Annotated in this window: 48 protein-coding genes and 1 pseudogene (1 of these 49 running past the window's edge); 34 read left to right on the plus strand and 15 right to left on the minus strand. The window is 73.2% G+C overall.

Annotated elements, in window-relative coordinates; all coding sequences use genetic code 11:
- Positions 1-287, plus strand: a 287-nt coding sequence (locus RIM90_RS02045) for a sigma-70 family RNA polymerase sigma factor (protein WP_309058750.1), incomplete at its 5' end; no start/stop codon positions are given.
- A 65-nt stretch (positions 288-352) separates the two neighbouring features.
- Here RIM90_RS02045 and RIM90_RS02050 read toward each other — a convergent pair.
- Entirely contained in the window at positions 353-1,534 is a 1,182-nt protein-coding gene (locus tag RIM90_RS02050) for a hypothetical protein (protein ID WP_309058751.1), read from the minus strand.
- A 176-nt stretch (positions 1,535-1,710) separates the two neighbouring features.
- Between RIM90_RS02050 and RIM90_RS02055 the strand changes: the two genes are divergently transcribed.
- The 5 genes from RIM90_RS02055 (at position 1,711) to RIM90_RS02075 (ending at position 6,824) form a co-directional block, all read left to right on the plus strand.
- Positions 1,711-3,144 carry an NAD(P)H-hydrate dehydratase gene (locus RIM90_RS02055; RefSeq protein WP_309058752.1) on the plus strand — a complete coding sequence of 478 codons (1,434 nt, stop codon included), beginning with the start codon at positions 1,711-1,713 and terminating at the stop codon, positions 3,142-3,144.
- Between the two features lie 198 nt (positions 3,145-3,342).
- Positions 3,343-4,515, plus strand: coding sequence for an alanine racemase (gene alr, locus RIM90_RS02060; RefSeq protein ID WP_309058753.1), 1,173 nt, complete (start codon positions 3,343-3,345; stop codon positions 4,513-4,515).
- Between the two features lie 120 nt (positions 4,516-4,635).
- Complete coding sequence (locus tag RIM90_RS02065) at positions 4,636-5,901, plus strand: alpha/beta hydrolase (RefSeq protein ID WP_309058754.1); 1,266 nt, start codon at positions 4,636-4,638, stop codon at positions 5,899-5,901.
- A complete protein-coding gene (tsaE, locus tag RIM90_RS02070; RefSeq protein ID WP_309058755.1) occupies positions 5,867-6,400 on the plus strand; it encodes a tRNA (adenosine(37)-N6)-threonylcarbamoyltransferase complex ATPase subunit type 1 TsaE in 534 nt (177 codons plus the stop codon). Before RIM90_RS02065 ends, tsaE begins: the two co-directional genes overlap by 35 nt.
- Before the next feature lie 193 nt (positions 6,401-6,593).
- Positions 6,594-6,824, plus strand: a complete 231-nt coding sequence (locus RIM90_RS02075; RefSeq protein ID WP_309058756.1) for a hypothetical protein — start codon at positions 6,594-6,596, stop codon at positions 6,822-6,824.
- A 46-nt stretch (positions 6,825-6,870) separates the two neighbouring features.
- Here the strand turns inward: RIM90_RS02075 and RIM90_RS02080 are convergent, their stop codons facing one another.
- Positions 6,871-7,419 carry a hypothetical protein gene (locus tag RIM90_RS02080; RefSeq protein WP_309058757.1) on the minus strand — a complete coding sequence of 183 codons (549 nt, stop codon included), beginning with the start codon at positions 7,417-7,419 and terminating at the stop codon, positions 6,871-6,873.
- Between the two features lie 119 nt (positions 7,420-7,538).
- Here RIM90_RS02080 and tsaB point away from each other — a divergent pair, with 119 nt between their 5' ends.
- The 5 genes from tsaB (at position 7,539) to RIM90_RS02105 (ending at position 10,318) form a co-directional block, all read left to right on the plus strand.
- Complete coding sequence (gene tsaB, locus RIM90_RS02085) at positions 7,539-8,192, plus strand: tRNA (adenosine(37)-N6)-threonylcarbamoyltransferase complex dimerization subunit type 1 TsaB (protein ID WP_309058758.1); 654 nt, start codon at positions 7,539-7,541, stop codon at positions 8,190-8,192.
- The gene (gene rimI / locus RIM90_RS02090) at positions 8,189-8,689 is read left to right on the plus strand and encodes a ribosomal protein S18-alanine N-acetyltransferase (protein WP_309058759.1); all 501 of its coding nucleotides are present in this window, start codon (positions 8,189-8,191) and stop codon (positions 8,687-8,689) included. The genes tsaB and rimI overlap by 4 nt, the downstream gene beginning before the upstream one ends.
- Before the next feature lie 24 nt (positions 8,690-8,713).
- A complete protein-coding gene (gene tsaD / locus RIM90_RS02095; RefSeq protein WP_309058760.1) occupies positions 8,714-9,811 on the plus strand; it encodes a tRNA (adenosine(37)-N6)-threonylcarbamoyltransferase complex transferase subunit TsaD in 1,098 nt (365 codons plus the stop codon).
- Positions 9,808-10,071 carry a hypothetical protein gene (locus RIM90_RS02100; RefSeq protein ID WP_309058761.1) on the plus strand — a complete coding sequence of 88 codons (264 nt, stop codon included), beginning with the start codon at positions 9,808-9,810 and terminating at the stop codon, positions 10,069-10,071. The genes tsaD and RIM90_RS02100 overlap by 4 nt, the downstream gene beginning before the upstream one ends.
- An 88-nt stretch (positions 10,072-10,159) precedes the next feature.
- Positions 10,160-10,318, plus strand: a complete 159-nt coding sequence (locus RIM90_RS02105) for a hypothetical protein (RefSeq protein ID WP_309058762.1) — start codon at positions 10,160-10,162, stop codon at positions 10,316-10,318.
- Positions 10,319-10,407: 89 nt separating this feature from the next.
- Here the strand turns inward: RIM90_RS02105 and RIM90_RS02110 are convergent, their stop codons facing one another.
- Positions 10,408-12,720: a glycoside hydrolase family 3 N-terminal domain-containing protein gene (locus RIM90_RS02110; protein WP_309058763.1), complete on the minus strand. Its 2,313-nt coding sequence runs from the start codon at positions 12,718-12,720 to the stop codon at positions 10,408-10,410.
- Between the two features lie 138 nt (positions 12,721-12,858).
- On the opposite strand from RIM90_RS02110, the gene RIM90_RS02115 reads away from it, so the two are divergent.
- From RIM90_RS02115 to RIM90_RS02130, 4 genes are all read left to right on the plus strand, one after another.
- Positions 12,859-13,911, plus strand: coding sequence for a LacI family DNA-binding transcriptional regulator (locus tag RIM90_RS02115; protein ID WP_309058764.1), 1,053 nt, complete (start codon positions 12,859-12,861; stop codon positions 13,909-13,911).
- A 156-nt stretch (positions 13,912-14,067) separates the two neighbouring features.
- On the plus strand, positions 14,068-15,156 hold the full coding sequence (locus RIM90_RS02120) for an LCP family protein (RefSeq protein ID WP_375165389.1): 1,089 nt from the start codon (positions 14,068-14,070) through the stop codon (positions 15,154-15,156).
- A 178-nt stretch (positions 15,157-15,334) separates the two neighbouring features.
- Positions 15,335-15,691 (plus strand): YciI family protein, encoded by a 357-nt coding sequence (locus RIM90_RS02125; protein WP_309058765.1) that lies wholly within the window; start codon positions 15,335-15,337, stop codon positions 15,689-15,691.
- 96 nt (positions 15,692-15,787) lie between these two features.
- Positions 15,788-17,095, plus strand: coding sequence for an RNA polymerase sigma factor (locus RIM90_RS02130; RefSeq protein ID WP_375165386.1), 1,308 nt, complete (start codon positions 15,788-15,790; stop codon positions 17,093-17,095).
- A gap of 110 nt (positions 17,096-17,205) precedes the next feature.
- On the opposite strand, the gene RIM90_RS02135 is transcribed toward RIM90_RS02130, so the two are convergent.
- Complete coding sequence (locus tag RIM90_RS02135; protein WP_309058766.1) at positions 17,206-18,393, minus strand: methyltransferase domain-containing protein; 1,188 nt, start codon at positions 18,391-18,393, stop codon at positions 17,206-17,208.
- A 90-nt stretch (positions 18,394-18,483) separates the two neighbouring features.
- Between RIM90_RS02135 and RIM90_RS02140 the strand changes: the two genes are divergently transcribed.
- The 4 genes from RIM90_RS02140 (at position 18,484) to groL (ending at position 22,552) form a co-directional block, all read left to right on the plus strand.
- Entirely contained in the window at positions 18,484-19,416 is a 933-nt protein-coding gene (locus RIM90_RS02140) for a polysaccharide deacetylase family protein (protein WP_309058767.1), read from the plus strand.
- Entirely contained in the window at positions 19,413-20,201 is a 789-nt protein-coding gene (locus tag RIM90_RS02145) for a polysaccharide deacetylase family protein (RefSeq protein WP_309058768.1), read from the plus strand. Before RIM90_RS02140 ends, RIM90_RS02145 begins: the two co-directional genes overlap by 4 nt.
- Before the next feature lie 301 nt (positions 20,202-20,502).
- Positions 20,503-20,811, plus strand: coding sequence for a co-chaperone GroES (gene groES, locus RIM90_RS02150; protein WP_073932713.1), 309 nt, complete (start codon positions 20,503-20,505; stop codon positions 20,809-20,811).
- 115 nt (positions 20,812-20,926) lie between these two features.
- Positions 20,927-22,552, plus strand: a complete 1,626-nt coding sequence (gene groL / locus RIM90_RS02155; protein ID WP_309058769.1) for a chaperonin GroEL — start codon at positions 20,927-20,929, stop codon at positions 22,550-22,552.
- An 81-nt stretch (positions 22,553-22,633) separates the two neighbouring features.
- Here the strand turns inward: groL and RIM90_RS02160 are convergent, their stop codons facing one another.
- From RIM90_RS02160 to RIM90_RS02170, 3 genes and pseudogenes are all read right to left on the minus strand, one after another.
- Entirely contained in the window at positions 22,634-23,515 is an 882-nt protein-coding gene (locus tag RIM90_RS02160; protein WP_375165390.1) for a pectate lyase, read from the minus strand.
- A gap of 45 nt (positions 23,516-23,560) precedes the next feature.
- Positions 23,561-24,061: pseudogene (locus RIM90_RS02165) on the minus strand (RICIN domain-containing protein); the annotation flags it as partial.
- A gap of 133 nt (positions 24,062-24,194) precedes the next feature.
- Positions 24,195-25,106, minus strand: coding sequence for a hypothetical protein (locus RIM90_RS02170; protein ID WP_309058770.1), 912 nt, complete (start codon positions 25,104-25,106; stop codon positions 24,195-24,197).
- Between the two features lie 413 nt (positions 25,107-25,519).
- On the opposite strand from RIM90_RS02170, the gene RIM90_RS02175 reads away from it, so the two are divergent.
- Positions 25,520-26,584, plus strand: coding sequence for a right-handed parallel beta-helix repeat-containing protein (locus tag RIM90_RS02175; RefSeq protein ID WP_309058771.1), 1,065 nt, complete (start codon positions 25,520-25,522; stop codon positions 26,582-26,584).
- Between the two features lie 112 nt (positions 26,585-26,696).
- Here the strand turns inward: RIM90_RS02175 and RIM90_RS02180 are convergent, their stop codons facing one another.
- The 4 genes from RIM90_RS02180 to RIM90_RS02195 form a co-directional block, all read right to left on the minus strand.
- The gene (locus tag RIM90_RS02180; protein WP_309058772.1) at positions 26,697-27,404 is read right to left on the minus strand and encodes an ester cyclase; all 708 of its coding nucleotides are present in this window, start codon (positions 27,402-27,404) and stop codon (positions 26,697-26,699) included.
- Positions 27,405-27,582: 178 nt separating this feature from the next.
- Entirely contained in the window at positions 27,583-28,356 is a 774-nt protein-coding gene (locus RIM90_RS02185) for an SDR family NAD(P)-dependent oxidoreductase (RefSeq protein ID WP_309058773.1), read from the minus strand.
- A gap of 79 nt (positions 28,357-28,435) precedes the next feature.
- Positions 28,436-30,034 carry a multicopper oxidase domain-containing protein gene (locus tag RIM90_RS02190; protein ID WP_309058774.1) on the minus strand — a complete coding sequence of 533 codons (1,599 nt, stop codon included), beginning with the start codon at positions 30,032-30,034 and terminating at the stop codon, positions 28,436-28,438.
- 302 nt (positions 30,035-30,336) lie between these two features.
- Positions 30,337-31,017: an MOSC domain-containing protein gene (locus RIM90_RS02195; RefSeq protein ID WP_309058775.1), complete on the minus strand. Its 681-nt coding sequence runs from the start codon at positions 31,015-31,017 to the stop codon at positions 30,337-30,339.
- Between the two features lie 80 nt (positions 31,018-31,097).
- Here RIM90_RS02195 and RIM90_RS02200 point away from each other — a divergent pair, with 80 nt between their 5' ends.
- Positions 31,098-31,994, plus strand: coding sequence for a LysR family transcriptional regulator (locus RIM90_RS02200; protein WP_309058776.1), 897 nt, complete (start codon positions 31,098-31,100; stop codon positions 31,992-31,994).
- Positions 31,995-32,098: 104 nt separating this feature from the next.
- On the opposite strand, the gene RIM90_RS02205 is transcribed toward RIM90_RS02200, so the two are convergent.
- A complete protein-coding gene (locus tag RIM90_RS02205) occupies positions 32,099-32,428 on the minus strand; it encodes a WhiB family transcriptional regulator (protein WP_159535352.1) in 330 nt (109 codons plus the stop codon).
- 380 nt (positions 32,429-32,808) lie between these two features.
- Between RIM90_RS02205 and RIM90_RS02210 the strand changes: the two genes are divergently transcribed.
- From RIM90_RS02210 to RIM90_RS02225, 4 genes are all read left to right on the plus strand, one after another.
- On the plus strand, positions 32,809-33,420 hold the full coding sequence (locus RIM90_RS02210; RefSeq protein ID WP_003948568.1) for a response regulator transcription factor: 612 nt from the start codon (positions 32,809-32,811) through the stop codon (positions 33,418-33,420).
- A gap of 486 nt (positions 33,421-33,906) precedes the next feature.
- A complete protein-coding gene (locus tag RIM90_RS02215) occupies positions 33,907-34,494 on the plus strand; it encodes a sigma-70 family RNA polymerase sigma factor (RefSeq protein WP_164338721.1) in 588 nt (195 codons plus the stop codon).
- A 160-nt stretch (positions 34,495-34,654) separates the two neighbouring features.
- Complete coding sequence (gene guaB, locus RIM90_RS02220; RefSeq protein WP_309058777.1) at positions 34,655-36,163, plus strand: IMP dehydrogenase; 1,509 nt, start codon at positions 34,655-34,657, stop codon at positions 36,161-36,163.
- 168 nt (positions 36,164-36,331) lie between these two features.
- Positions 36,332-37,456, plus strand: a complete 1,125-nt coding sequence (locus tag RIM90_RS02225; RefSeq protein ID WP_309058778.1) for a GuaB3 family IMP dehydrogenase-related protein — start codon at positions 36,332-36,334, stop codon at positions 37,454-37,456.
- A 262-nt stretch (positions 37,457-37,718) separates the two neighbouring features.
- On the opposite strand, the gene RIM90_RS02230 is transcribed toward RIM90_RS02225, so the two are convergent.
- On the minus strand, positions 37,719-38,927 hold the full coding sequence (locus RIM90_RS02230) for a nucleotide sugar dehydrogenase (RefSeq protein WP_309058779.1): 1,209 nt from the start codon (positions 38,925-38,927) through the stop codon (positions 37,719-37,721).
- A 271-nt stretch (positions 38,928-39,198) separates the two neighbouring features.
- Between RIM90_RS02230 and RIM90_RS02235 the strand changes: the two genes are divergently transcribed.
- A complete protein-coding gene (locus tag RIM90_RS02235) occupies positions 39,199-40,905 on the plus strand; it encodes a glycerol-3-phosphate dehydrogenase/oxidase (protein ID WP_309058780.1) in 1,707 nt (568 codons plus the stop codon).
- A gap of 137 nt (positions 40,906-41,042) precedes the next feature.
- On the opposite strand, the gene RIM90_RS02240 is transcribed toward RIM90_RS02235, so the two are convergent.
- Positions 41,043-42,086, minus strand: a complete 1,044-nt coding sequence (locus RIM90_RS02240) for a serine hydrolase domain-containing protein (protein WP_309058781.1) — start codon at positions 42,084-42,086, stop codon at positions 41,043-41,045.
- Between the two features lie 170 nt (positions 42,087-42,256).
- On the opposite strand from RIM90_RS02240, the gene RIM90_RS02245 reads away from it, so the two are divergent.
- The 8 genes from RIM90_RS02245 (at position 42,257) to RIM90_RS02280 (ending at position 57,492) form a co-directional block, all read left to right on the plus strand.
- Complete coding sequence (locus RIM90_RS02245) at positions 42,257-44,272, plus strand: serine/threonine-protein kinase (protein WP_309058782.1); 2,016 nt, start codon at positions 42,257-42,259, stop codon at positions 44,270-44,272.
- A 153-nt stretch (positions 44,273-44,425) separates the two neighbouring features.
- Positions 44,426-47,125 (plus strand): protein kinase, encoded by a 2,700-nt coding sequence (locus RIM90_RS02250; RefSeq protein WP_309058783.1) that lies wholly within the window; start codon positions 44,426-44,428, stop codon positions 47,123-47,125.
- A gap of 171 nt (positions 47,126-47,296) precedes the next feature.
- Entirely contained in the window at positions 47,297-48,925 is a 1,629-nt protein-coding gene (locus tag RIM90_RS02255; RefSeq protein ID WP_309058813.1) for a protein kinase, read from the plus strand.
- Positions 48,926-49,027: 102 nt separating this feature from the next.
- Positions 49,028-50,275: a serine/threonine-protein kinase gene (locus tag RIM90_RS02260; RefSeq protein ID WP_309058784.1), complete on the plus strand. Its 1,248-nt coding sequence runs from the start codon at positions 49,028-49,030 to the stop codon at positions 50,273-50,275.
- A gap of 80 nt (positions 50,276-50,355) precedes the next feature.
- Complete coding sequence (locus RIM90_RS02265; protein WP_309058785.1) at positions 50,356-52,023, plus strand: serine/threonine-protein kinase; 1,668 nt, start codon at positions 50,356-50,358, stop codon at positions 52,021-52,023.
- Positions 52,024-52,088: 65 nt separating this feature from the next.
- Entirely contained in the window at positions 52,089-53,867 is a 1,779-nt protein-coding gene (locus RIM90_RS02270; RefSeq protein WP_309058786.1) for a serine/threonine-protein kinase, read from the plus strand.
- Between the two features lie 133 nt (positions 53,868-54,000).
- On the plus strand, positions 54,001-55,614 hold the full coding sequence (locus RIM90_RS02275; RefSeq protein ID WP_309058787.1) for a succinic semialdehyde dehydrogenase: 1,614 nt from the start codon (positions 54,001-54,003) through the stop codon (positions 55,612-55,614).
- A 48-nt stretch (positions 55,615-55,662) separates the two neighbouring features.
- Complete coding sequence (locus RIM90_RS02280) at positions 55,663-57,492, plus strand: GMC oxidoreductase (RefSeq protein WP_375165387.1); 1,830 nt, start codon at positions 55,663-55,665, stop codon at positions 57,490-57,492.
- 169 nt (positions 57,493-57,661) lie between these two features.
- Here the strand turns inward: RIM90_RS02280 and RIM90_RS02285 are convergent, their stop codons facing one another.
- Positions 57,662-57,671 carry the final stretch of an LAETG motif-containing sortase-dependent surface protein gene (locus RIM90_RS02285; protein ID WP_309058788.1) on the minus strand. It continues 650 nt past the right edge of the window, so the window shows 10 of its 660 coding nt (coding positions 651-660); the start codon falls outside the window, past its right edge — the gene reads right to left on this strand; the stop codon is at positions 57,662-57,664.

The raw sequence follows: 57,671 nt of genomic DNA on the forward strand, positions 1-57,671 counted from the left end.
CCTCGCTGGACGCCGCCATCGGCGGCGAGCCGGACGGCGAGAGCGTGCTGGCGGACTTCATCGGTACCGAGGACGCCGCCCTGGAACTGGTCGAGGACTTCCACGCCCTGGCCCCGATGATCGCCGAGCTCGACGAGCGCGAACGCAGGATCGTCCACTGGCGCTTCGTCGAGGAACTCACCCAGGCGGAGATCGGCGAGCGGCTCGGCTGCTCCCAGATGCACGTCTCGCGGCTGCTCTCCCGCACCCTGAAGCGGCTGCGCGCCGGCATGCTCACCACGAGCTGACCGGGCGGGGGTGCCCGCCCGGGCTGCGGTCCAGTGGGGTGGCCACACCCCGGGCGGGGGCTCCGCTAGCAGATCGACTGGCTGCTGTTCACCAGGCGGTTGTTGCGGAACGTCGTGTTCTCGCCGCAGGGGCTCTCACGGATCGACGAGTCCGTCACCGTGAGGTTCTGGAGGGTGATGTCCCTGTTGTTCGGGAACTCCGAGCGGGCCGCCAGGCGGATCTCGCCGCCGCCGGTGACCGTTCCGCTCTGGGCGGCGAGGTTCACGTTGTAGCAGTTCTCGATCAGGATCGCGTTGTTGCCGGTGTGCGAGAGCGTCACCCGGTCGATCGTCGCGCCGCCGCTCTCGGAGACGCAGAACACGCCGCGTCCGCCGCCGCGCGCGACGACCTCGCCGACGCGGATGTTGGTCGGGTAGGAGCTGCCGATCCGCCCGTTGCGGTTGGCCATGCGGAAGGCGGCGTAACCGGTGCCGGTGCCCGCGTTCTCCGCGTCCACCTTGGCGACCGTGGCGTTGACGGTCTGGTTCAGCAGCAGGCCCGACTCGCCGACGTTGCGGGCGGTGACCGTGCCGACGGTGAGGCCGTCGACGCCGTACGTCTCGACGGCGTGGCTGGACGCGCCGGAGACGTAGACGTGGTCGATGCGGACGTTGCGCGTCCACTGGCTGGTGTCGCCGCGGTTGTCGATGCGGACGCCGAGTCCGCGCGACAGGCGCATGTCGATCTGGCCGAGGACCACGTTCTGCACGTTGCGCAGGAAGATGCCGTACAGCGGGGCACCGGTGACGTTGAGGTGCTGGACCTCGATGTCCCGGGTGCCGCGGGAGTAGACCGGGGCCTGGTCGCCGGAGCCGCTGCCGGTGACGTTGATGGTGCCGCAGACGTCGAGCGTGGTGTAGCTGGGCAGCGAGATGCGCGAACCCGCGGAGATGGAGCCCGAGCCGCGGACCACCACCCGCTCCTTGCTGGTGCGGCCGGAGGACAGGCTGTTGATCGCCGCCTGGACGGCCGCGCGCATGTCGGTTCCGGTGTACACGGTGCTGCCGCCGCGCCGGGCGGTCCAGGTGCCGCCGCTCTGCACGGCCTCGGCCTGGTAGGAGCCGTCACCGCAGGCGGCGGCCCGGGCGGGGGCCGGGGTGGCGGCGTCCGCGCTCGTGGCGGCGGTGGCGGGGGCCGACAGGGTGCCGGCCGCGGTGAGGAGTGCGGTGGCGCCGGCTGCGGCGAGGAGTGCGGCTCTGCGTCCCATGGGTCCTCTGCTTCCGTCGTCGAATCGATTCGACTGAATCGATTCATCGTGTGGGGGGCGGAGAGTTTGGCAAGGGCATGGCAATCGCGTCAATGGTCGCGACCGGCTTGCGGTCGCTTCGTGGTCGGTTCCGGTGGGGCGGGAGTCGGGCGGCCGTGTGCGGGAGACTCGGACGCATGCGGACTGCGTACGGTGTGGAGACGGTCAGGGCGGCGGAACGGGAACTGATGGCACGGCTGCCGGAGGGGGCGCTGATGCAGCGCGCCGCCGCCGGGCTCGCCGCGGCCTGTGCGGACCTGCTCGGGCGGGTGTACGGCAGCCGGGTCGTCCTGCTGGTCGGCAGCGGGGACAACGGCGGTGACGCCCTGTACGCCGGTGCCCGGCTGGCCCGGCGCGGCGCGGGGGTGAGCGCGGTGCTGCTCGCGCCGGAGCGCGCCCACGCCGGGGGGCTCGCGGCGCTGCGCCGGGCGGGCGGCCGGGCGGTGGGCGCGGAGGCGGCCGGGGAGCTGATCGAGCGGGCCGATCTCGTCCTCGACGGCATCGTCGGGATCGGCGGCAAGGGCGGGCTGCGGCCGGAGGCGGAGCCCCTGGCCGGCGCCGTCGCGCGGGCGCGGGCCGCGGTGGTCGCCGTGGACCTGCCGAGCGGGGTCGACGCCGACACCGGGGAAGTGCGGGGGACGGCGATCCGGGCCGACCTCACGGTGACCTTCGGGACGCACAAGCCGGGCCTGCTGATCGATCCGGCGCGGGAGTACGCGGGGTCGGTGCGGCTGGTCGGCATCGGACTGGAGCTGCCGGCGGAACCCGAGCTGGAGGCGTTGCAGCACGCGGACGTGGCCCGGCTGCTGCCGGTGCCGGCCGCCGAGAGCGACAAGTACCGGCGGGGCGTCGTCGGCATCGCGGCCGGGTCCGCCCGCTATCCGGGGGCCGCGGTGCTCGCGGTGGCGGGGGCGCTGCGCGGCGGCGCGGGGGCCGTACGGTACGTCGGTCCCGCCGGGCAGGCCGTGATCGCCCGCTTCCCCGAGACGCTGGTGTCGGACCGGGGACCGGAACACGCGGGGCGGGTGCAGGCCTGGGTGGTCGGGCCGGGGGCCGGGGACGACGCGGCGACCGTCGCGGAGGTGCTGGCGGCGGACGTACCGGTGCTGATCGACGCGGACGGGCTGCGGCTGGCCGAGCCGTCGGCGGTACGGGCGCGCCGGGCGCCGACCCTGATGACCCCGCACGCCGGGGAGGCCGCCGCGCTGCTCGGCGTCGAACGGAACGAGGTCGAGAACGGCCGGCTGTCCGCGGTACGGGAGCTGGCGGCGCGGTACGGGGCGGCCGTGCTGCTCAAGGGCTCGACGACCTTGGTGGCCGACGCGGGCGGCGGGCCCGTACGGGTGAACCCGACCGGAACCTCCTGGCTGGCCACGGCGGGGAGCGGGGACGTGCTGTCGGGCCTCGCGGGGTCACTGCTGGCGGCGGGACTGTCGGCCGTGGACGCGGGGAGCGCGGCGGCGTACCTGCACGGCCTGGCGGGCCGCTTCGCGGCGGACGGGGCACCGGTGGGGGCGCATGACGTGGCGGAGAGGATCGCGGCGGCCTGGCGGGATGTCGTGCGGGGGTGAGGTGCGGGTCCCGGCGGGGCGGTCGTGCGTGGCTGGGGTGCGGGTCCTGGGGGACGGCCGTATGCGGCTGGGGCGCGGGTCCCCGGTGGGGCGGTCGTGCGTGGCTGGGGCGCGGGTCCTGGCGAGGCGGTCGTGCGTGGCTGAGGTGCGGGCCCCGGCGGGACGGGGGCGGCATGGGGCTCTGAGACACTGGGCGGGATGAACGAGACAGTTGCCCAGCGGACCGCCCAGCTGCGGGCCCGTGCCGAGATCGACCTGGCCGCCGTGCGGGCCAATGTGCGCGCCCTGCGGGAGCGTGCGCCCGGCGCCGCTCTCATGGCCGTGGTCAAGGCCGACGGGTACGGGCACGGCGCGGCCGCGTGCGCGCGGGCGGCTGTCGGGGCCGGGGCGACCTGGCTGGGCACGGCCACGCCGCAGGAGGCGCTCGCGCTGCGCGCGCCCGGCGCCGGCGTGCCCGCCGACGTGCGGATCATGTGCTGGTTGTGGACGCCCGGCGGACCGTGGCGGGAGGCGATCGAGGCCGACCTCGACGTGTCCGTCAGCGGCACGTGGGCGTTGGAGGAGGTCCGCCGGGCCGCGCGGCTCGCGGGACGGGCCGCGCGGGTGCAGCTCAAGGCCGACACCGGGCTCGGGCGCGGCGGCTGCCAGCCCGACGACTGGGCCGGGCTGGTCGCCGGGGCGCTGCGCGCCGAGGCCGAGGGGCTGCTGCGCGTCACCGGCCTGTGGTCCCACTTCGCCTGCGCCGACGAGCCGGGGCATCCCTCCATCGCCGCCCAGCTCGCCCGCTTCCGGGAGATGGTGGCGTACGCCGAGGAGCAGGGGGTGCGCCCCGAGGTGCGGCACATCGCCAACTCGCCCGCCACCCTCACCCTCCCCGAGACCCACTTCGACCTCGTCCGCCCCGGCATCGCGATGTACGGCGTCTCACCCAGCCCCGAGATCGGCACCCCGGCCGACTTCGGACTGCGCCCGGCGATGACCCTGTCCGCCTCCCTGGCCCTGGTGAAGCACGTCCCGGGCGGCCACGGCGTCAGCTACGGCCACCACTACGTCACCCCGGGAGCCACCACCCTGGGCCTCGTCCCCCTCGGCTACGCGGACGGCATCCCGCGCCACGCCTCCTCCGCCGGTCCCGTGCTGGTCGAGGGCAAGTGGCGCACGGTCGCGGGGCGGGTCGCGATGGACCAGTTCGTCGTCGACCTGGGCGGGGACGAGCCGGCGCCGGGGGCCGAGGCGGTCCTCTTCGGCCCCGGTGACCGCGGCGAGCCCACCGCCGAGGACTGGGCGCAGGCCGCGGGCACCATCGCGTACGAGATCGTCACCCGGATCGGAACCCGCGTGCCGCGCGTCTATGTGAATGCGACGGCGTGAACGAGTCGGTGGACGAGTTGTCGGCATGAACACATTGACGTGCGCGGGGAACGGGACGGGTGATCCGCGCGGAGACACGGAACCCACCCCGGCCAGTGGCCCGGCGAAGAGGAGCGGTACGTGAGCGAGAGCAGTGCGCAGGCCGTCACGACCGCTGCCGCGGCGGCCGCCGCCTCCGCCACCTCCGCCGCCGGAGCGTCCGGGGGCTGGCGCCGGGCGACCGGCATCGCCGGTGCGGCGATAGGCGTGATCGCCACCGGAGCCGCCGCCGGTGTCGCGATAGAGCGGATGACGGTCGGCCGGAGCGTGCGCAGGAAGGCCCGGCTCGTCCTCGACTCCGCGGGACCGTACGGCGCGCTGCGCGGCACGCCCGGCAAGGCGTACTCCGACGACGGCACCGAGCTGTACTACGAGGTCGACGACCCCGATCCGGACCCCGACGCCACCACGCCCGCGCGCCGGCGCCGGCTGTTCGGGCGCAGGTCCCCGGCTCCGGTCACCGTCGTCTTCAGCCACGGCTACTGCCTCAACCAGGACTCCTGGCACTTCCAGCGGGCCGCGCTGCGGGGCGTCGTACGGACCGTGCACTGGGACCAGCGCAGCCACGGCCGCTCCGGGCGGGGCGTGGCCCAGACGGAGCGGGGCGAGCCGGTCACCATCGAGCAGCTGGGGCAGGACCTGAAGGCCGTCATCGACGCGGCGGCGCCCGAGGGACCGATCGTGCTGGTCGGGCACTCCATGGGCGGGATGACGGTGATGGCCTTCGCCGACCGGTACCCCGAGCTGGTCCGCGAGCGGGTCGTCGGCGTCGCCCTCGTCGGCACCTCGTCGGGGCGGCTCGGCGAGGTCAACTTCGGACTGCCGGTGGCCGGGGTCAACGCGGTGCGGCGGGTGCTGCCGGGGGTGCTGAAGGCGCTCGGGCAGCGGGCCGAGCTGGTGGAGAAGGGGCGCCGGGCCACCGCGGACCTGTTCGCCGGGATCATCAAGCGGTACTCGTTCGCGTCCCGGGACGTGGACCCGGCCGTCGCCCGGTTCGCCGAGCGGATGATCGAGAGCACGCCGATCGACGTGGTCGCCGAGTACTACCCGGCGTTCAACGACCACGACAAGACCGAGGCCCTCGCCCACTTCGCCGGCCTGCCGGTGCTGGTGCTGGCCGGTGTGCAGGACCTGGTGACGCCCAGCGAGCACAGCGAGGCGATCGCCGATCTGCTCCCGGACGCGGAGCTGGTGCTGGTGCCGGACGCCGGGCACCTGGTGATCCTGGAGCACCCGGAAGTGGTCACCGACCGGCTCGCCGACCTGCTCACCCGCACGGGCGCGGTGCCGGCAGGGATTACCGTGAACGGTTATGGAAGCACCAGCGACACCGCACGGCCCGGCTGAGCCGCAGCCGTCCACGAACGCCGTCGAGCTGACCGTCACCTCGCCCGGCCAGATGCGCGAGCTCGGCCGCCGGCTGGCCAAGCTGCTGCGCGCGGGCGACCTCGTGATGCTCTCGGGTGAGCTCGGCGCGGGCAAGACGACACTGACCAGAGGGCTCGGCGAGGGGCTCGGCGTCCGGGGCGCGGTCACCTCCCCGACGTTCGTGATCGCCCGGGTGCACCCGTCCCTGGGCGAGGGTCCGCCGCTGGTCCACGTCGACGCGTACCGGCTGTCCGGCGGGCTGGACGAGATGGAGGACCTCGACCTCGACGTCTCGCTGCCCGAGTCGGTGATCGTCGTGGAGTGGGGCGAGGGCAAGGTCGAGGAGCTGACCGAGGACCGCCTCCAGCTCGTCATCCACCGCGCGGTCGGCGACACCACGGACGAGGTGCGGCACGTCACGCTCACCGGGCTGGGCGAGCGCTGGCGGGGCACCGACCTGAGCGTGCTGTCGGCCTGAGGCCCCGTGCGCGCCCGGGGCCGCGCCCGGACGGCCCGGGGCCGCTCCGGGCCGCCCGGGACCGCCGCGGATGAACATTCCGACAAGACGTCGGCAAACTGTTGCGTTCGGTGTCCCGAGCGTGGTCACATGGTATCCAGCTCGTAGTTAGGTGTGCCTAACTACGTTCGCCCCCGACCCCCAGGAGGCGTCCATGCCGGCCGACCGGAGCACCCACCGGCCCACGGTGCAGCAGCCGCAGTCGCCTTCCGGGGTGCCGATGAGCGACCTGCTCGCCGCCTGCGCCGCGGCCGCCGCGATCTCCACCCCGCCCCGCGTCCCCGAGCCCGGGGGCACCGGGCCGGCGGAGGGCCGCGACCGTCACGCCCCCCACGACCGTCATCACGACCGTCACGGCCGCCCGGACCGCCGCGAGGCCGCGTAGCCGGAGTCGGCCGGTGCGCCCGGACCGGTCCGCCGGCCTCCGGCGGTCACGGGACGACGACGACCTTGCGGCCGATCGTCGCGAACTTCCACATCGCCGCGCCGTCGGCGCGGGTCTCGCGCACACCGCCCGTCCGCTTCCTGGGGTCGGGGTCCGGGGCCGAGCCGTCGACCGCCGCGCTGAAGCCGATCACCGTGCCCTCGACGGAGGCGAAGCGGACGACGTGTTCGACCGGGACGCCGTCCGATCCGGTGATGCGCTTGGAGCGGGACGTGACCCGGTAGGTGCCCGGTGCGGGGTCCACCGTGCTGGGGCTGACCCCGAACGTGCGCCTGACCCCGCCGTCCGCCCCGACCAGCCAGACCCGGTCGTCGTCGAGGGAGTACACGACCCGGGCGCCCTGGCCGGACCGGCCGGGCAGGGCCGTGGGGTGGTTCCCGTCCCGGGGTGCCTCGGGGACGGCCGGTGCGCCGCCGGCGCTCGGGTGGCGCAGCTCGGCCGGGACGTTCACCGACGCCTGGTGGCCGAGGAAGCCGACCGTCGCGAAGGCCGTCGCGGTCAGCCCCGCCACGATCACCGAGCTGGTGCCTGCCACCGCCGTCACCTCTGTCCCGCTCTGTCCCGTCCTGTACGTATGTCGACGCGACCGTAGCAGGACGTGACCGCCCGGCCGTCGCGGCCGTGGCCGGGGCGCGGGAGCCGTAGGCTGTTTGCGTGCTCTTGCTCGCTCTGGATACCGCCACCCCCGCCGTCACCGTCGCGCTGCACGACGGCCGCGACGTCATCGCCTCGTCGAGTCAGGTGGACGCCCGCCGCCACGGTGAGCTGCTGCTCCCGGCGATCGACCGGGTGCTCGCCGAGGCCGGTCTGAAGCTGGACGCCGTCACCGGGATCGTCGCCGGCATCGGCCCGGGCCCGTACACCGGGCTGCGCGTCGGCCTGATGACCGCGGACACCTTCGGGCTCGCGCTCGGCGTCCCCGTGCACGGTGTGTGCACGCTGGACGGCCTCGCCTACGCGGCCGACCTGGAGGGCCCCTTCGTCGTGGCGACCGACGCCCGCCGCAAGGAGGTCTACTGGGCGCGCTACGCCGACTCCCGCACCCGCCTCACCGACCCGGCCGTCGACCGGCCCGCCGCCATCGCCGAGCAGGTCAAGGGCCTGCCCGCGGTCGGCGCGGGCGCGCTGCTGTACCCCGAGACCTTCCCCAAGGCGCACGAGCCCGAGCACGTGTCCGCCGCCGCCCTGGCCCGGCTGGCCGCCGAGAGGCTGGCGGCGGGCGAGGAACTGCCCGCGCCCCGGCCGCTGTACCTGCGCCGGCCCGACGCCCAGGTCCCCAAGAACTACAAGGTGGTCACCCCCAAGTGACCGGACCCGAGACTGCCGTGCTGCGCGAGATGCGCTGGTGGGACATCGATCCCGTGCTGGCTCTGGAGCGGGAGCTGTTCCCCGACGACGCCTGGTCGCGGGGGATGTTCTGGTCCGAGCTGGCCCATGCGCGCGGGCCCGGGGCGACCCGGTGCTACGTCGTGGCCCAGGAGGGCGACCGGATCGTCGGATACGCGGGACTCGCCTCCTCCGGGGACCAGGCCGACATCCAGACCATCGCCGTCACCCGCGACCACTGGGGCACCGGCCTCGGCTCGCGGCTGCTGACCGAACTGCTGCGGGCGGCGACCGCCTTCGAGTGCGCCGAGGTGCTGCTGGAGTGCCGGATCGACAACGTCCGCGCCCAGAAGCTCTACGAGCGCTTCGGCTTCGAGACCATCGGGGTCAGGCGCGGCTACTACCAGCCGGGGAACGTGGACGCCCTGGTGATGCGCCTGACCGACCCGTCCACCCCTGCGAACCCGCGAATCCCGTGAACGGCGGACAAGGAACCGAGAGCCATGGCTGACGAACCCCTGGTACTGGGGATCGAGACCTCCTGCGACGAGACCGGCGTCGGCATCGTCCGCGGCACCACCCTGCTGGCGGACGCCGTCGCCTCCAGCGTCGACGAGCACGCCCGTTTCGGCGGTGTCGTCCCGGAGGTCGCCTCCCGGGCGCACCTGGAGGCGATGGTGCCGACCATCGACCGCGCGCTGAAGGAGGCGGGGGTGAGCGCGCGCGACCTGGACGGCATCGCCGTCACCGCCGGCCCCGGCCTCGCCGGCGCGCTGCTGGTCGGCGTCTCGGCGGCCAAGGCGTACGCCTACGCCCTCGGCAAGCCCCTGTACGGCGTCAACCACCTCGCCTCGCACATCTGCGTCGACCAGCTCGAGCACGGGGCGCTGCCCGAGCCGACGATGGCGCTGCTGGTGTCCGGCGGGCACTCCTCGCTGCTGCTGTCGAGCGACATCACCTCCGACGTCCGCCCGATGGGCGCCACCATCGACGACGCGGCGGGCGAGGCCTTCGACAAGATCGCCCGCGTGCTGGACCTCGGCTTCCCCGGCGGCCCGGTCATCGACCGGTACGCGAAGGAGGGCGACCCGGACGCGATCGCGTTCCCGCGCGGCCTGACCGGGCCGCGCGACCCGGCGTACGACTTCTCCTTCTCCGGGCTGAAGACGGCCGTGGCCCGCTGGATCGAGGCGAAGCGGGCGGCGGGGGAGGAGGTGCCGGTGCGCGATGTGGCGGCCTCCTTCCAGGAGGCGGTCGTGGACGTGCTCACCCGCAAGGCCGTGCGCGCCTGCAAGGACGAGGGCGTCGACCACCTGATGATCGGCGGCGGGGTGGCCGCCAACTCCCGGCTGCGGTCCCTCGCCCAGGAGCGCTGCGAGGCGGCCGGCATCCGGCTGCGCGTGCCGCGGCCCAAGCTGTGCACGGACAACGGCGCGATGGTCGCGGCACTGGGCGCGGAGATGGTCGCCCGGGGCCGCCCGGCCTCCGACTGGGACCTGTCGGCGGACTCCTCGCTGCCGGTGACGGACCCGCACGTGCCGGGCGAGGCCCACTCCCACGACCACGTGCACGAGATCGGCAAGGAGAACCTGTACTCGTGACGGTCGCGCTGATGTGGGAGGCCCGGGCGGTGCCCGGCCGGGGTGCCGACCTGCTGGCCTGGGCGCAGGAGCGGGCGCGGGAGCTGTCCGGACGGCCCCTGCGCCGGGAGACCTTCCGCGCCCCGCAGGACCGCGTCCTGGTCGTCACCTGGTGGGACGCCCCGTACGACGCGGAACTCCCCGAGCTGCCGGAGCCGGACGGGGAACTGGTCACGCGGGCGGCGCACCGGTGGCGGTTCGAGTCGCTCGGAGGCACCTGACCCCGCGTCGGCCGGAGCGCGGCCGTACGCCAGGACGCCCGCCCGGCGCAGCATGTCCCCGTAGGGGTCGGTGACCAGGTGGCCCACGTTGCCCAGGCGGGCCGGCCGCCACCGGGCCGCGGCGTGGCCGCGGTTCAACGAACCGGTCGGCCTGCTGCGGGACGACCTCGGCGTGGCGCCGGTGCTCTCCCGGGAGGAACCGCCGGAGGACTCGCCGCGCGCGGCCGTCGCCGGCCTCCGGGCGTGACGCCGGTGGTGAGCAGGGGGTACGGCACCTGCTCACCACCGGTACCGGACGCCGGGGCGGAACCCGGCGAAGGGGCGGGCCCGGGCGGGTCACTCCGCCGCGGACACCTCCGTCCCGCACCGCAGCCGCCGGTCCGCCCCCGGCGTCCGCGTCGGGCCCGTGAGGAGGAGGCGGACGGTGTGGCGGACGTCCGCGCTCGATGCCGCCAGCCGCAGCTCCAGGGCGCCCGGTTCGACGACGCGGGCGCCCGTGCGGTCGGTGAACGCCGAGAGGTCGGCGTGGAAGCGGAAGGTCACCCGCGCCGCCGCGCCCGGAGCCAGTTCCACCCGCTGGTAGCCGATCAGGCGGACGTCCGGACGGGTCACCGACGCCACCGGGTCGTGCAGGTAGAGCTGCACGACCTCGGCGCCCTCGCGGTCGCCCGTGTTGCGCACGGTCAGGGACACGTCGTACGACCCGTCCGTCGCGAGCTCCACCGGCGCGTCGCCGCCCGTGCGGTCCTCCCAGGCGAACGTCGTGTACGAGCGGCCGTGGCCGAAGGCGTACAGCGGGGTCGGGTCGAGGTTGCTGACCTCGCCCGCCAGGCCCAGCGGCGGCTGGAGGTAGGTCCACGGCTGGCCACCGGGCAGCCGCGGCACGCTCACCGGCAGCCGGCCGGAGGGGTTGACGCGGCCCGACAGCACTCCCGCCACCGCCGGGCCGCCCTCCTCCCCCGGGAAGAAGGCCTGGACGGCGGCGCCCAGGCGGCCCTGCCAGCGGCCGAGCGCGTACGGGCGCCCGGTGAGCAGCACCAGCACGACCGGCACCCCCGTGGCGACCAGCGCGTCCAGCAGGTCCGCCTGGACGCCGGGCAGGTTCAGGTCGGTCGCGTCGCAGCCCTCGCCGGAGGTGCCGCGGCCGAACAGGCCCGCCCGGTCGCCGAGCACCGCCACGCACACGTCCGCCTCGGCGGCGCGTGCCACCGCCTCCTCGAAGCCCGCGGTGCCGGGGCCGGAGGTGTCACAGCCCTCCGCGAACGTCACCTTGGCGTCGGGCAGCTCGGCGCGCAGCGACTCCAGCACGGTCGGGACCTCGACGCCCGTCGGGACGCCGGGGTGGTGGGGGAGGACGTGGGACGGGAAGGAGTAGCAGCCCAGCATGGCCAGCGCGTCGTCGGCGCGGGGCCCGACGACCGCGATCCGGGTGTCGGGGGAGAGCGGGAGCAGGCCGTCGGGGTTGTCCAGCAGGACCACCGACTCCTCGGCCAGGCGGCGGGCCACGGCGCGGTTCCCGGCGGAGTCGAGGTCGACCGGGGCGGCCGGCTCAGGGGTCCAGTCCTCGTCCAGCAGGCCCAGTTCGCACTTCTGGAGCAGGACCCGGCGGGCCGCCCGGTCCACCAGCTCCGGCGGGACCTCGCCGGCCCGGACCGCCTCCAGCAGGGGCTCGCCGTAGCACTTGAGGGTGGGCAGCTCGACGTCGATGCCGGCCAGCAGCGCCGCGTGCGCCGCCTCGGCCGGGGTGCCGGCCACCCGGTGCAGGGTCTGCAGGAAGCCGATGCCGAAGTAGTCGGAGACGACCGTTCCGGTGAACTCCCACTCCTCGCGCAGGAGCCGGGTGAGCAGCCCCGGGTCGGCCGACGCGGGCACGCCGTCGGTCTCGGTGTACGCGGCCATCACCGAACGTGCCCCGCCCTCGCGCAGCGCCATCTCGAACGGCGGCAGGGTGACGTCGGCGAACTCCCGGACCCCGGCCCGCACCGGCGCGAGGTTGCGCGCCCCGGCCGAGGCGGCGTACCCGGCGAAGTGCTTGAGCGTGGCGACGACCCCGGCGGACTCGAGGCCGCGCACATACGCGGTGCCGATCGTGCCGACCAGGTACGGGTCCTCGCCGATGGTCTCCTCCACCCGGCCCCAGCGCGGATCCCGCACGACGTCCAGGACGGGCGCGAGGCCCTGGTGGACGCCGGCCGAGCGCAGGTCCTGGCCGATGCGCCGGGCCATCCGCTCCACCAGCTCGGGGTCGAAGCTCGCGCCCCAGGCCAGCGGGACGGGGTAGGCGGTGGCCCGCCAGGCGGTGAACCCGGCCAGGCACTCCTCGTGCGCGACCGCCGGGATGCCGAACCGGCCGGCCGCGGCGATCCGGCGCTGGGCGCGGGCCAGTGCCCGCGCGCCGAGGTCCGGGTCGACGGGGGCCGTGCCGTAGGAGCGGGTGATCTGGCCGAGGCCGAGGGTGATCAGCTCGTCCCAGTCGTAGTCCGAGGTCATGTCGTGCTGGTGCGGGGCGACACCGCCGCCGTCGGTGTCGGCGCCCACCCACACGCCGTACAGCTGGGCGGTCTTCTCCTCCAGGGTCATCCGGGAGAGCAGGTCGTCGACGCGGGCGGCAGCGGGCAGGGCGGGGTCACGCCAGGGCACGGGGGTCATGAAGCTCCTGTCGGGTGGACGGACGGCCCCTTCATGAACGCGTGGTACGAATGTTTCGAAATATGCATCGAATGTTCCGGGAACCTATGGTGCCCGGAGGGCTTCGTCAAGGGGGCCCGCAGAGATACGATCGCCGCCATGACTTCCCCGCAGCCCGCTGAAACCCGGACGCGAGGGCGCAGCGCGCAGACCGCGACCCTCGCCGAAATCGCCCGCGAGGCCGGTGTCTCCGCGCCGACTGTTTCGAAGGTCCTCAACGGTCGCGCCGATGTCGCCCCCGCCACCCGCAGCCGGGTCGAGGGACTGCTGCGCGCCCACGGCTACCGGCGCCGACGCGCCGAGGCCACCCGTTCCCCCCTGATCGACCTGGTCTTCCACGAGCTGGAGAGCGCCTGGGCGATGGAGGTCATCCGGGGCGTGGAGAACGTGGCCCGGGACGCGGGCCTCAGCGTCGTGCTCTCCGAGAGCGCGGGGCGGCTCACCCCGGGACGCACCTGGGCCGACCAGGTCGCCGCGCGCCGCCCGCACGGCGTGATCCTCGTGCTGTCCGGTCTGGACGAGTCCGGGCGGGCGCTGCTGACCAGCCGCTCCATCCCGTTCGTGGTGATGGACCCGGCCGGTGATCCGGGCACCGACGTGCCGTCCATCGGCGCGACCAACTGGCAGGGCGGGCTCGCCGCCACCCGGCACCTGGTCGATCTGGGCCACACCAGGATCGGGGCGATCAGCGGGCCCTCGCGGATGATGTGCAGCCGCGCCCGCATCGACGGCTACCGCGCCGCCCTGGAGACCGCCGGGCTGCCGGTGGACCCCGGGCTGATCGTGACGGGCGACTTCCACCACGAGGCCGGCTACCGGCAGGGCCTCGCCCTGCTGCGCCGGGACGACCGGCCCACCGCCGTCTTCGCCGGCAACGACCTCCAGGCCCTCGGGCTGTACGAGGCCGCGCGCGAGCTGGGGCTGCGGATCCCCGAGGACCTGAGCGTGGTCGGGTTCGACGACCTGCCGGTGGCCCGCTGGGTGGGGCCGCCGCTGACGACCGTGCGGCAGCCGCTGACGGAGATGGCGGAGGCGGCGGCCAAGCTGGTCCTCGACCTCGGCAAGGACGAGAACCCGGTGGCGGCGACCCGGGTGGAGCTGGCGACGAGCCTGGTGGTGCGCAGCAGCACGGCGGCCCCGGCGGGGATGTGAGCCCGCCGGGCGACGTCGCTGCCGGATGAAGTCGGCCGTCGGTCCTTCGAAACTTTCGGAGGGGGTGGGAGGGCGTCGCGGGCTCTTCGGAGTCTGAGAATTTCCCAAGAAAACCGGTCCGGAGGTCGTTGCTCGTCATAATTCGGACTTACGTTCCTGTTCGTGACGGGACATCAGGGGAGCGGCGGAACCGGTGACGACGGGGCCGGTGACGAGTCCGGGGGCGCGGGCGCGGAAGCGGGCACGGGCGGACGGGCGGCCCGGCGGGTGCGGGTGCTGAGGATCGCCGGACTCGCGCTGGCGGGCGTGCTCGTCCTGGGCGCCGGGGCGGCGGGCTGGGCGTACTGGCAGCTGAACGACAACATACGAAGCGTCGACATCGACAGCGCCCTGGGCGACGACCGCCCCGCCAGGCCCCTGACCGCCCCGTCCCCGGACGCCTCCGCCCCGGCCCCGCCCGTGCCGACCGGGTCCCTGAACATCCTGGTCCTCGGCTCGGACTCGCGCGGCGGCGACGGCGCCGGCGCCCGTTCCGACACCGCCATGATCGTCCACCTCGACGCCGGCCGGACCGGCGCGACGGTGGTCAGCATCCCGCGCGACACCCTCGTCGACCGGCCCTCGTGCCCGCTGCCGGACGGGGGAGCGACCCGGCCGGTGTCCGGCGCGATGTTCAACAGCGCGTACGCGGTGGGCGGGCCGGTGTGCGCGGTGAAGACCGCGGAGGCGCTCACGGACGTCCGCATGGACCACTACGTCGAGATCGACTTCGCCGGCTTCGAGGGCCTGGTCGACACGCTCGGCGGGGTCACCGTCACCACGGACGAGGACATCGACGACGACCGGAGCCGTCTGCGCCTGGAGGCGGGCACCCACCACCTCGACGGCGCGGACGCCCTCGCCCTGGCCCGCACCCGGTACGGCATCGGCGACGGCGGCGACCTGGGCCGCATCGGGCTCCAGCACCAGCTGGTGAAGGCCCTGCTGGAGCGGGTCGCGGAGCAGGACCTGCTGACCGACCCGGTGAGGCTGTACGAGGTCGCCGACGCCGTCACCGGCAGCCTCACGACCGACACCGGCCTGGACTCGCTGGGCGAGCTGACGCGGTTCGGCCGGAGCCTGCGGGACCTGTCGTCGGCCGGCGTCACGACCCTCACCATGCCGGTGCTGCCGGCGCCCTGGGACGGCAACCGGGTGGTGGCGGACGAGCCGGAGGCGGAGGAGCTGTGGGCGTCGCTGAGGTGAGTCCCCGGAGCGGACCCGGCCCGCGGGAGCGTACGGCCGGGAAAATTCTCGGAGAATCTTGAAGGAACCGGGGAGGCCGCCGAATAAATCGAGAGAGGCTGTCGATCCCGGCGTCACCCGTTCGACGCAGGGGTGAGAGGCCGGGAAGGACCCGGCCCGCACGACACCAGGAGTCGCGATGCCGCGCTATCTCTCCCTGATCCGGATCGACGAGAACAACACCCCCGCCGGGGGACCCAGCCCCGAGCTGATGCAGCGCATGGGTGAGCTGATCGAGGAGATGACCAAGGCCGGGGTCCTGCTCGACACCGCGGGGCTGCACCCGACCGCCCAGGGCACCCGGGTGCACTACGAGGGCGGACAGCTCTCCGTCACCGACGGGCCGTTCACCGAGTCCAAGGAGGTCATCGGCGGCTACGCCCTGATGCAGGCCAAGGACAAGGCCGAGGCGATCGAGTGGACCAAGCGGTTCCTGAAGGTGCACGAGGAGCACTGGACGGTGACCAGCGAGGTGCGGGAGATCGTGGAGCACTGAGCGGGCCGGGCGCCGGGCGGGCCGAGCGGGTCCTCCGCCGGGTCCCCGGCGGCCCCTCCTTGGCCGGGCCGCCGTACGGGTGTCTGATGGTGGGCTGTGACACCGCAGCCCACCGATGACGCCCACGGCACGGCCGAGACCGTCGAGACCGTTTTCCGCATGGAGTCCCCCCGGGTGATCGCCGGCGTGGCCCGCATCGTCCGGGACGTCGGCATCGCCGAGGAGCTCGCCCAGGACGCCCTGGTCGCCGCGCTGGAGCAGTGGCCGGAGGACGGGGTGCCCGGCAATCCGGGCGCCTGGCTCATGGCCACCGCCCGCCACCGTGCCGTCGACCTGATCCGCCGCCGGGAGAACTACGCCCGCAAGCTGGCCGAGATCGGCCGGGACCTGCCGGCCGCGGCACCGCCGGAGGAGCCCGCCGACCCGGAGGACATCGACGACGACCTGCTGCGCCTCGTCTTCACCGCCTGCCACCCGGTGCTCTCCGCCGAGTCCCGGATCGCCCTCACCCTGCGCCTGCTCGGCGGCCTGACCACGGCCGAGATCGCCCGCGCCTTCCTCGTGCCGGAACCGACGGTGGCCCAGCGCATCGTGCGCGCGAAACGCACCCTGGCGAAGCGGGACATCGCCTTCGAGGTGCCCTGCGGCCCCGACCGCGAGGCCCGCCTCGGCTCGGTCCTGGACGTCATCTACCTGATCTTCAACGAGGGGTACGCCGCCACGGCCGGCGGCGACTGGCTGCGCCCCGCCCTGTGCGAGGACGCGCTGCGGCTGGCCCGGGTGCTGTCCGGGCTGATGCCGAAGGAGCCCGAGGTCCACGGCCTCACCGCGCTCCTGGAGTTCCAGGCCTCCCGCACCGCCTCCCGCACCGGTCCGGACGGCCGGCCGGTCCTCCTCGAGGACCAGAACCGCGCCCGCTGGAACCGCCTGCTCATCGCCCGCGGCGTCGCCGCCCTCGCCCGCGCCGAGGCCGTCTCCGGCGGCGCCCCGGGCCCGTACGCCCTCCAGGCCGCCATCGCCGCCTGCCACGCGCACGCGTACTCCTACGAGGAGACCGACTGGCCCCGCATCGCCACGCTCTACGGCCTCCTCGCCGCCCGCGCGCCCTCCCCGGTCGTCGAACTCAACCGGGCGGTGGCCGTCTCCATGGCCGAGGGGCCCGCCGCCGCGCTGCCCCTCGTCGACGCCCTGACCGGCGTGCCGGCACTGCGCGGCTACCACCTCCTGCCGAGCGTGCGCGGGGACCTGCTGGCCCGCCTCGGCCGTACGGAGGAGGCCCGGGCGGAGTTCGGGCGGGCGGCGTCGCTGACCCGGAACGAACGGGAGCGGGAGCTGCTGCTGCGGCGGGCGGGGACGCCCGGCCGGGACACCGGGGCACCGGGGGACGACCACCCGTCCGGCTGACCGGCGGGGCGATCGTCGCGTCCTGAGCCGGTGTCACGTCCTGAGCCGCCGTCACCTCCCGGGCCGCTCCGCTCCCGTGGGCGGCTCCCCGCGGGCGGCCCCCGCGGACCTCACCGCACCGGGTGGCCGAGCAGCATCGTCGGGGCGCCGTCGACGCGGGTCAGGAACACCGTGACGGACTCGGTGCCGTGCGGCTTGGGCAGGACCTTGCGCCGCAGCTCCTCCGGCTCCACCGCCGAGCCGCGCTTCTTGACGGTCAGGGTGCCGACCCGCCGCTCCCGCAGCAGCGCCTTCAGCCTCTTGGCGTTGAAGGGGAGGCGGTCGGTGATCTCGTAGGCGGTGGCGTACGGCGTGTCGTGCAGGGCGTCGGAGGTGACGTAGGCGATGGTCGGGTCGATCAGTCCGCCGTCCAGGTCCGCGGCCACCTCGGCGACCAGGTGGGCGCGGATGACGGCGCCGTCCGGCTCGTACAGGTACCTCCCGACCGGCCGGACCTCGGGGTCCGGGAGCAGGGTGTCGGGTGTCGCGTGGACGCCGGCCCCGGCGGGCAGCAGCGTCGCCCGCCGCGCCCCCGGCGTCACGTCCCGGCCGAACCACAGCATGGCCTCCTTCACGTCCCCGCCGTCCGAGACCCACTCGGCCGTCGCCTCCGCGGGGATCGCCTCGTGCGGAATGCCGGGCGCGATCTTCAGCATGCCGAGCGGTGCCTTGAGCGCGGCGGACACGGCCCAGGACAGGGGAGGGGAGTAGGCCTCCGGATCGAAGATCCGGCCGCGTTTGGAGGAACGCCGGGCAGGGTCCACGAACACGGCGTCGTGTCCGGCCGTGTCCACCTCCGTCACGTCGGCCTCGCGCACCTCGATCAGGTCGGCGAGACCGAGCGCGTCGGCGTTGGCGCGGGCCGCCTCGCAGGTCAGCGGATCCCGGTCGACGGCCAGCACCCGGATCCCGGCGCGGGCGAACGCGATCGCGTCGCCGCCGATCCCGCAGCACAGGTCGGCGACGGACCGTACCCCCTTCGCCCGGAGGCACTCCGCCCGGTACGCCGCCACGCTCGCCCGGGTCGACTGCTCCACCCCGTTCGGCGTGAAGAACATCCGCCGGGCGTCCTCGGCCCCGAACTTCGCCACCGCCCGCTGCCGCAGCCGCGCCTGGCCGAGCGCCGCCGACACCAGCTCGGCGGGGTGCTCGCGGCGCAGCCGGGTCGCGACGGCGAGTTCGTGCGCCGGGTCGGTGTCGCGCACCTCGTCGAGGAGGGCGCGGCCTTCGGGGGTGAGGAGGGGGGCGAGGTCGTTCACCGGCCCATTGTCGGCCAGTCGGTGGACCGTGCGCCTCCGGCCGCGGTGTCGGGCCGGGTCGCGGGCGGTGGACTGCGAGGATCCGGCACCATGCGAGTAGTAGGACAAAATGACAAAAAGTGGGCCGGTTGCCGGCCCCCGGGCGGTGCGCGGATCGGCCTCGCCGTGCTCACGCTCGCCATCCTCGCCGCGGGCTGCGGACGGAGCGGCACCGAGGTGGTGCCGGCGGGCGGCCAGCAGCCCCTCGAGGCGCCCCCGGCCCGCGCGCTCGACTCCTACGCCACGAAGCTGCGCGCGGCGCACGCCGCCCGGGTCGCCGCCGCGAAACGCTGGGGACTGAAGAAGGTGCCCCTGACCGCTCCTCCGCCCCCGGCGAAGAAGCCGCGGATCACCACCCGCAAGGGCTTCGAGGTCGACGGCCACCGTCGACTGGACCTCCCCCCGGTCTTCACCACCGTCCCCACCGAGGAGAAGGTCGTCTTCCTCACCATCGACGACGGCGCCGAGAAGGACCCGGCGTTCCTGCGGATGATGAGCGAGCTGAGGGTCCCGTACACCGCCTTCCTCAGCGACTACCTGGTCAAGGGGGACTACGGCTACTTCAAGGAGATGCAGGACCGGGGCGTCGGCCTGCACAACCACACCCTGCACCACCCCTACATGCCGAACCTGTCCTACGCCCGCCAGAAGCGCGAGATCTGCGGCATGCAGAAGGTCATCGAGAAGCGCTACGGCAAGCGCCCCGCCCTCTTCCGCCCGCCCTTCGGCAACTACGACAAGGCCACCCTGCGCGCCGCGAAGGCCTGCGGGATCACGCACGTCCCCCTCTGGAACGAGGAGGTCTTCGTCGACCGCTGGGAGTACCGCGAGTGGGACCGCGAACTGCACCCCGGCGACATCGTCCTCACCCACTTCCGGGGCCGCGAGGACTGGAAGGGCACGATGCCGGACATGATCCGCCGCTTCCTGGACAAGGTCACGGCCGAGGGGTACGCGGTGGGACGGCTGGAGGACTACCTGTGAGGCGCCGGGGGGCACGGGCCGCCCTCCTCGCGGCCGCCGCCCTGCTGACCGCGCTCGCCGGGTGCGGTCCGTCGGCGGGGCCGGGGGACGGGGCGGCCGTGCGCGGGGCCGGGGAGAGGGGCGCGGAGGACGGTGCGGGTCAGTCGCCCGGAGACGGCCCCGCGCCGGGAGGAGGCGTACCGCCCGTCGTCGACCACGTCCCGACCGACGACAGGGTCGTCTTCCTCACCTACGACGACGGCGCCGAGCGCGACCCCCGCTTCATCGACCTGGTGCGCGAACGCCGTCTGCCCGTCAGCATGTTCCTCACGGACAGCGTGGTGGGCCCCGGGTACGCGCACTTCGCCCGCCTGCGCGCGGTCGGCGCGAGCCTGCAGAACCACACCCTCGACCATCCCGCCCTGCGCGGTCTGCCCTACGCCGGCCAGCGCGCCGAGATCTGCGGCCAGCAGCGCAAGCTCAAGGAGCGCTTCGGCGTCCGCCCGCACCTCTTCCGCCCGCCCCACGGCACGTACGACACCACGACCCTGCGCGCCGCCGCCGACTGCGGCATCGCGGCGGTCGTGCTCTGGCGGGTGACGCTGGAGGGCGACGGCCACCTCGCCTACACCCGCGGCGCGCACCGCCTGACCCCCGGTGACATCGTCTCCGTACCGTCGGGCGGGGCCCCGGCCCCGTCCCTGGCGGAGCGGACGACGCGGTTGCTGGACGAGCTGGAGGAACGGGGGCTGAGGGTGGGCAGGCTGGAGGACTACGTCCGGCGAACCAGCCCGTCCGGCGATTGAGGACAGGGCCCGTTCAGGGCCGGAGGGGGGCCCGGGGCACAGCCCCCGGGGACGGTCACTGCGGCACCGCCCGCTCGCACGCACACGCGAGGACGACACGCCCCCTCTGCCGACGCGCCGCACGGCGATTGGCACTCCGCTTGACCGAGTGCTAATCGCGGTCATAGTCTCAGGTCTGGCACTCCCCCCTGGAGAGTGCCAACCACGCGACGGGCAGGTCCGGCACCCGCGACGACGGATCGACCTGGTCGCCACCTCAGACAGTTAACCCCGTGAGATCTCCGAAGGGGGAGGTCGGATCGTGACGACCGCCAGCTCCAAGGTTGCCATCAAGCCGCTCGAGGACCGCATCGTGGTCCAGCCGCTCGACGCCGAGCAGACCACGGCTTCGGGCCTGGTCATTCCGGACACCGCCAAGGAGAAGCCCCAGGAGGGCGTCGTCCTGGCCATCGGCCCGGGCCGCATCGAGGACGGCAAGCGCGTCGAGCTCGACGTGAAGGTCGGCGACGTCGTGCTGTACAGCAAGTACGGCGGCACCGAGGTGAAGTACAACGGCGAGGAGTACCTCGTCCTCTCGGCCCGCGACGTCCTCGCGATCGTCGAGAAGTAAGTCACCTCGCAGCACATTTGCTCCTGACTGCGCCCCTGGTCCCCGCGACGCTCACCGATCCGGGCGCCCGGGGCGCAGTGTTTTCACTCAGATTCCCGAGAGGGCTCCCGCTGCCATGGCGAAGATCCTGAAGTTCGACGAGGACGCCCGTCGCGCCCTCGAGCGCGGCGTCAACAAGCTTGCCGACACGGTCAAGGTGACGATCGGCCCCAAGGGCCGCAACGTCGTCATCGACAAGAAGTTCGGCGCCCCCACCATCACCAACGACGGTGTCACGATCGCCCGCGAGGTCGAGATCGAGGACCCGTACGAGAACCTCGGCGCCCAGCTGGTCAAGGAGGTGGCGACCAAGACCAACGACATCGCGGGTGACGGTACGACCACCGCGACCGTGCTCGCCCAGGCGCTCGTGCGCGAGGGCCTGAAGAACGTCGCCGCCGGCGCCTCCCCGGCCGCCCTGAAGAAGGGCATCGACGCCGCCGTCAAGGCCGTCTCCGAGGACCTGCTCGCCTCGGCCCGCCCGATCGACGAGAAGTCCGACATCGCCGCCGTCGCCGCGCTGTCCGCCCAGGACCAGCAGGTCGGCGAGCTCATCGCCGAGGCGATGGACAAGGTCGGCAAGGACGGTGTCATCACCGTCGAGGAGTCCAACACCTTCGGTCTGGAGCTGGACTTCACCGAGGGCATGGCCTTCGACAAGGGCTACCTGTCGCCGTACTTCGTGACGGACCAGGAGCGCATGGAGGCCGTCCTGGACGACCCCTACATCCTCATCACCCAGGGCAAGATCTCCGCCATCGCGGACCTGCTGCCGCTGCTGGAGAAGGTCATCCAGGCCAACTCCTCCAAGCCGCTGCTGATCATCGCCGAGGACGTCGAGGGCGAGGCCCTGTCGACCCTGGTCGTCAACAAGATCCGCGGCACCTTCAACGCCGTCGCGGTGAAGGCCCCCGGCTTCGGCGACCGCCGCAAGGCGATGCTGCAGGACATGGCCGTCCTCACCGGCGCCACGGTCGTCTCCGAGGAGGTCGGCCTCAAGCTCGACCAGGTCGGCCTGGACGTCCTCGGCTCCGCCCGCCGCGTCACCGTCACCAAGGACGACACCACGATCGTCGACGGCGCCGGCAAGAAGGAGGACGTCGCGGGTCGCGTCGGCCAGATCAAGGCCGAGATCGAGACCACCGACTCCGACTGGGACCGCGAGAAGCTCCAGGAGCGCCTCGCGAAGCTGGCCGGCGGCGTGTGCGTGATCAAGGTCGGCGCCGCCACCGAGGTGGAGCTGAAGGAGAAGAAGCACCGCCTGGAGGACGCCATCTCCGCGACCCGCGCCGCGGTCGAGGAGGGCATCGTCTCCGGTGGTGGCTCCGCGCTGGTCCACGCCGTCAAGGTCCTCGAGGGCAACCTCGACAAGACCGGCGACGAGGCCACCGGTGTCTCCGTGGTCCGCAAGGCCGCCGTCGAGCCGCTGCGCTGGATCGCCGAGAACGCCGGCCTCGAGGGCTACGTCATCGTCTCCAAGGTCGCCGAGCTCGAGAAGGGCAACGGCTACAACGCCGCCACCGGCGAGTACGGCGACCTGATCAAGGCCGGCGTCATCGACCCGGTCAAGGTGACCCGCTCCGCCCTGGAGAACGCCGCCTCCATCGCCTCCCTCCTCCTGACGACCGAGACCCTGGTCGTCGAGAAGAAGGAAGAGGAAGAGCCGGCCGCCGCGGGCCACGGCCACGGCCACGCCCACTGAGCGATCCGCTCGGAGAACGCCGCGAGGGCCCGGCACCGCTGAACAGCAGCGGTGCCGGGCCCTCGCCCGTGCGTGGCGCGCCTACTGGTACGTCACGTCGGAGTCCCGGTAGAGGCAGGACCTGCCGTCGGGACCACTGCCGAGCGAGGTCGGCTCGTCACCGCTGTCATTGCCCTTGAAGCGCTCGCAGACGACGGTCTTCTTCTTGCTGTCGCCGACGATCTTCACGCCCGAGAGGGTCGCGGTGTCACCGTAGTTGGCGTTGACGCCGGCGAGGACCTTGCCGGGGCTCGTGACCAGGACGTTGTCGACCACCAGGTGGCGCTGGTACTGGGTGCCGCAGTTGCCGCACGAGCGGTAGAGCTTGCCGAAGTCGGAGACCTGGAAGTCCCTGATGGTCAGGGTGCCGGCGCCGTTGTGCTGGAAGACCTTGTCGTCGGCCTTGCGGGCACCGCCGCCGATCACCTCGTACCGGGCCGACGACGACTTGCCCTTGAAGCTGGCGGCGTCCTCGCCGACGTCCTCCCACCACACGTTGATCAGGGTGCAGCTGCCGGTGCAGTGCACTCCGTCGGCGGCGGGCGCACCGAGGATCACGTTCTTCAGCGTCGCGCCGTCGGCGAGCTCGAACAGCGGGTCCTGGCCTTCGCCCTGGCCGCTGCCGCCGAGGGCGCCCGAGCCGTGGAAGCGCTTCAGGGAGCCGTCGTACTCGCCCTTCACCTCGATGGTCGAGGAGACGGGCTGCTCGTCGGTGGGGGTGGGCCAGGAGGCGAAGCCGGTGCCGGCGGAGGGCTTGCCGTCCGCGGGGGCGGTGGTGCTCGCGGAGGCGGAGGGAGGGGCAGGGACGGTCGCGGACGCGGAGGGGGCCGTGGAGGGAGATGCGGAAGGAGCCGTGGAAGGAGCTGTGGAGGGCGACGCGGAGGTGCTCGCCGTCGGGTTCGCCGGGGGCGTCGAACCGTTCACCTCCCGCAGGGTCCAGCTCTTGCCGGCGGCCTTGTCGCAGGAGTTCTGCTGCAGCAGACCGTCCTTGGGGGTCAGGCACCTCTCACTGTGCGCGTTGACCAGGTGGTGGGCGGCGTCATCGAGGGAACTCACCTTCCAGACCTGGGAGGGGCCCCCGTCGCAGCTCTGCTGCTGCACGGCCTTCCCGATGGAGGCCGAATCGTCCTTGACGCCCACGCACAGGCCGGTGGCGGAGGACTTCACGGTGAAACCGTCGCCGGAGTCGGTCAGTTCCCAGTTCTGGTCCGCGCCCCCGTCGCAGGCCGCCAGGGCCAGCCGCACCCCGTCGGCCGTGCTTCCCGACGGGACCTCCAGACAGGTTCCGCTCGCCGCGTTCACCAGGCGGTAGGTGCCCGCGCCCGGCCCCGCGGCGGATGCCGACATCAGCACGCCGCCGATCACGGCGCCGCCCACGAGGGACGTGGTGAGCGCACCGACCAGGACGGTGCGGCGTCGGCCGTTCTTTCTCCGGTGCCCCGTGCGCGGGGCGGTGTTCGTACTGCGCATGTCACGGCTTTCGTTCGATGTGCGATGGCCCTCGGTGTCCACCGGTCCGTTGTCGCCGCCGCACGGCGATGGGTTGCCGTGCGGCGGCGACTTCTTCCGGAACCGTGCGGCCGGGCCCTCGCCCACCCGCCGGTCAGCCGCGGGTCAGGCGGACCGCCGTCGTCTCCGTGACCGTCACCGGCTTGTCGTAGTCCGGGTCCGTGGCCGTCGCACGCGCCTCGACCTCCACGTCGCCGCGCTGGAACGGTACGGAACCGGTGGGCGTGGCCGTCGCGGTCCAGGCGACCGGTTCGCCCGGAACGCAGGACACCGACGTCGAGTACGAGCCGCGGATGAGGTTCTGCCTCTTCACCTGGGTGACGTCACCGGACACGTTCACCTGGACGGGCTTGTTGCAGCTCACCGTGCCGTGGAGGGTGGCCTTGCCGTTGAGGGTGCTCGCCGTGCCCTTCAGCGCGACGGCGAGGCCGAGGTCGAGCTCGGCCGGCGGGGGCGGGTTGTCGATGTGGACCTCGCCGCGGGCGGCGGTGGAGCCTCCCTCGCAGTGCTGTACGAAGGTGGCGTCGAGCTTCTCCACGTACCCCTGCGGACCGAACTCCACGGCGTTGATGGTGAATTCGCCGGTGAGGGTGTTGCATCCGCGGCCGTTGCCGCTGAGGGAGAGGCCGGGCTCGGTCGGCTCGTTGAAGGGGTGGCGGGTGGCTCCGGTGTACGTGCCCGGTGCGAGGGCCGTGCCGGAGGGGGCGGCGAGGTCGAGGTACCACCAGTCGCCGTTGGCTCCGTCCACGGAGAGGGAGACGACGTTGTTCCCGGTGTCGGCGGAAACGTTCAGGCGGTCCTGGGACGAGGTCGAGTAGGCGTAGGACTGGCCGCCACTGACCCAGTCGCCCTCGTCGCCGCTGAAGCTGAAGGAGCCCTCGGCGACCGGCTGCGCGTGCGCCTCGGGGCCGGGCAGCAGGCCGGTGGAGCCGGTGGCGAGGCCCAGGGCCAGTGCGAGGACGACGGCGGCGCGGCCGAGGACGCGTCCGGGCGCGGTGAGTTTCATGGACATATCCCCCACAGAGATTGGAGTTCCCCTGTGCCGACGGGAACCGATCATCGGCGGGGTGAGTCTGCCAAGCGCGTGGGAGCGCTACAACTGCGTTTTTCCAGCCTTCAGTTGATGTTCGTCCGTACGCGCGCGGGGGAGCCGGGCCTGCCGGGGTGACCGGCGCGGCCGCGGGACCGGCCGCGCCGGTGGCGAGTGCGCCGGAGCAAAGCCGCGTCCGGCCGGTGGGCGGGGCGGGACCCGGTCGTGACCCGTCACGGTGTCCGGCGCCGTTCGGGACTGTCCCGGACACCGTGAAGTGCTTGCGGCGGCGGGGTGGACCCGGGCAGCGTTCCTGTCGCACGGGCGAGCGGCGGGAACGGACCCCTCGCCCGTGCCCCACACGACCTTTCACCGGAGGGGGAACATCCATGCGCAAGCACCTGCGCATCGGTCTGCCGTGCCTGGCGGCGGCCGTGACGACGCTGGTTCCGGGCGGCCCGGGGGCGTCGGCCGCTCCGGCCGGGGGCGAGGACGTCACCGTGTACGTCGGCTCCGGCGGAACCTCGCTCGCCGGGCTCTCGGGGACGTCACTCCTGCGGGTGGCCGGGAAGGCCGGCCTCACCGCGCAGAATCCGGTCGGGTCCCTGCGTGACGCCCAGGCCGTGCTCGAGGCCAGGCACACGAGGAACGCGACGATCATGCTCCGCGGCGGCACCTACACCGATGCCGGGGTGGAGTGGGGGCCGGGCATCGCCGACGGTACGGTCACGGTCAAGGCCCAGCCGGGGACGGGCCCCGTCACGTTCGACGGGCGGGCGGCCAGGGCCGGGTACTGGACGAAGGTCGGTCCGGCCTCGCCCAAGCTGAACTTCCAGGGGCCGTACACCGTGCAGCGCTACGGCGACGGGGGGATCAAGGCCACGGGGACCAGGCAGGACGGCCCGGTCAAAGGGCTCGTGGTCAACCGGATCACCTTCAAGAAGATCGGCAATGCCTGGGTCAAGGGCGGCAAGGGCTACGCCGGCGTGCACCTGAACTACGTCTCGAAGGCCAGGATCACCAACAACTCGTTCGTCAACCTCGAGAACAAGACGGTCCCGGGGAACACCCACGGTGTCTACCTCGCCTTCCACCAGACGCAGAAGACACCCGGGAGCAACGGGAACCTGGTGAAGGGGAACACCTTCCAGGTCATCTCCGGCGACCCCGTCCGCGCCAGCGACGGCAGCAGCGGGAACAAGGTCCAGGGGAACGTCTTCAAGAAGGGCCGCGACCACAAGGGGAAGACCCGGGGGAACGGCAACTACGGGATGTTCACCTACTGGGCGTTCCCGAGGGCCGACACCTGCGGAAAGGGCGGAAACACGTTCTCGGGCAACACCTACACCGTGAACTACTACAACAAGAAGGCACCGGCCGTCCGCTCGGGGTCCGACACCGGCCGCACCTGCAAGTCCGTCAAGGACACGGGCGGCAACACCTACAAGCGCTAGGCGGGCGGCGGACGCGGGAAACCCGCGCCGCGGCGTTCTGGGCCTCCCCCGACGGCAGGCCCAGAACCCTGGTCGTCGCCTCTGACAGAGGACGCGCCGTTCCCGGCGGAGCTCACATCTCCGTCGGTTCCACCGCCCCCAGCTGCACCATCAGCCCGAGCCGGTCGTACTGCCACCAGCCCTCGACGATCTTTCCGTTCCCGCCGAAGCGGAAGATGGTCGTGCCCGTCATGGAGACCTTCCTCCCCGTGGCCGGAATCCCGAGGAAGTCGCCCTTGTGGGTTCCCTCCCAGCTCCACCGCGTGCACACGCGGTCCCCCTGGGCGATCTGGTCCTCGATCCGGAACGAGAAGTCGAAGCCGCCGCGCCACACGTCCATGTCCCGCCGGAAGTGGTCCAGTCCGATGGCGTCCTGCTCGTTGGCGGGATCATGGTCGTGGTAGTGCTCCTCGACCAGGCCCGTCATCGGCGACAGGTCGCCCTCGGTGACCAGCACCTCGAAGAACTGCCGCGCGGTGTCCGTGTTCAGCTGCGCGTCCCGCACCACGTCCAGGTCCGTGAACGTGGGCATCCCGTCGCAGAGTGCCACCATCTCCTGGAAGATCCGGTCGGTCTCCGGAAGCTGCGAGTTCCGCATCGCCTCCTCGTACGACGGAAACTCCACGATCTCGACGACATGCGTCGCGTCCGAGTGGTCCTTGCCGACCACGGCGTGCGTGGCCGTCCGCTTCCCCCTGGTCTGCTCGACCCACTGGTCCATGAGCCGGTCCATCTCCTCGAGCCGGCTCGTCCTGCAGTCGATGAGCTGTACGAAGGTCATGGCATTCGCCTCCGGCGCCCCCTGGGTCCGGTTCCTGTCAGCACCATTTTCCCTCCGGGCGCGGGCTCCGGCCCGCCCAGCCGCTGCCGGGGCCGGCCCGGCCGCCGCCCGCCGGTCGCTCGGGGCCACCGCACCTTCACCGTGCCTGCCACCGGCCCGCCACGACCTCCCCACGGGGCTACTGGGGCCCGTACTTCCGCCCCGTCCGCGAGGAGATCCCGCCCAGCACGCCGCGCGGGACCAGCTTCGCCGCTCCCATCAGCGCCTTGTACCGGGGGTCCGGGATCGACACCGACTTGCCCCGGGCCAGGTCCGCGAGGGCCGCCGCCGCGACCTTGTCCGCGTCCAGCCACATCCAGTTCGGGATGTTGTCCGTCCCCATCCCGGCCCGCTCGTGGAACTCGGTGCGCACGAACCCCGGGCACAGTGCCATCAGGCGTACGCCGCTGTCCGCCAGATCCCGCGCCGCGCCCTGGGTGAACTGCACGACCCACGCCTTGGACGCCCCGTAGGTCCCGCGCGGCAGGAACGCCGCGACCGAGGCGACGTTCACGACGCCCCCGCGCCCGCGCTCCCGCATCGCCTCCGCCGCCGCCGAGGTCAGCCGGAGCACCGCCTCGCAGTGCACCTTGAGCATCCTCAGCTCGTCGGCCATGGGGACGTCGAGGTAGCGGCCCTTGTTGCCGAAGCCGGCGTTGTTGACCAGCAGGTCGATCGGGTTCTTGCGGTCACCGAGCCGGGCGGCCACCGCCTCGATGCCCTGGTCCTCCGCCAGGTCGGCCGTCAGCACCTCCGCCTCGATGCCGTGGCGGTCGTGCAGCTCGGTCGCCTGTTCCCGCAGCCGTCCGGTGTCGCGGGCCACCAGCACCAGGTCGTGTCCGTCGGCCGCCAGCCGCCGCGCGAACGCGGCACCGATCCCCGCCGTCGATCCCGTAATCAGAGCCGTTGTCATGGCGCAAGAGTAGTTACCCGGAGCGGAGGCGTCCGCTCTGTGGCCTCGCCCCGCGCGGATGCGCCGGAGACCGGTCGGTTCAGCCCTCCCCGTGCCCGCGTCCATGGCCCGCATGCCCCGCATGCCCCGGCGGCGTCCCGGCCGGCCGGCCCTTCTCCACCACCACGAACTGGCCCATCATCCCTTCGTCTTCGTGGTACAGCAGATGACAGTGGTACATGTACGGAGTGTTCGGATCGGCCGGTCCCGTGAAGCGCAGCACCAGCCTCATCGTCGTACCGTGCGGCACGAACACCGTGTCCTTCGGCCCCCGCAGGGCCGGCGGCGGAGCCGAGCCGTTCACCTCCACCACACGGAACTGCACGTCGTGCACATGGAAGTTGTGCGGCATGCCGTTCGTGTTGCGTACCGTCCACACCTCCGTCGTCCCGCGCACGACCGTCTCGTCGATGCGTCCCCTGTCCATCGCCCGGCCGTTGATCCCGGACCGTTTCAGATCGAAGTGCCGTCCGCGCACGGCCTCCTCCTCGCGCGGCAGCTCCACCTCGGCAAGCTCGGCGGGAAGCCCCGGTGACGGCCGCAGCCGCTCGGCCGCACGCAACTCCAGTACGTCGAAGGAGTCGTCGCCCCCGCCGAACCGCCGCTGCCAGGCGTCCCCGTAGTTGTCCTGGGGGAAGCTGCGGAGCATCACCCGCTCACCCGCCTCCATCCGCACGACGATCTCGGCGCGCTCACCCGGTGACAGCTGCACCCGGTCCATGACCGCGGGCCGCGCCGACAGACCGCCGTCCGTGCCCACCAGCGAGAAGGCGCGGCCGTCCGGGAAACCGAAGGCATAGGTGCGCGCGGTGGACGCGTTGAGCAGCCGCAGCCGTATCAGCTCGTCGTACACCTTCCGGTAGGGGCGCAAGGTGCCGTTGACCATGGTCCGGTCGCCCAGGAAGCCCACGTTCTGCATCAGCCGACGGCCGCCGGCCAGCCGGGAGCCGTCGAAACGGACGTCCTGCACGACGACGGGCAGGTCGTCGACGCCGTACCGCTTCGGCAGGGGGAGGCGTGCCGACTCCTCGTCGTCGAGGAGGAACAGGCCCGCCAGGCCGCGCCGGACGTGCGCCTCGGTTCTGCCGTGCGGATGCGGGTGGTACCAGAGCGTCGCCGCGGGCTGGTCCACCGTCCAGTGCGGTGTCCAGGAGGCGCCCGGGGCGATCGCCTGGTGCGGGCCGCCGTCCATCCGCGCCGGCAGGTGCATGCCGTGCCAGTGCACGGAGGACGCCTCCTCCAGGCCGTTGCTGATCCGCACGCGCACCTTCTCGCCGCGCTGTGCCCGCAGCGTCGGGCCGAGATAGGAGCCGTTGAACCCCCAGGTGGGGGTCTTCACCCCGTCCCGGAACTCCGTCTCGCCCGCCTGCATGCGCAGGTCGAAGACCCGTGTGCCGTCCTTCTCTACGGTCGACTCGGCCAGCGGCGGTATCGCCAGCGCGTTGTCGAACGGCGCCTTGCCCACCGTGCTGACCCTCGCGTCGGTCCACAGCCAGGCGAACAGGCCGCCGACGGCCACGGCGACCGCGGTGACCAGCGAACCGAGCACGATGACAAGCCGCTTCCAGCGGAAGGCGCGGCGAGTGCCGGGCGGGCTTCCCCCGTCCGGTGCCGCGCTTCGAGACGTGTGGCGAGACATGCATCGAGCGTCCTCGGTCACGATGCGCCGGACATCGGGGAACCGCCCCGACCCGCCCCTGAACCGACCCTCGCCCGCAGTCCGGGTTCCGCCCCTGGGAGCCGTGCGGCGCCCGGCCGGGGACGGCATGCCGGGGGCGGGGGAGGAAGGCGTGGGGATTCCCGGCGGTGCATACCCGGCTCGCGGAGGCCCGCCGCGGCGGCCGGGCGCGCCCTGCCACCGCGGCGGGAAACGTGCCGGACGGACCCGAACGCCCCGAAGGCCCGGACGGCCCGTCCGGCCCGAACATGCCGGACGAGCCGTCAGGCCTTGGCGTCCGTTCCGTACTTCTCCACGTACGTCCGTGCCACCGCCCGGGCTTCCGGATGCAGCGCCTCGCCCGCCGTCAGCAGCCGGGGCAGCAGCGCTCGCTCGGTCGTGATCGCCCGGAACTGCAGCGCGACCGTCACCTCGTGTTCCGGCCGGTGCACGATCCGCACCGCGTCGCCCGCCCGTATCTCACCGGGCCGGATCACCCGCAGGTACGCGCCCGGGGCGCCCCGCTCCGTGAACCGCTTCACCCAGCCCTTCTCACCCATGTGGCCCTGGAAGGTGCGGCAGGGGATGCGCCCGGAGGTGATCTCCAGCACCACCTCGGCCCCGACGGCCCAGCGCTCGCCGATCAGGGCGCCGGACACGTCGATGCCCGCGGTGGTGAGGTTCTCGCCGAACGAGCCGTTCCGCAGCGGGCGCCCCAGCGTGCGCTCCCACTCGTCGAGGTCCTCGCGGGCCATGGCGTACACGGCCTGGTCGTCTCCGCCGTGGTGCCGCGTCTCGCACACGGCGTCCCCGGCCAGTCCGCTCGCGCCGGTCCCCTTCGTCCCCGGCGCCGCCACCCGCACCGGCCCGTCCACGGGTTGCTTGTCGATACCGGTCAGACCCTCGGGGTGGTCCGTGTACGGCACGGCCCTGGGGCGTCCCAGGTTCACAGACAGAAGCTTCATGGGCGCACGGTAGGCGATGAGAGCCAAAGCGTCGACGCAATATTCGGCGTCACGTCAAAGGGCGGCTTATCCTTGGGGGTGTGATCGAAGCTCGTCATCTGCGTGTGCTGCGCGCCGTGGCCACCACCGGTTCCTTCTCCGCCGCGGCCCGCGAACTGGGCTGCACCCAGCCCGCCGTCAGCCAGCAGATGAAAGCCCTGGAGGGGTCCGTCGGCACGCCCCTGCTCATCCGCAGCGGCCGCGAGATGCGCCTGACGCAGGCCGGTGAGGCGCTGGTGCGGCACGCGGCCGGGATCCTCGCCGGGCTCACCGCCGCCGAAGAAGAGGTCGCCGCCATCGCGGGGCTGCGCGCGGGCCGGGTCCGGCTCGTCTCCTTCCCCAGCGGCAGCTCCACGCTCGTCCCGACGGCCCTCGCCGCCCTGCGCGGCGCCCACCCCGGCACCCGGGTCTCCCTGGAGGAGGCCGAGCCGCCCCGCTCCGTCGAGATGCTGCGCGAGGGCGACTGCGACGTGGCTCTCGCCTTCCGCTACGAGGGGGCGGCGGGTGCCGAGGAGTGGGACGACCTCGTCGTGCGGCCGCTGCTGACGGACCGGCTCGTGGGGCTCGTGTCCGAACGGCACCGGCTCGCGCACGCGGAGTCCGTCGCCATCGGTGAACTCGCCGAGGAGCCGTGGATCGCCGGCTGTCCACGCTGCCGGGGGCAGCTGGTCGAGGTGTGCGAGGCGGCCGGGTTCACCCCGCGCATCGACTTCGCGACCGACGACTATCCGGCGGTCGCCGGCCTGGTCGGCGCCGGGCTCGGCGTCGCCGTCCTGCCGCAGCTGGCCATCGAGTCCGTACGGCCCAGGAGGGTGCGCACCGTCGCCCTGGAGCCCGCCGTGCGGCGGGAGATCGTCGCGCTCACCCTTCCCGACCTCGCGCAGGTGCCGGCGGTCGTCGCGACGCTGGACCAGTTGGCGCGGGCGGCGGCTCGGTAGCCCGGGCCGGGGCCGGCGGGACCGCTCCCGCGTGACGGTCGGTGACCGGCCAGGGAAAAGACAAGGGCACGCGTGCGTGCCCCAGTTTTTACAGAAACGTTCCTTCAGGTGTTCGAAGCGGCGTGCCCGCCGGCTGCCGATGCCGATACCAGCCTGTTGCGCGCCCGCCCCATGAGCTCTTCGCGCTCGTCCTCGGTCAGTCCGCCCCACACGCCGTACGGCTCGCGCACCGCCAGCGCGTGGGCGGCGCACTCGGCGCGCACCGGGCACCTCATGCAGACCTCTTTGGCCGAGTTCTCGCGAGCGCTTCGAGCCGCGCCCCGCTCACCTTCGGGGTGGAAGAAGAGCGAGCTGTCCACCCCGCGGCACGCAGCCAGGAGCTGCCAGTCCCACAGGTCCGCGTTCGGTCCGGGAAGGCGGGAGAAATCTGCCATTGCGTGACCCCTTGTAGCCGTTCTGGGCGGATCCGGTGTCCACGACCGTACAACTACGATCAAAGGAGATGAAAATATGACTCATTGCGAATCTAGCTCCGGACACCAGCAAACGGGAAGAAAAGGGGCTGAATGGGGCACGGGTTGTGATGAAAGTTCGGGGGTCCGTCGCGCGCGTCTGCATCGTGTCCGCCTCCTCACGTAGAGTGCCGAAGATGGCAGACGGCCCCGTAACTCTTTCGAGTGACCGTCGTTGAGAGTGCGAGGCGGTTGAAAGAACAAGCGCTCGGGCAGGCGTCCGAGACGGTCGACCGCACAGGTGACGATTTCGTACCAGCCTGGAGGCTCAAGGTGACGCGCATCAGCTGCGGAGGGCGGCCATGACTTCCGTCCTCGTCTGCGACGACTCCCCGCTTGCCCGAGAGGCGCTCCGCCGCGCGGTCGCGACCGTGCCCGGTGTCGAGCGCGTGACGACGGCTGCCAACGGCGAGGAAGTCCTCCGCCGCTGGGGAGCCGACCGCTCGGATCTGATTCTGATGGATGTACGCATGCCCGGCCTGGGCGGCGTCGAGACCGTTCGGCGGCTGCTGTCCGCCGACCCCGGAGCGCGCATCATCATGCTCACCGTCGCCGAGGACCTCGACGGTGTCGCGCTCGCGGTGGCCGCCGGTGCCCGCGGCTACCTGCACAAGGACGCGTCCCGCGCGGAACTGCGCGCCACGGTCACCCAGGCTCTCGCCGACCCGACCTGGCGGCTCGCCCCGCGCCGGCTGCGCTCCGCCGAGATGGGCGCCGCACCCACGCTCACCGCGCGTGAGATCCAGGTCCTCGAAGGCATGAGTCACGGCCGTTCCAACGCCGAGATCGGCCGCGAGCTGTTCCTCTCCGAGGACACCGTCAAGACGCACGCGCGGCGGCTCTTCAAGAAGCTCGGCGCCTCGGACCGGGCCCACGCGGTGGCGCTCGGTTTCCGGTGGGGTCTCGTGCGCTAGGGCCTGTCCTTCGGATCGGGCGGACCGGGCCGGATCCGGCGCGCGGCGGCGCGCGGCAGCCGACGAGCGGGGGCATGCGGATGCCCCCGCCCGGGCCGCACGCGCGCGTGGCGACGCCGGCGGGGGACGGCACCACCGGCGAGGCCCACTCCCCGCCCGGGAGGGGCCCACGGCTCGGCGGGACGGGCTCCCGGCCGCGCGGACCCGGACCGATCCGGACGACAGGCCCCGGGGCCGGCCGCGCACACCGCGAGAAGAGCACCGAAAACCCGGTCCACCAGGGCATCGGCGGTGACCGAAGGGTGCCCACTGCTCGTTTCGCGGCGGATGCCGCATCCTTGAGGTGTGGAGTTCCTCGGGGACGAGTCGGTCGAGCGGAAGGGGAGGGCGCAAGGGATGAGTTCCGGCGCACCTGCTCATAACGCTTCGGTGCACAACAAGGGGCGCGGTGCCGCGGACCCGGCGTCCGCAAGGCACCATGGACCGATGCGCGACGACGAGGCGGGCACGGCCCAAGGGGCGATCGGTGCGCTCGTCCACCGCGCTGTCGACGGGGACGAGCAGGCGACGCACGACCTGCTGGCCCATGTCCACCCCTTGGCGCTGCGCTACTGCCGCACCCGCCTGTCCCGGCTCCCGGGCGACGCCCGGCACTTCGTCGAGGACCTCGCCCAGGAAGTCTGCGTCGCGGTGCTCCTCGCACTGCCCCGGTACAAGGACACCGGGCGGCCCTTCGAGGCGTTCGTCTTCGCCATCGCCGCCCACAAGGTCGCCGACCTGCAGCGCGCGGCGATGCGGCACCCCGGCTCGACGGCGGTGCCTTCCGACGAGATGCCCGAGCGTCCCGACGACTCCCTCGGTCCGGAGGAACGCGCCCTGCTCAGCAGCGACGCCGAGTGGGCCAAGAAACTGCTGGCCAACCTGCCCGAGAACCAGCGCGAGCTGCTGCTGCTGCGCATCGCCGTGGGCCTCACGGCGGAGGAGACCGGGCAGATGTTGGGAATGTCACCCGGCGCGGTCCGGGTGGCCCAGCACCGCGCGCTGAGCCGGCTGCGCGCGCTGGCGGAGCAGTAACCGACGCCGGTGCGCCGCCCTTTCGGCGCATGAACGGACACGCCGCCGTGCCCGTACGAACATACGAAGCCCGGAGCCGTTCATGATCGTGGAATGAGACACCTCCACTTCCCGTTAGCATGGACATCCGCACCGATCAAGGCCATTTGGGGAAGGTGTCATGACTGCCAACGTCGACGGAGTGCCCGGTAAATTCGCGACACTCGGGCTGACCTACGACGACGTGCTGCTGCTGCCGGGCCCGTCGGACATGGCGCCCGACGAGATCGACACCGCCTCGTACGTCTCCAAGAACGTGCGGGTCAACATCCCGCTGCTGTCCGCCGCCATGGACAAGGTCACCGAGTCGCGCATGGCGATCGCGATGGCCCGCCAGGGCGGCGTCGGTGTCCTGCACCGCAACCTGTCCATCGAGGACCAGGCCAACCAGGTCGACCTGGTGAAGCGGTCCGAGTCCGGCATGGTCACCGACCCCATCACCATCCACCCGGACGCCACGCTCGCCGAGGCCGACGCCCTGTGCGCCAAGTTCCGCATCAGCGGCGTCCCGGTCACCGACGGCAACAAGAAGCTGCTCGGCATCGTCACCAACCGTGACATGGCCTTCGAGACCGACCGCTCCCGCCGGGTGAGCGAGGTCATGACGCCGATGCCGCTGGTCACCGGCAAGGTCGGCATCTCGGGCGCGGACGCCGTGGAGCTGCTGCGCCGCCACAAGATCGAGAAGCTTCCGCTGGTCGACGACAACGGCGTCCTCAAGGGCCTGATCACGGTCAAGGACTTCGTGAAGGCCGAGAAGTACCCGAACGCCGCCAAGGACGCCGAGGGCCGGCTGCTGGTCGGTGCCGCGGTCGGTGTCGCCGGTGACGCCTTCGAGCGTGCCCAGGCGCTGATCGAGGCGGGCGTCGACTTCATCGTCGTCGACACCGCGCACGGCCACTCCCGCCTGGTCGGCGACATGGTCGCCAAGATCAAGTCGAACTCCTCCGGCGTCGACGTCGTCGGCGGCAACGTCGCCACGCGCGACGGCGCGAAGGCCCTCGTCGACGCGGGCTGCGACGGCATCAAGGTCGGCGTCGGCCCCGGCTCCATCTGCACCACGCGTGTCGTCGCCGGTGTCGGCGTCCCGCAGGTCACGGCGATCTACGAGGCCGCCCTCGCCGCCAAGGAAGCCGGTGTGCCGGTCATCGGCGACGGCGGCCTGCAGTACTCCGGCGACATCGCCAAGGCCCTCGTCGCGGGCGCCGACACGGTGATGCTCGGCTCGCTGCTCGCGGGCTGCGAGGAGTCGCCCGGCGAGCTGCTGTTCATCAACGGCAAGCAGTTCAAGTCGTACCGCGGCATGGGGTCGCTCGGTGCCATGCAGTCCCGCGGCGACCGCAAGTCGTTCTCCAAGGACCGCTACTTCCAGGAGGGCGTCGCCTCCGACGAGCAGCTGGTCCCCGAGGGCATCGAGGGCCAGGTGCCCTACCGCGGCCCGCTCTCCTCGGTCGTCCACCAGCTGGTCGGCGGCCTGCGCCAGTCGATGTTCTACGTCGGCGGCCGGACCGTGCCCGAGCTCCAGGCCAACGGACGCTTCGTGCGGATCACCTCCGCGGGCCTGAAGGAGAGCCACCCGCACGACATCCAGATGACGGTCGAGGCGCCGAACTACAGCAGCAAGCGCTGACACGCGCGCGTGCGGCGGTCGCCCGCGACGGCCGCACACGCGTATGACGGTCTCCGAGGGCGGTCCGGGAGGATCCGGGCCGCCCTCGCCGTACGTCCGGGGCGGTGGCCGGCACAGCCGTCGGGGATACTGGAAGGCGCTGCAACGCATCAGGGAAAGGCCACAGACGTGACTGAGATCGAGATCGGGCGCGGCAAGCGCGGCCGCCGGGCGTACGCCTTCGACGACATCGCCGTCGTCCCCAGCCGCCGTACGCGGGACCCGAAGGAGGTCTCGATCGCCTGGCAGATCGACGCCTACCGCTTCGAGCTGCCGTTCCTGGCCGCCCCCATGGACTCGGTGGTCTCGCCGGCCACCGCGATCCGCATCGGCGAGCTCGGCGGCCTCGGCGTGCTGAACCTCGAAGGCCTGTGGACCCGCCACGAGGACCCGCAGCCGCTGCTGGACGAGATCGTCGGCCTGCCCGCCGAGACGGCCACCCGGCGCCTCCAGGAGATCTACGCCGCTCCGATCAAGGAGGAGCTGATCGGGCAGCGCATCAAGGAGGTGCGCGACTCGGGCGTGGTCACCGCCGCCGCGCTCTCCCCGCAGCGCACCGCCCAGTTCTCCAAGGCCGTCGTCGACGCGGGCGTGGACATCTTCGTCATCCGCGGTACGACGGTCTCGGCGGAGCACGTCTCCGGTTCGCACGAGCCGCTGAACCTGAAGCAGTTCATCTACGAACTCGACGTCCCGGTGATCGTCGGCGGCTGCGCCACCTACACGGCCGCCCTGCACCTCATGCGCACCGGCGCCGCGGGCGTGCTGGTCGGCTTCGGCGGCGGCGCCGCGCACACCACGCGCAACGTGCTCGGCATCCAGGTCCCCATGGCCACCGCGGTCGCCGACGTGGCCGCCGCCCGCCGCGACTACATGGACGAGTCCGGCGGCCGGTACGTGCACGTCATCGCGGACGGCGGTGTCGGCTGGTCCGGCGACCTGCCCAAGGCGATCGCCTGCGGCGCCGACGCGGTGATGATGGGCTCCCCGCTCGCCCGCGCGACCGACGGTCCGGGCAAGGGCAACCACTGGGGCATGGAAGCCGTCAACGAGGAACTGCCGCGCGGCCAGAAGGTCGACCTCGGTACGGTCGGCACCCTGGAGGAGATCCTCACCGGCCCGTCCCACACCCCGGACGGCTCGATGAACCTCTTCGGCGCCCTGCGCCGCGCGATGGCCACCACCGGCTACAGCGAGCTGAAGGAGTTCCAGCGCGTCGAGGTGACGGTGGCGGACTCGCAGCACCGGCGGTAGGGCCTGCGCGGGCTTTCGACACGGCACTGAGGGGCTGGTCACCTGGGGAGGTGACCGGCCCCTTCCGCATGTCCGGGTGGGCCCGCGGGGGCGCCCGTGGCGGTGAGGGGGCGCGCGGTTGTCTTCGAGGCCGATCCACGCTGGTCCACCCGGGTGAGGCCGCTGGTGTCCTCGGCGGCGCCCCGGTTCTTCTGGGAGCCCTCTTCCAAGGACACGGTCCGGACCCCGCCCTCGGGGCGCGGCCCTGCTCCGGGCGCCCCCCTCACAACCGGTGCGCCGCCCCCGTAGGAGTCGCCCCCCGCGTGTCCAGCAGCAGCTGGGCCTTCACCGACAGGCCCTGGAGGTCGTACGTGCGGTGCTGCTGGAGCAGGATCGTCAGGTCGGCGTCGGCGGCCGCCTCGTAGAGGGAGTCGGCGCGGGGGACGGGGCGGTCGAGGACGTGCCAGGACGGCACGTGCGGGTCGTGGTAGCTGACGGACGCGCCGAGCTCCATCAACCGGACCGCGATCTCCTGGGCGGGGGAGCCCTGCTGGTCGGCGAGGTCGGCCTTGTAGGTGACGCCGAGGAGGAGCACGCGGGCGCCCCGCGCGGACTTGCCGTGTTCGTTGAGGAGCGCGGCGGCACGCTGGACGACGTAGTGCGGCATCCGGCCGTTGACCTGCTGGGCGAGTTCCGCCATGCGCAGGGTGCGGCCCGTGTGGGCGGTCAGGTCCTGGGGCACGGCGTGGCCGCCGACGCCGGGGCCGGGGCGGAAGGCCTGGAAGCCGAAGGGCTTGGTCTCCGCGCAGCGGATGACGTCCCACAGGTCGACGCCCAGGTCGTGGCAGAGGACGGCCATCTCGTTGACGAGGGCGATGTTGACGTGCCGGAAGTTGGTCTCCAGCACCTGCACGGTCTCCGCCTCGCGGGGGCCGCGCGCGCGGACCACCTTGTCGGTGAGCCGTCCGTAGAAGGCGGCGGCCGATTCGGTGCAGGCCGGGGTGAGGCCGCCGATGACCTTGGGGGTGTTGGCGGGGGTGAAGTCGCGGTTGCCGGGGTCGACGCGGCTGGGGGAGTAGGCGAGGTGGAAGTCGCGGCCCGCGCGGAGCCCCGACCCCGACTCGAGCAGGCGCAGGAAGGGGCCTTCCGTCGTCCCCGGGAGCGCGGGGGACTCCAGGATCACCGTGGTGTGCGGGCGCAGCCGGGCGGCGAGCGTGCGGGCGGCCGCCTCCACCTGGCTCAGGTCCAGCCCGCCGTCCGCTCCGCGCGGGGCGGGGGCGCAGATGACCGCGGTGCGCACCCGGCCGAGCTCGGCGGCGTTCGTCGTCGTACGGAAACCCTGGGCGAGCATGCGGCGCTGTTCGGCGGGGCTGAGGGAGCCCGCCTCGGGGCCGGTCCGGTAGCCGATGGTGGGGATGCCGGCGGCGACGGCGGCCTGGGCCAGGGGCAGGCCGTACGGTCCGAGTCCGATGACGGCGAGATCTGCGGGCATGGCGTGGGCCGTCCTTCCCAGTAGCCGAAGTGGGACAGGCGCGCAAGCCCTGTGGACAGGACGGGCGAGCGCAATGTCAGACTAGGAGTAAATATGACCGATATGTGGGATTGGTCGGCCGAGTTTCGGTGAGTCGTTCCGCGGGGGTGTCCACAGGCCGGGGCGCGTGGTGGCTGAATTCGGGCAAGCCGGTCAGAATTTGGGCATGGGGAGGGGAACCGGGCTTCGCCCGACGGGTGCGGCCTACGCGACCGATGAGCGGGAGGCAGCGGTGAGGACAGCGACACTGGGGCCGGCGCAGCGCGCCGAGTCACTCGCATCCATGGCCGAGCACGAGCTTGACGTGTTGGTGGTGGGCGGCGGCGTGGTCGGCGCGGGCACCGCGCTCGACGCCGCGACCCGTGGCCTGTCCACGGGCCTGGTCGAGGCGCGTGACTGGGCGTCGGGCACCTCCAGCCGGTCCAGCAAGCTGATCCACGGCGGCCTGCGCTACCTGGAGATGCTCGACTTCGCGCTCGTACGGGAGGCCCTGAAGGAGCGCGGCCTGCTGCTGGAGAGGCTCGCTCCGCATCTGGTGCGGCCGGTGCCGTTCCTGTACCCGTTGCGGCACAAGGGCTGGGAACGGCTGTACGCCGGGTCGGGAGTCGCGCTCTACGACGCCATGTCGATGGCCCGCGGCCACGGGCGGGGCCTGCCCCTGCACCGTCACCTGAGCCGCCGTCACGCGTTGCGGGTCGCGCCCTGTCTGAGGAAGGACGCACTGGTCGGGGCGCTGCAGTACTACGACGCCCAGATGGACGACGCCCGGTTCGTGGCGACACTCGTGCGCACGGCCGCGGCGTACGGCACCAAGACCGCCAACCGCGCGCGGGTCACGGGATTCCTGCGGGAGGGCGAACGGGTCGTCGGCGCCCGGGTGCAGGACGTCGAGGGCGGCGGCGAGTACGAGGTCCGCGCCAAGCAGGTCGTCAACGCCACCGGCGTGTGGACCGATGACACACAGGCGATGGTCGGGGAGCGGGGACAGTTCCACGTCCGTGCCTCCAAGGGCATCCACCTGGTCGTCCCCAAGGACCGCATCCACTCCACGACCGGGCTCATCCTGCGCACCGAGAAGTCCGTGCTGTTCGTCATCCCCTGGGGCCGGCACTGGATCGTCGGGACCACGGACACCGACTGGGACCTCGACAAGGCGCATCCGGCCGCGTCCAGCGCGGACATCGACTACCTGCTGGAACACGTCAACTCGGTGCTCGCGGTCCCGCTCACGCGGGACGACGTCGAGGGTGTGTACGCCGGCCTGAGGCCACTGCTCGCCGGTGAGTCGGACGCCACCAGCAAGCTGTCGCGCGAGCACACCGTGGCCCATCCGGTGCCCGGCCTCGTCGTGGTGGCGGGCGGCAAGTACACGACGTACCGGGTCATGGCCAAGGACGCGGTGGACGCGGCGGTGCACGGACTCGACGCGCGCGTCGCCGACTGCGTCACCGAGGACACGCCGCTGGTGGGCGCCGAGGGATACCGGGCGCTGTGGAACGCGCGGGCGCGGATCGCCGCGCGCACCGGACTGCACACGGTGCGGGTGGAGCACCTGCTGCACCGCTACGGGGCGATGGCGGAGGAGGTCCTGGACCTCATCGCCTCGGACCCCTCGCTGGGCGAGCCGCTGAGGGCGGCCGACGACTATCTGCGCGCCGAGATCACCTATGCCGCCTCGCACGAGGGGGCGCGGCACCTGGACGACGTGCTGACGCGGCGCACCCGCATATCGATCGAGACGTTCGACCGGGGTACGCGCAGCGCACGTGAGGCCGCCGAGCTGATGGCTCCGGTGCTGGGCTGGGACGAGGGTCAGATCGAGCGCGAGGTGCAGCACTACGAGAAGCGGGTGGAGGCCGAGCGGGAGTCGCAGCGGCAGCCCGACGACCTGACGGCGGACGCGGCACGGCTGGGCGCCCCGGACATCGTGCCGTTGTAGGGCCGGGCCCGGCGGTCGGGCGGCGGGGCCGGCCGGGGGGTGAGCGGATCGGCCGGGGCCGAGGCCTGCCGGAGGCCCGAACCGGATCACTCGAACGAGTGGTACGAATCGGGACCTTCGTCCGGAACCCGGCCGTTCTACGAGATGCGGGGGCAGAACTCGGCCGTGAGCACCGCGGGTTCGAGACCGGGGTCCGCCATCGCGTCCGTGTTCACCCGGAAGGTGAGGACACGCCGGCCGTCGACAGTGGCTGCGGTGCGCACGTAGCTGCCGGAGATGCGCCCGTTGTGTCCCCACACGGTGGTGCCGCACGGAAGCTCCACGGGAAACAGGCCCATGCCGTACGAGCCGTGTGCGGCACGGGTGTCGAGCATCTCGCGCAGCCGGCGCGGGGGCAGCAGCTCACCGCCGAGCAGGGCCGCGTAGAAGCGGTTCAGATCGGCCAACGTGGTCACCAGCTCGCCCGCGGCTCCGGCCACCCGCGGGTCGAGCCGGGTGACGTCGGTTCCGTCGGCGGCGTAGGCGCGGCCGTGCGGCCAGGGCAGTGACGTCCGGGAGCCGGGGAAGGAGGTGCCCGTCAGACGCAGGGGAGTGATGATGCGGCGCTCGGCCTCGACGGCGTAGGAGCGACCGGTGACCTGTTCGACGACCAGGCCGAGCAGGACGTAGTTGGTGTTCGAGTAGGAGAAGCGGCCGCGGTCGGCCGGAGGGTGGGTGAGCGCGATGCGTACGGCCTGAAGAGGCGTGACCGGGACGGTGCCTCGTGTGTCCGCGGAGAAGTCGTACAGACCGCTGGTGTGGTTGAGCAGGCGGCGCAGGGTCAGCGCGCGGCCGTCGTTGCCCGCTCCCCGCACCAGGCCGGGCAGGTGCTCCTCCACGGTGTCGGCCAGTGACAGCCTCCGCTCGTCGGCCAGTTGCAGCACGACGGTCGCGATGAACGTCTTCGTGATGCTTCCGGCACGGAAGCGGTCGGCACGCGCTATGCCCTCGCCGGCGTGGGCATAGCGGGGGCCGTTCTCCCCCCGGGCCAGCAGGGCCGCGGCCGGGGCTCCACCTCGTGTGACCAACAGCGGAAGGAGTGCGTCCGCAGGCGAGGCCGACGGGGCCGACGAAGCGGCCGGAGCCAGGGCGAGCAGGGCCAGGGACACAGGAACGGCCAGTAGTGTCCGAAGCGGCGGCATCCCGGCTCCTCCCTCGTGGAGGCCCATCATGCAGGGCGGCGGAACGGGCACGTCGCCCGGGCCCCGGCTGTCCGGGGCCCGGCACACCGTCAGAGGCACCCTGGGCGTCGGCCGCTTGTCGGGTGAGGGACAATGAAGGCTCTGTCAGGGCGGGTTGCATGAGGGGACGCATGTCGGAGGCGGAGCGGGCGGGGACATCCCGTCAGGACAAGAGCGCACGTCTCCTCGCCGGGCGGTACCGGCTGGGAGATGTGCTCGGCCGCGGCGGCATGGGGACGGTGTGGCGGGCCGAGGACGAGACGCTGGGGCGTACCGTCGCCGTCAAGGAGCTTCGGTTCCCGTCGAACATCGACGAGGAGGAGAAGCGGCGGCTGATCACGCGGACGCTGCGCGAGGCCAAGGCGATCGCACGGATCCGCAACACCAGCGCCGTGACCGTCTTCGACGTGGTCCAGGAGGACGACCGGCCCTGGATCGTGATGGAACTCGTCGAGGGCAAGTCGCTCGCCGAGGTCATCCGGGAGGACGGCCTGCTGGGGCCGAAACGCGCCGCCGAGGTCGGGCTGGCCGTGCTCGACGTGCTGCGCTCCGCGCACCGCGAGGGCATCCTGCACCGTGACGTGAAGCCGTCCAACGTGCTGATCGCCGATGACGGCCGGGTGGTGCTCACCGACTTCGGCATCGCCCAGGTCGAGGGCGACCCGTCCATCACCTCGACCGGCATGCTGGTCGGCGCCCCCTCCTACATCTCCCCGGAGCGGGCCCGCGGGCACAAGCCGGGGCCGGCGGCCGACCTGTGGTCGCTCGGCGGGCTGCTGTACGCGGCGGTGGAGGGCTCGCCGCCGTACGACAAGGGATCCGCGATCGCGACGCTCACGGCGGTGATGACCGAGCCGCTCGAGGAACCGAAGAACGCGGGACCGCTCCGGGACGTCATCCACGGGCTGCTCACCAAGGACCCCGCCCGGCGGCTCGACGACGCCGGGGCCCGGGCGATGCTGAACGCGGTCATCCGCGCGCCGGAGGCCGGGGCGGAGCCCGCGGACGCGACGAAGGTCGTGCCGCTGCCCGAGCAGCCCGGTGAGCAGAACGACGCCGGGAGCAAGCGGGGCGAGGAGGCCGGGGAGAGGCTGCGGGGCGCGTTGCGTTCCGTGCGGAAGGCGGCGGTGGCCGCCGGCTCGGCCGGAGCCGCGGCACGCACCAGGTCCGGCAGCGGAACCGAGTCTTCGAGGGCCGGTGGAGCTGCCGGGACCCGGGCGACGGGCACGGCGTCGTCCCCGTCCGCCCCGGCCGCGCCCTCCGGTGCGGGTGCCGGGTCCGGGTCGCGGGCGGCCGCGCAGGGCACGCCGGCCTCGGGCGGGCGGAGTTCCGGGTGGCCGGTGATGACGCCGCCGGACCTGCCGGCGAGGCCTGTGCCGAGGGCTCCGATCACCGATGTGGTGCCGCGGCGGACGTTGGTGATCATCGCGGTGGCCGTGGTGCTCGCCGTCCTCGGCACCGTGCTGGTCTTCGCACTCGGCGGCGACGACGAGAGCGGCCAGGGGGCGAAGGGCGGCGGGGGCGGTAAGGCCGTCGCCAGTGGGACGCCGAGCGCGGACACCAAGGACGACGAGAGCGGCGGCATCCGCACCGACGGCACGGCGACCGAATCGGCCGGTGCGGGGGCCGGTTCGGCGAACACCCCGGGGACCGACGACGACGGGGCGGACGGCCCGGACGACTCGGACGACCCGGCCGAGGACGGTGGCGGTACCTCGGCGAAGGAGACGCACGAGGGGAACCAGGGGTACTCGATCGGGCTGCCCGGGGGCTGGAAGTACCGGTCGACGGGGGCCGCGGGAGACCGCTTCACCGGGCCCGACGGGCAGAAGCTGCTCGTCGCCTGGACGTCCACGCCGAAGGACGACCCCGTGGCGGACTGGAAGAACCAGGAACGCTACATGGTGCGTTCGCAGTACAAGAGGATCCGTATCGAGGAGGTGGACTACCGGGGGTGGAACACGGCCGACTGGGAGTTCACCTATGTGGAGAGCGGGACGAAGTACCGGACCGTCGACCGGGGGTTCGTCGTCGACGACCGGCTCGGATACGCGCTGATGTACACGGCCAAGGCCGCCAAGTGGGACAGTGAGCAGCGCAAGGACACCTGGCGGACGCTGACGAAGACGTTCGAACCCAAGTCCTGAGCATGAGCGGGCCCCGGAATGGGGAGGGAGATGTGGCATCCCCTCTCTGCGGGTTGCCTCCGGCACGTATCGTGAGTGCTTGCGGACCGTACGAAGCCGGAACGGCCCGCTGGGCGAACGGAACTGACCGACCGTACGGCCGGGGGAGGCAACGTGGAGGATTACGCGGGACGGGTTCTCGCCGACCGCTACCGTCTGCCGCTGCCGCCCTCCGACGAGTACGAGCTCACCGAGACCCGTGCCTTCGACACCTACAGCGGTCAGGAGGTCCTGGTCAGGCAGGTTCCGCTGCCGGAGGTCGTCGAGGCCGAGGTGCTCGACGCCGAGGGACTGCCCGACGGCTTCACGGCCCGTGACGGGGGCGCACGGCGCGGCTTCGGGCCCGCGTCCGCGCGCGCGGACGCGCGGCGGCCCGCCGATCCGGTCGTGCGGCGCGCGGTCGAGGCCGCGCAGGCGGCGGCCGCCATTCCCGACCATCCGCGGCTGGACCAGGTCTTCGACGTGTTCGCGGAGGGCGGTTCGCTGTGGATCGTCAGTGAGCTGGTGGCCGCGCGTCCGCTGGCGGCCCTGCTCGCCGAGAAGACGCTGTCCCCGTACCGGGCGGCGGAGGTCGCCTCCGACGTGCTGACGGCCCTGCGGGTGCTGCACTCCCACGGCTGGGTGCACCGCAACATCACCGCGCGCACCGTGCTCGTCTGCGACGACGGCCGGGTGATGCTGACCGGTCTCGCGGTCGGCGCGGCGGAGGAGGCGCTGTGCGGCTACGACCCGGTGCCGGCACCGGACGAGGACCCGGAAGCAGGGCCCGGAGAACGGGCGGGAGAGCGAGCGGGGGCGGTCGGGGCCCTGGACCCGGCGGCGCCCGCGGGAGCACCGGATCCGGGGCGCGGCCCGTCCTGGCCCCCCGGGTTCGCCGCCCCCGCCTCGTCCCGGGACTCCGTCCCGGCCCGCGATCCCGACGCCGCGCGACGGGCCGCCATCGAGGCACGGGCGGGCCGGCTGCCCCCGGGCGGGGCGGACACGGCTGGGGAGGGCTCCGCCGCGGCGGTCCCGCGGGCCCTGGACAGCACGGGGGACGTGCGGGCGGCACGCGCGGGCGCGATCGCCGCGTACCGGGCGGGCGCCCGTGCCGCCGCCCGGGTCCAGGAGGCCCAGCAGAGCGGACGGGCCGCCCTGCCCGGGGCCCGGTCCGCCCCCGAGGGGGGCGTACCGGCCCCCGCCCCGCACGGCAACGGCTCCGCGCAACCGCCGTACGTCCCGGAGCAGGGCGGCGGGGGCACGGCGGCCGGTGCGGTTCCGCCGGGACGGATAGCCGACCCCTACGGCGTGGGCGCCACCGACCGGCACGGCGCCGCGCCCCGCACCGGCACCGGCGGTACGCCGGCGGCCGTCGGCGACGAACGTCGCGGACAGCCGCGTACGCCCCTTCCGGCCGGTGGTTCCACGGCCGGTGGCTCCGTGGCCGGCCGTGCCCCCGGTCCCGCGGCCGACGCGCCGGGACCCGGCGGAGCCGCCCCGCCCGCCCGTTGGGACGACCTGGTGGCGCCCACGCCCGCGCGCCGTGGCCCGGCCACCGCGCTGGCCGCCGAGCGGGCGCGGCAGGCGCGGATGGCCGTCGTCGGGCCCGTGACGGAGCGGTGGGCGCCGGAACAGGCCGGGCCCGTGCACGAGAACTGGCAGCTGGCCGCGCCGATCGGACCCGCGACCGACCTGTGGGCGCTGGGCGCGCTGCTGTTCCGGGCCGTCCAGGGACACGCGCCGTACCCGGAGGAGTCGACGGCCGAGCTGGTGCAGATGGTGTGCGCCGAGCCGCCCGCGTTCGCCGAGGAGTGCGGGCCGCTGAGGCCGGTCGTGGAGTCGCTGCTGCGTCAGGACCCCACCGAGCGACCGGACTTCGAGGAGCTGCGCGGCTGGCTGCGTTCCCTGGTGCGGTCGGCGCCCGAGCCGGAGGCCGGCGTGCACGTCATCACGGCGCCGCCCGTCGACGCGAGCCGGCTGCCGGTCGTACGGCGGCGGGGCGAGCTGGTGCGCAGGCGGCGCGCCGCCCTGCCCGCGCACCACGGACGGCACAAGCGGGCCAAACAGAAGGACCACTCGCCGCGCCGGCTGGGCCGCACCCTGCTCCTGCTGGTGCTGCTCGCCATGGCCGCGGCGATCACGTACGCCATGCTGTTCATGCCGAAGGCCGGCGAGGGGGCCTCGGGCGCCGGTTCCACCGACCGCACCGGAACGGCCGGCGAGGTCGGCGAGGCGCCGCACTCCCCGGGCGGTGGGGCGGGGGACGGCGGGACCTCGCCGGAGCCGGACGGCGACTCCGAGGACGGCTCGGAGGAGACCACCAAGGGAAGCTCCGAGGAGTCGGCCGGCTCCGCCGAGACGCAGACCACCGGACCCGAGGTCGCCGACGGCTTCACCCTGCGCGAGGACCCCGAGGGCTTCCGGGTCGCCGTGGCCGAGGACTGGGAGCGCACCGCGAAGAACGGCAGCGGGCAGGTCGTCTACTCCCGCGGCGACTTCGAACTCATCGTCGTACCCGGCCGGGACAGCGCGCGGGAGTACGGCAGCGACCCCATGGCCTACCAGCGGGACGACGAGCGCGAGCTCCAGCCGTACCGCGACTCCAGCTGGGCCACCTCCACCGGTCTGAAGACCATCGAGGTGGGCGGACGGACCATGGCCGAGGGGCAGTTCACCTGGACCGGCGGTGACGGGGGCGAGCTGTACGTCCGCAACCTCGCGGCGCTGATCGACGGCCGGTACCACGTGGTGCAGGTGCGCGGACCGGAGGCCGAACGGGACGAGGTGACACGGCTGTTCGAGCAGGCGGCGGCGACGTACCGGTTCACCGGCTGACGGGACCGTACCGCGGGACACCGCACGGTTCCGTACGCGCTCCGGTCACCTCCCGTCCCGTACGGCGACAACCATCACAGTGCGGTCTCCATGGCACCCCGTCGGTTCCCAGGAGGGGAGCGGGTACTTACCCTGACCTTGTCAAGACCATTGCGGGGCAACGTGAATCAGATGCAGGGCCTGCTCGTCGCGGGCCGCTACCGGCTCGGCGACGCCATCGGCAGCGGGGGCATGGGCCGGGTGTGGCGTGCGCACGACGAGGTGCTGCACCGATCCGTCGCCATCAAGGAACTGACCGCCGCGCTCTACGTCTCCGACAGCGAGCAGGCCATGCTGCTGGCGCGCACCCGCGCGGAGGCACGGGCGGCCGCGCGGATCAACCACTCCGCCGTCGTCACGGTGCACGACGTGCTGGAGCACGACGGCCGGCCGTGGATCGTGATGGAACTGGTCGAGGGCCGTTCGCTGGCCGACGCGATGAAGGAACAGGAACGCGTCGAGCCCCGCGAGGCCGCGCGCATCGGCCTGTGGGTGCTGCGTGCGCTGCGCGCCGCGCACACCGCCGGCGTCCTGCACCGTGACGTCAAGCCCGGCAACGTCCTCCTCGGCCGGGACGGCCGCGTGCTGCTCACCGACTTCGGCATCGCGCAGATAGACGGCGACACGGCCATCACCCGCACCGGAGAGGTCGTCGGCTCGGTCGACTACCTCGCCCCCGAGCGGGTCCGCGGCCACGACCCCGGCCCCTCCTCCGACCTGTGGGCGCTCGGCGCGACGCTGTACACGGCGGTGGAGGGCAGATCGCCGTTCCGCCGCACCTCGCCGCTGACCACCATGCAGGCGGTCGTCGAGGAGGAGGCCGCCGAGCCGCGGCACGCCGGCCCGCTCGCGCCCGTCATCAGCGCACTCCTGCGCAAGGATCCGGCCACCCGGCCCGACGCGGCCGAGGCCGAGCGGATGCTCGCCGACGCGGCGGAGGGGCGCCGGCCGAACGCGGCGCAGGTGTACGTGCCGACGCAGGCCGCCGCCGCTCGTGTGCCGCTGCCGCACGCGACCCGGCCGGACACCGCCTTGCCCCCGCAGGCCCCGCCGGTGACCGGCCCCACGGCCGTGCATCCGCCGTACGCGCCCACCGGTGCCGCGCCCCGCCGGCGGGGGCGCCTGGTCGCCCTGGTCGCCGCCCTGGCCGCGCTCGTCGGCGGGGGAACCGCGGTGGTGCTGCAGCAGTGGGACGAGGGCACGGGGAGGGGCGGTGCCTCCGTGGCTCCTTCCGGCACCCCGGCGCCCGCGCCCGACGCCACGAAGGCCGGGGAGACCGAGTCCACGGGCGGCCTCCCGGCGGGCTGGGTGCGTCGCACCGACCCCTACGGCTTCAGCATCGTCCTGCCCGGTGAGAACTGGGAGCGCGTCGTCTTCGACGAGGAGACCCGACAGGTCGACTACACGCCCGACGGCGGCAGGCACTTCATCCGCATCGCCGCCGACGACTCTCCCGACTACGACGACCCGTACGAGCACCTGAGCGATCTGGACCAGCAGATAGGGCAGCGCCTGGTCGACTACCGGCGGGTGGGGCTGGAACGCCGCGTCTACCGCGACCGCGAGAGCGCCCGGCTGGAGTACACCTGGACGGCGCTGGCCAAGGACACCGACTTCCCGGGGCCGCGCCGGGCGATCGACCAGATGTACGTCTCGCGGGACGGGATCGAGTACGCGATCTACATGTCCGGGCCGGCCGAGGACTGGGCCACGACCAGCGGGCAGTTCGAGACGGTGCTGCGGGGCTGGCGCGAGCCCTGACGCGCCCGGGGTGCCGGACGCGCCCGGCGTGCGCGAACGCGCGCGCCGCTTGGCCGAATCACCGTACCGGAGGGGACACATCCGGTGGGGCATGATGGGCCCATGGGGACCGAGGGGGACGCCGAGAACGGGACCGTGCGACCCAACGCCCGTGTCATCGCGGGCCGTTACCGTCTGGAGGCGAGGCTCGGGCGCGGCGGCATGGGCGTGGTCTGGCGGGCCACCGACCAACTGCTCGGACGCGGCGTCGCCGTCAAGGAACTCCCCCTGGACGAGACGCCCTCCGCGTCGGAGGCCCGGCGGCAGCGGGAACGCACCCTGCGCGAGGCACGCGCCCTCGCCCAGTTGAGCCACCCGCACATCATCGTCGTCCACGACGTGGTGGAGGACGACGCACGTCCGTACATCGTCCTGGAGCTGATCGACGGCGGTTCGCTCGCCGACCGCATCGCCGCACACGGCCCGGTCGACGCCGCCGAGGCCGCACGGATCGGCATCGACCTGCTCGGCGCGCTGCGGGCCGCCCACACGGCCGGTGTCCTGCACCGTGACCTCAAGCCCGCCAACGTCCTGCTGGAGGACGGCACCGGCCGGGTCGTCCTCACCGACTTCGGCATCGCCCGGGTCGCGGGCTCCACGACGCTCACCGAGACCGGCTCCTTCGTCGGCTCGCCCGAGTACACCGCCCCCGAGCGGATGTCCGGTGCCAGGACGGGACCGGAGTCCGACCTGTGGTCGCTGGGCGCGCTGCTGTGCGCGGCGCTGAGCGGTGAGTCGCCGTTCCGGCGCGACTCGCTCGGCGGTGTCCTGCACGCGGTCGTGACCGACGAGATACGGCCGCCCGCCCAGGCCGGGCCGATCCTGCCCGTCGTGCGCGGTCTGCTGGAGCGCGACCCCGACCGGCGGCTGGACGCGGACCGGGCCGAACGGATGCTGCGGGCCTTCCTCGAGACGGGCCGTACGCCGAAGTCCGCGCCGCTCGGGCCGCCGCCGCCCGAGCGGGGCCCGTCCCGTCGCCGGCCCCCGGCGCGGCGGGCGGAAGGGGATGGGCGTCCCCCCGTCGTCCCCGGGGCCGGGGCCGGGGAGCGCGCCGCGCGGCGGCAGCCCACGAGGAGCGTGCTCGTGGCCGCGCTGGCGGTCGCCGCGATGGCGGGAGCGGGCGTCTCCGCGGCGGCGCTGCTCATGCAGGAGCGGGACGGCGACGGAGGCGGTACGCCGACCAGCACGGCCCCCGAGACGCCCGTGAGCGAATCGCCCTCCGCGTCCCGGACCCCGTCGTCGCCCCCTACGGCCACCCCACGGCGACCGGTTCCCCGCCCCCGGCCGCATAGCCGCATAAAAGGGAGATAAGTCCTGGTGGGCGTCACGGGTCTGTGACCGGTCCGCGTTCCGGGTGGATACGCGGCGGCGCGGCGCGATATGGATGACCCATGAGCAGCAACGGGGGAGCCCGCCACGGGACCGACGAGCCAACCAGTTTTGGCCTGCAACCGCCGAACCCGAACCCGCCCGTGGCCGTGCCGCACCCCGGCAACCCGTACGCGACACCCACGCAGGTGGTCCCGGAGCAGGCGCAGGACCACTCCCTGCCGTCGCACGAACCCGGCGCCGGACGGCTCATCGCCGGCCGCTACCGGCTGCTCGCCAAGCTCGGGCACGGCGGCATGGGCACGGTGTGGCGGGCCAAGGACGAGACGGTGGACCGCGAGGTCGCGGTCAAGGAGCCCCGCGTCCCGGACCACCTTCCCGAGCGCGAACGCTCCAACACCTTCGAGCGGATGCGCCGCGAGGCCCGTGCCGCCGCCCGGCTCGACCACCCGGCGGTGGTCGACGTGCATGACGTCGCGGTCGTGGACGGTCAGCCGTGGATCGTGATGGAACTGGTCCAGGGCCGTTCGCTGGGCGCCGTCCTGCAGGAGGAGGGCACCCTCCCCGCGCGCGAGGCCGCCCGGGTCGGCCTCGAAGTGCTCGGCGCGCTGGAGGCCGCCCACGCGGCGGGCATCCTGCACCGCGACGTGAAGCCGGACAACGTGCTGCTCGGCCGGTACGACCGGGTCGTCCTCACCGACTTCGGCATCGCCCGGATCGAGGGCGAGACCAACCTGACCGACACCGGCGGCTTCGTCGGCTCCCCCGAGTACATCGCGCCCGAGCGGGTGCTGGGCCAGCGTCCCGGTCCCGCCTCCGACCTGTGGTCGCTCGGGGTGGTGCTGTACGCGGCCACGGAGGGCGTCTCGCCGTTCCGCCGCAGCAACACCCCGGCCACGCTCCAGTCGGTCCTCAACGCCACGCCCGCGCCGCCCGCCTCCGCGCAGGGACCGCTGGCCGAGGCCATCACCGGTCTGCTGCAGAAGGACCCGGCGCGCCGTCCGGACGCCGCCCGGGTCCGCGCCCTGCTGGAGGCGGCCGCCAACCCGCCCGAGCCGCAGCCCACGCAGATCGTCCAGGTCCCCGTCCCCGACTCCGGCGGCAAGGGGATCCGGCTCGGCCGCAAGGCGCTGACCGGGATCGGCGCGGCGGTCGTGGCGGGAGCGGTCGCGGCCTGGCTCGTGGTCGCGGACCCGTTCGCGGGGCCGCTGCCGGAGGGCTGGAAGCAGCACGACCTCGGAGACCGGGCGGGCGTGAGCCTCGCGGTGCCGGAGGACTTCGTGAGGGACAAGCCCGCCGACGACTCGGACGGGACGGTCGTCTCCTTCACCGACCCGAGCGGACTGGTACGGATCGAGACCGACCGCGACCTCAAGGCCGAGGACGAGAACGGCGAGCTCGAGGCCTCGGCGTCGGAGGAGGCGTTCGCGCACTGGGGCGAGCTCAAGGACGGCGAGTACAGCTGGGGCATCGCCGACACACCGGCGCCCAAGGGGCAGCCGCGCCAGACCACGTACAAGGACCGCGAGGCGGCCACGAACACCATCGTCTACACGACGACCGACACGCCGAGGCCGCTGGTGCGCGAGGCGCAGGTCATGTACTACCGGAACAAGGACGGCGACATGTACCGGCTCTGGGTCGTGTACCCGGGCAAGGGCTACTTCGCCGAGGACGGCCGGGAGATCGCCCGCACGGTCCTCGCCTCGTGGGACATCGGCACACTCTGAACCGGCCGCGCCGGACACGGGTCCGCGCGTCGACAACGCCGCGTCCCGCGCGGTACTGATGGGGGATGAGCAACGACGGTGGCGCGAGGGGTGCTCAAGGTCGGCTGGTCGGTGGACGGTACCGGCTGATCGAGCGCATCGGCTCCGGCGGAACGGGCACCGTCTGGCGGGCGCTCGACGAACTCGTGGAGCGCGAGGTCGCCGTCAAACAGCCCCGGTTGCCGGGCGAACCGGGGGACGAGCGCAACCGGAGGGCGGCCCGCCGGCTCTACCGGGAGGCCCGCGCCGCCGCGCGCGTCGACCACCCCGCCGCCGTCTCCATCCACGACGTCGTCGTCGAGGAGGACGGGCCGGACGGGCCGGACGGGCCCGGGGAACCGGGCGGGCTCCCGTGGATCGTCATGGAACTGGTCCGCGGCGAGTCCCTGCGCCAGGTGCTCGAGCGCGGTCCTCTGCCGCCCGCCGAGGCGGCCCGGATCGGTCTCGCGGTCCTCGGCGCCCTGCGCGCCGCGCACTCCGTCGGCATCGTGCACCGCGACGTGAAGCCCGCCAACGTCCTGCTCGGACCTCCCCCGCCCTCGAGTCCGCTGGAGCGGGGGGACCCCCGTCGCCGGGTGGTCCTCACCGACTTCGGCATCGCCCGTGTCCCGGGCGAGGAGTCCCTCACGGCCAGTGGGGAGTCCATCGGCTCGCTGGAGTTCGTCGCCCCCGAGCGGATGTCCGGCCGCGGCGCCGGACCCGCCTCCGACCTGTGGTCGCTGGGCGTCCTGCTGTACGCCGCCGTCGAGGGCCGGCCCCCGTTCCGCCGTACGACCGTGGAGTCCACGCTCGCCGCGGTCATCACCGAGGACCCGCCCGGGCCGAAGCGGGCGGGACCGCTCGGCCCGCTGATCGTGCGGCTGCTGGCGAAGGACCCCGGGGAACGCCCGGACGCGGAGGAGGCGGCCGCGGCGCTGGAGGCCGCGGCGGGCGGCCGGCCGGTGCCACAGGCCCCGGCGGACGGCACGGGCGCCTCCGGCGCGCAGGAGCGGGGTGCGGACGCCCGGACGGTACGGCCGGGCTCCACCGCCGGACCCGGCCCCGTACGGACGCCGGAGCGAATACCGCGGTCCGGTCCGGCGCCCGCCGCCCCCGCACCCCCGGGCGCCCGCGCCGGCACGGCCCCGGCCACCACCCCCACCGCCGCCCCCCGCTCCGGACGCCGCCTGCTCCGCCCCGCTCCCCTCGCGGCCCTCGGGGTCCTCCTCCTCGCCGGCGGCCTCTGGTCCGTCACCTCCCTCGGCGGTCCGGACACCGGAGCGGCCACCGAACGGACCGCCCGTGTCACCCCGACCGCCGGTCCGGCGGGCACGGCCGGTCCGGGAGCCACCGCCGGTCCGGGTGCCACCGGCTGGGCCGCCCACCACGAGGCCGCCATGGGCGCCGTCCTCTTCCTCCCGCCCGGGTACCGGGAGTCCGCCCGCGAAGGCGGTACGAGCCGCCGGCCCAGGTCCGTGGCCTACGAGGGCGACGGCGGCATCCGGGTCCGCCTCGCCCAGTGGGACAGCGCACCCCGCTCCCCGATGGCTCAGGCACGGGACGCGCACGCGGGCCGGGACGGCCACGACGGGGACGCGCGCACGCAGTACACGCGCACCAGCGTCCAGGGCCACGAGGCCGTCCTGGCCGACACGACCTACGGCCCGGACGAGGACCTCGCACGCGTCATGCACCTGGTGATCCGCACCGACGACAGCCGGATGTACGAACTCCGCGTCGACATGCCCGAGGGCACGCCCCAGGAGAAGAAGGGGACGGCGGTGTTCAAGGGCGCCCGTGACCGGCTCCGGATCGGAAAGGGGTGATCCGGGGCCCGTCTCACCGTCAACGCCCTGATCAGGGTGTTTGCTGCCAGCGTTCACTGGCGTGGTGTGAGCGGTCGGTGAATCTGTTACCGACGGGTACACAAAGTGTTCGCCCCGGCATACCCTGCGGCTCATGACGGACGCGCAGACCCGGGAAACGACCGGCACCAACCCCCTCGCCCCCGCTCCGGAGGGCGCCCGCACCGCCGCCGACGTGGTCACCCCCGAGCTGGTGGCCCAGCTCACCAAGGGAGTCGTCGGTTCCGGGCGCACCGCCAACCACACGCCGTTCACCGGCGAGAAGCTGGCCGACCTGCCCGAGTCGACGCCCGAGGACGTGCGGCGGGCCTTCGAGACGGCCCGCGCCGCCCAGGCCGTATGGGCGCAGGTCCCGGTGCGCCGGCGCGCGGCCGTCCTGCTCCGTTTCCACGACCTCGTGCTCGAACGCCAGGCCGAGGTGCTCGACCTGATCCAGCTGGAGACCGGCAAGGCCCGCCTGCACGCCCACGAGGAGGTGCAGGCCGTCGCCGTCGTCGCCCGTCACTACGGCCGCCGCGCCGCCGCCTACCTCGGACCGAAGCGGCACGCCGGCGCCGTACCGACCCTGACGAAGGCCGTCGAGCTGCGCCACCCGCGCGGTGTCGTCGGCCAGATCGTCCCCTGGAACTACCCCCTGGAGCTGTCCGTCGGCGACGCGCTGCCCGCCCTCGTCGCGGGCAACGCGATCGTGATGAAGCCGGACACCGAGTCCTGCCTGACGGCGTTGTGGGCCCGGGACCTGCTGATCGAGGCCGGGCTGCCCGCCGACGTCCTCCAGGTCGTCCTCGGCGTCGGGCCCGTCATCGGACCCGAGGTCGTCAAGCACGGCGACTACGTCTCCTTCACCGGCTCCACCCGCACCGGCCGCGAGGTCGCCACGGTCGCCGCCGACCGGCTCGTCGGCGTCTCCCTCGAACTCGGCGGCAAGAACGCCATGCTGGTGCTGGAGGACGCCGACATCGAGAAGGCCGCGGCGGGCGCCGTCCGCGCCTGCTTCTCCTCCGCGGGCCAGCTCTGCGTCTCCATCGAGCGGCTGTACGTCCACGAGTCGGTCGCCGACGCCTTCCTCGACCGCTTCGCCGCCCGCACCCGCGCCATGCGGCTGGGCAACTCCCTCGCCTACGGCGCCGACATGGGGTCGCTGGTCAGCGGCCACCAGCTGGAGACCGTCAAGCGGCACGTCGAGGACGCCGTCGCCAAGGGCGCGCGGATCGTCGCCGGGGGCGTCGCCCGCCCCGACATCGGCCCGTTCTTCTACGAGCCGACCATCCTCGACGGCGTCACGGACACCATGACGCTGTGCTCCGAGGAGACCTTCGGCCCGGTGGTGTCCGTCTACCGCTTCCGCACCGAGGACGAGGCCGTCGAACGCGCCAACGCCACGCCGTACGGCCTGAACTCCTCGGTCTGGACGACCAGCGCCCGCCGGGGCCGCGAGATCGCCGCCCGGTTGCGCACCGGCACGGTCAACATCAACGAGGGCTACGCGTCCGCGTACGGCAGCGTCCAGTCGCCGATGGGCGGCATGAAGCAGTCCGGCCTGGGCCGCCGGCACGGGGCCGAGGGCATCCTCAAGTACACCGAGTCGCAGACCGTCGCCCACCAGCGCGTCCTGCCGATGGCGCCCTCGTTCGGCATGGACGACGAGAAGTACGCGGCGTTCATGAGCCGCAGCCTGCGCCTGATGAAGGCGTTCCGCTTCCGCTAGACAGCCCCCGCACCGCACCAGCACCGCAGCTTTCGACGAGGAGAGCACGTGTCACAGGAGAACTCCGTCCAGGACATGGACGACGAACGGGGCGACGACTCCGCGTACGACTACGACGTCGTCGTCGTCGGCTCCGGCTTCGGCGGCTCGGTCTCGGCGCTCCGCCTGACCGAGAAGGGCTACCGCGTCGGCGTCCTGGAAGCGGGCCGCCGCTTCACCCGCGAGTCCCTGCCGAAGAACTCCTGGGACCTGAAGAACTACCTGTGGGCCCCCAGGCTCGGCATGTACGGCATCCAGCGCATCCACCTGCTGGGCAACGTCATGGTCCTGGCCGGAGCGGGCGTCGGCGGCGGCTCCCTCAACTACGCCAACACCCTGTACGTACCGCCCAAGCCCTTCTTCGAGGACCCGCAGTGGCGTGACATCACGGACTGGCAGGAGGAACTGGCACCGTACTACGACCAGGCGCGCCGCATGCTCGGCGTCCGGATCAACCCGACGATGACCCCGTCGGACGTGCACCTGAAGGCGGCGGCCGAGCGGATGGGCGTGGGCGACACCTTCCACATGGCCCCGGTCGGCGTGTTCTTCGGCGACGGCGAGGACGCCGACGGGAAGGTGACGGCGAAGCCGGGGCAGGAGGTGCCCGACCCGTACTTCGGCGGGGCAGGGCCGTCGCGGCGGGCCTGTGCCGAATGCGGCGAGTGCATGACCGGCTGCCGTCACGGCGCGAAGAACACCCTCAACGAGAACTACCTCCACCTCGCCGAGAAGGCGGGCGCGGTCGTCCACCCGATGACGACGGTCGTGTCGGTGACGGAGGACTCGCGGGGCGGCTACGCCGTCGCCACGCTCCCGACCGACAACCGCCGCAGGGGAGCGGGCCGCACCTTCCGGGCCCGCCGGGTCGTCCTGGCCGCCGGTACGTACGGCACCCAGACGCTGCTGCACCGCATGAAGGCCGGCGGTCAACTGCCGTACCTGTCGGACAGGCTGGGCGAGCTGACCCGCACCAACTCCGAGGCGCTGGTCGGAGCCCAGACCGACAACCGCCGCTACCGCAGGGCGACCGGCGCGCCGAGGGTGGACTTCACCCGCGGTGTCGCCATCACGTCCTCGATCCACCCGGACGAGAACACCCACATCGAGCCGGTCCGCTACGGCCGCGGCTCCAACTCGATGGGCTCTCTGTCCATCCTCCAGGTCCCGTACGCGGGCGGCGGTTCGGGGACGGCCCGGGTGCTCGGCTGGCTGGGCAACGCGGCCAGGCACCCCTGGCTGTTGTTCCGTTCCCTCTCCAACCGGCGCTGGTCGGAGCGGACCATCATCGGCCTGGTGATGCAGTCGCTGGACAACTCCCTGACGACCTGTCTGAAGCCGTCCGGGGTCGGCCGCGGCCTGCTCACCGCCCGGCAGGGGCACGGCGCGCCCAACCCCAAGCAGATCAAGGCGGCCACGGAGGGCGCGTCGGCGCTGGCGGCCGAGATCAACGGCTTCGCGGGCTCCAACGTCGGTGAGCTGACGGGGATGCCGCTGACGGCCCACTTCCTGGGCGGCTGTCCGATCGGCGCCTCCCGCGAGACCGGCGTGATCGACCCGTACCACCGCCTCTACGGCCACCCCGGGATCTCGGTCGTGGACGGTGCCGCGGTCTCGGCGAACCTGGGGGTGAACCCGTCCCTGACCATCACGGCACAGGCCGAGCGGGCGATGTCGTACTGGCCCAACAAGGGCGAGACCGACCCGCGTCCGGAGCAGGGTGCCTCCTACCGGCGCCTCCAGCCGGTCGAGCCGAAGTCCCCGGCGGTCCCGGCGGACGCGTTCGGCGCGCTGAAGCTGCCGTTCCTCGGGATGCCGACAGTGCCGCCGAAGAAGTAGCCGGAAGCGGAAGAAACAGCTGGAAGCGCGGGCACAAGCGGAAGCGGACGGGAAAGGGACGACGGGAAAGGGCCAAGGGACAAGGGAAAAGGACCTGGGCCCCCCTCCGAGCCCAGGTCCTTTTCCCTTGTCCTGTGTGCTGCCGTGCGCGAAGCGCTGTCAGGCGTCGTTACGCCTCC

Source organism: Streptomyces sp. (assembly GCF_031181555.1).
Classification (GTDB): domain Bacteria; phylum Actinomycetota; class Actinomycetes; order Streptomycetales; family Streptomycetaceae; genus Streptomyces; species Streptomyces fimbriatus.

Coding starts and splice junctions, on each gene's coding strand:
- RIM90_RS02050 (WP_309058751.1), bottom strand. CDS start 1,534: ATGGGACGCAGAGCCGCACTCCTCGCCGCAGCCGGCGCCACCGCACTC.
- RIM90_RS02055 (WP_309058752.1), top strand. CDS start 1,711: ATGCGGACTGCGTACGGTGTGGAGACGGTCAGGGCGGCGGAACGGGAA.
- alr (WP_309058753.1), top strand. CDS start 3,343: ATGAACGAGACAGTTGCCCAGCGGACCGCCCAGCTGCGGGCCCGTGCC.
- tsaE (WP_309058755.1), top strand. CDS start 5,867: ATGGAAGCACCAGCGACACCGCACGGCCCGGCTGAGCCGCAGCCGTCC.
- RIM90_RS02075 (WP_309058756.1), top strand. CDS start 6,594: ATGCCGGCCGACCGGAGCACCCACCGGCCCACGGTGCAGCAGCCGCAG.
- tsaD (WP_309058760.1), top strand. CDS start 8,714: ATGGCTGACGAACCCCTGGTACTGGGGATCGAGACCTCCTGCGACGAG.
- RIM90_RS02110 (WP_309058763.1), bottom strand. CDS start 12,720: ATGACCCCCGTGCCCTGGCGTGACCCCGCCCTGCCCGCTGCCGCCCGC.
- RIM90_RS02115 (WP_309058764.1), top strand. CDS start 12,859: ATGACTTCCCCGCAGCCCGCTGAAACCCGGACGCGAGGGCGCAGCGCG.
- RIM90_RS02125 (WP_309058765.1), top strand. CDS start 15,335: ATGCCGCGCTATCTCTCCCTGATCCGGATCGACGAGAACAACACCCCC.
- RIM90_RS02140 (WP_309058767.1), top strand. CDS start 18,484: ATGCGAGTAGTAGGACAAAATGACAAAAAGTGGGCCGGTTGCCGGCCC.
- groL (WP_309058769.1), top strand. CDS start 20,927: ATGGCGAAGATCCTGAAGTTCGACGAGGACGCCCGTCGCGCCCTCGAG.
- RIM90_RS02170 (WP_309058770.1), bottom strand. CDS start 25,106: ATGAAACTCACCGCGCCCGGACGCGTCCTCGGCCGCGCCGCCGTCGTC.
- RIM90_RS02175 (WP_309058771.1), top strand. CDS start 25,520: ATGCGCAAGCACCTGCGCATCGGTCTGCCGTGCCTGGCGGCGGCCGTG.
- RIM90_RS02180 (WP_309058772.1), bottom strand. CDS start 27,404: ATGACCTTCGTACAGCTCATCGACTGCAGGACGAGCCGGCTCGAGGAG.
- RIM90_RS02185 (WP_309058773.1), bottom strand. CDS start 28,356: ATGACAACGGCTCTGATTACGGGATCGACGGCGGGGATCGGTGCCGCG.
- RIM90_RS02190 (WP_309058774.1), bottom strand. CDS start 30,034: ATGTCTCGCCACACGTCTCGAAGCGCGGCACCGGACGGGGGAAGCCCG.
- RIM90_RS02195 (WP_309058775.1), bottom strand. CDS start 31,017: ATGAAGCTTCTGTCTGTGAACCTGGGACGCCCCAGGGCCGTGCCGTAC.
- RIM90_RS02205 (WP_159535352.1), bottom strand. CDS start 32,428: ATGGCAGATTTCTCCCGCCTTCCCGGACCGAACGCGGACCTGTGGGAC.
- RIM90_RS02210 (WP_003948568.1), top strand. CDS start 32,809: ATGACTTCCGTCCTCGTCTGCGACGACTCCCCGCTTGCCCGAGAGGCG.
- RIM90_RS02215 (WP_164338721.1), top strand. CDS start 33,907: ATGCGCGACGACGAGGCGGGCACGGCCCAAGGGGCGATCGGTGCGCTC.
- guaB (WP_309058777.1), top strand. CDS start 34,655: ATGACTGCCAACGTCGACGGAGTGCCCGGTAAATTCGCGACACTCGGG.
- RIM90_RS02230 (WP_309058779.1), bottom strand. CDS start 38,927: ATGCCCGCAGATCTCGCCGTCATCGGACTCGGACCGTACGGCCTGCCC.
- RIM90_RS02240 (WP_309058781.1), bottom strand. CDS start 42,086: ATGCCGCCGCTTCGGACACTACTGGCCGTTCCTGTGTCCCTGGCCCTG.
- RIM90_RS02245 (WP_309058782.1), top strand. CDS start 42,257: ATGTCGGAGGCGGAGCGGGCGGGGACATCCCGTCAGGACAAGAGCGCA.
- RIM90_RS02255 (WP_309058813.1), top strand. CDS start 47,297: ATGCAGGGCCTGCTCGTCGCGGGCCGCTACCGGCTCGGCGACGCCATC.
- RIM90_RS02260 (WP_309058784.1), top strand. CDS start 49,028: ATGGGGACCGAGGGGGACGCCGAGAACGGGACCGTGCGACCCAACGCC.
- RIM90_RS02265 (WP_309058785.1), top strand. CDS start 50,356: ATGAGCAGCAACGGGGGAGCCCGCCACGGGACCGACGAGCCAACCAGT.
- RIM90_RS02270 (WP_309058786.1), top strand. CDS start 52,089: ATGAGCAACGACGGTGGCGCGAGGGGTGCTCAAGGTCGGCTGGTCGGT.
- RIM90_RS02275 (WP_309058787.1), top strand. CDS start 54,001: ATGACGGACGCGCAGACCCGGGAAACGACCGGCACCAACCCCCTCGCC.